Consider the following 57,671-nt stretch of genomic DNA (forward strand, 5'->3'; position numbering starts at 1 on the left):
ATGGTTCGCTCGAAGGCAACGCGTTCCGTCGAATAACGCACGGACAACTCCAGCATCGCCTCCAGCGCCCCACTGATCTGTTGGCTGCGCACGGCGCTGCCCATCAAGAAAAGGGAGGTCGGATCGAACCCGCTTGGCGCAGTCGCAATAGCGACCGGCTGCACGCCAGCAACAGAAACAGTATCCGCCGCGTCGCCTGCAAGGTTCTCGAAGCGATCAATGCGGCACAGCGAGGCATCCACCAAAGCGATCCTGACTCCTGCAGCGCTCTCGGCGAGAACGGCAAAATGAGCGGCATCGCGCGCGAACGGGATGCGCCTCGCCTGTCCGGTCAATCGTCCCTCGGCGTCCAGTCCGATCAGTTCACGCGGGCGGCAGGGCAACACCGTCATCATTCCCTCCGACGCGACGATTCCGCCCTGCGACAACAGCCACCCCGCAAGCATGGTCTCCGCCAGCGGCACCGCAAGAGCTGACCTTCCGGCTGCGCGCAGCACGGCAAAGCCGTCGATCAGGCTCGCGCCTGAACCGCCGTGCTGTTCTAATACCCACGCCAACGGCAGACCGGCCTCGGCAAGTGCGCGCCACAACGGCGCCTTCCACGCATCGCCCTGAGCGTGCGCAACTTCTTGCAGATCCGCCAGGTCGGCGAAGATCCGTTCGGCGGTGGAAACGACGATATTGTCTTCATCTGACATGGAGGCTCCTGACTTGGACGGAACGTAACTCGAGCGGGACAACGGCCTATTCGGCTTGGGCATTCCGATCGTCCGCTCGATTCTAGGCTTGCGATCTCCTCTGGCGACAGCTTGAGCATGCCGGCAAGATCGATCGAGAAATCCACCGAAAGCAGAATGGCGAATACTTTTGCACATCTGCGAAAATCGCCGAGTGCGACACAATCAATCGCTCAAGTGAAACTTGATCGCATCGCGCATCACGGCCGCAAATGCCTTCTCTTGTGAGACAAGCGCGTCGGTCAGGCCAGCAACGCAGATGGCGAGAGGCTCGCTGGACTCAGCTACTCGCGGGAGAGCCATGGCCACCACGCCGGCGCCTGGCGTCACCAGACTAAGCGACAATGCATAGCCCTGCTTTCGCACCTTGCCGAGCTCGACCAGCAACGCCTTGATATCGACCTGATTCTTGGGATGCATTTCATAGGAGTTGAGCAGCTTGACCAGACGGCGGACCTCCTTGTTGGAATACCTAGACAGCAGCGCATAGCCCAATCCGGACTTTGCCAGCGGGCGAAGGGTTCCGGAGCGCACATGCAAGCGCATGGGTACTTTGGATTGGATGACGTGGATGTATTGCGCGGCCAGACCGTTGCGCAGGCCGACCATGACGGTCTCCCCGGTCTTTGCCGACAAATCCTCCATCAGGTTGATCAAGCGCCCACGGCGGAACAGAACCGGGCTGAGCCAGTGGCCCAGCATCGAGATCCGCGCCGTCGGGATATAGGTTCGGCGGCTGGCGTCATAATGCAGATAGCCCAGCGCGGTCATCGTCCGCATCAGAGCGGACGTGCTCGACTGCGGAAAATGCAACGCGGCAGCTACGTCAATAACCGATGCGGCGGACTGATGCTCCTCGAAAAACTCAAGGACCTCGAACACGCGCTTCGCTGACTTGACCGTGCTGTCGATCTTCTGATCTGGCGGCACCAGACTCTGCGTAACCTTGGGAAGGTCGCGACGCAATTCAGGTGTCAAACCACGCGCGGGCGCCGGTGTGACAGGCTCATTCCTTTTCACGATCGCCATCTCCGTTGCTCGCCCTGCTGTCAAATCCGACTCTTGAGCCACCAGCTACCATGCTCGTCGGGCCGGCCGGCCCACTCGGGATCGCAACCCAGTTGAAAGCGCCGCCCGCGTCGGCCAGCCACAGCAATTTTCGGCCAAGCGCAATCATCGCCTTTTCGTCTCGCAGTGTGCTTCGGCGTATTCGGGTTCACGAACGAGGCATACGGCAATCGATGAACTTTCCTCCTCGCGCAGGATGCGTTCGGCGCTGGCCACCTTGAAGCCCGACGCTCGCCAGACCATAGAGCGGCCCTGCAGCAGCTTCATGTCGCCGGACGAGCAATCGATCCTATCGATGCCGATTTTCTCAAGCTCGATTGCGAATGTTAAGGAGTCCTGGATCCGCCAGCCAATATCGACAGACGATATCCGCACCGGCGCTGGGAGATGATACGGCCAAGACATTTCACACGATACCCTTTCGCAAATCAGGGCGTCAAATTAGAAAAGTGTTCTCAAGAAACTCATATGCAGTTTGAGGCGACATTTTGGGTGAATACCCATTGACGCCGTCAGAAATTCGCAGCATCGGTGCGTTCGCTGACGTGAGACGCTGAGCGTTAGCGGTGGTTATTCAAAGCAAACGGAGAGAGCCAGATGAACGACGAGACGTTGGCGGCCGGGCTCGAGAATCGATACGCCAAGTACGCGCGGCTTCAGTTCGACTGGCCGCAGCCGCGCGTCCTACGGGTTACCATGTCGAACGGCAAGATGAACTCCGCCGATGAGAAAATGCACGGCGAGCTCGGCATGGTCTGGCGGGATATCGACAGCGATCCCGGCGTCTCGGCCGTTATCCTGACCGGTGCGGGCAAAGCCTTCTCAGCGGGCGGCGATTTCGCGATGATGGAGCGTATCATCGACGATCATGACACGCGGATCCGTAACTGGAAGGAAGCCCGAGACATCGTCTACAATGTCATCAACTGCTCCAAGCCCATCGTGAGTGCAATCAGGGGGCCGGCGGTCGGTGCCGGCCTCGCTTGCGGGTTGCTGGCAGACGTCTCCATCGCCACCAAGACGGCGCGCATCATTGACGGGCACACGAAGCTAGGCTTGGCAGCGGGTGATCATGCGGCGATGGTGTGGCCGCTGTTGTGCGGAATGGCGAAGGCAAAATACTATCTGTTGCTGTGCGATGAGCTTTTGGGCGAAGAGGCGGAGCGGATCGGTGTCGTATCTATGTGCTGCGAGGACGACGAACTAGACGCAAAAGCGATCGAAGTCGCCGGCCGTCTTGCTGCAGGACCGCCGAGCGCCATTCGCTGGACGAAATACGCGCTCAACAATTGGCTCCGGCAGGCCGGGCCGACATTCGATGCTTCGTTGGCGCTTGAATTCATGGGATTTACAGGACCGGAAGTGAAGGAAGGCCTTGCGGCTCTCGTGGAAAAGAGACCGCCGGCATTTCAACTGGACTGTCCGCTCTAAGAAGACAAGGACTATCGCATTCTGTCGCTCCCCCTGGGCCGCTCGGCATGGACTCGAGTCCCATATCGAGAAGGCCGACTTCATGGAGAACCCGCCGAAGAAGTTCTTCCGGCCTTGTCCAGCCAACGAAGTGCGGCTGCGCCATGCCCATTTCATCAAATGCACCGGCGTCATCAAGAACGACGTCGGCGAGGCGGTCGAGCTGCGCTGTACCTACGATCCCGCGACCCGCGGCAGCAACGCGCCGGACGGATGCAAGGCCACCATGCATTGGCTGCCGGCGGCCCAGTCGCGCCTAGCCGAAATCCGCGTTTACAATTAGCTATTCGCTAAGCCGAGCCCCGACGCCGGCAATTTTGCCGCCGACAACAATCCGCCGTCGCTTGAAGTGCTGTCCTACGCGCGGATCGAGGCCAGCAACCGTACCGTCGGCCTATGGGACACCTTTGCCAAGGAAGACGCCAAGGGCTGAAGCCCGTTCACAACGATTGGATATTTCGATGCCACATGCTGCCGACGACATCGCAACCGACATCATCGCGAAATGGGCCGCGGCGTTCAGCAGACTGGACGCCGACGCGCTTTCCTCGCTTTATTCGAAGCACGCGCTGTTCTTCGGCTCGAACCCGAAACTGTATCGCGGGAGAGACGGTGTTGCGGCCTACTTCAAGGAATTGCCGCGGTGGCGGACATCTGCCGTTCAGTTCAGCGACGTCGTCTTCGAACAGGTCGGCCCTGATCTGGTCAATGTCGCCGGCGCCGCGTCGTTTGACGTTGATCAAGGTGCGATAAAACTGTCGCTCAAGATTACCTGGGTGATCGCCCGCGAGGACGGCGACTGGAAAATCGTCAGCCATCACGTCTCGTCGAAGGCGCCGTTGATTTAACAAGTGCAAGGCGATCATGGAGGGAGCGCTTAACAGAAATGCTGCGCTCGCACGCGAACTGATCGCGCGACATCCCAGTTGCCCTTGCGCCCGTGAAAGAAAGTGGACTGGAGGTTCTGCTTCAGGCTTTCGAGGCCGACGTGGTGGCGATTATCATTGACATCCGGCCCGGCTTGGGCCGAAGCGGGATATCGCCTTCGATCCGTCGCAGCAGGAAACCGTCTCCACAGGCGGAATCGACTCCGTGCTGAATCTGACGGACGCGCACTGGAGTTCGCAATAGTCCGGCGACGACTGCCCATTGATCCTGACTTTTCCGAACGGCGTGTCGCGGGACTGGTTTAAAGCATCTAAGGCGAAAGCGATCTCCCCGAATGCTGGATGAGCATCACTCCGGCTTCGGTGGGCGAAACGCTGCGCGTCGTTCGTTGAGTAGCCTGATGCTGCTCCTCGCCTCGAGATTGCTCACAGTCGCCTCCCAACTGTCCCGACGTATGTTCACCGCGTTCACGCTCTAGTCGCCGTGCGGCGGTGACCTCGACGTCGTGGTCGAGCACAACTGCCTGATCCGCTTCCAATCAGCTTGCCAGGTAGCTCGACATCGACGCTGCAAGCGAGATGGCCCGGACGAGAGGCGGAGGCGTGCGGCAAGGCAGCTAAGAAACATCGCAGCCTGTCCGGCAGGGTCGCCGCCACCGATGTCGATGGCCGTCGTGTCCCGGCAGAAGCTGGCTGGGTGCTCGATCACGGCATAGTAAATGTCGTTGCCCTCAATGGACGGCTGAATCCGGATTTGCGTGGCATCGGCAGATGCCAGTTGATCTCGGCCGAGATGCCACGCAGCCTGCTGAGTTCGGCAGGGGTCAATTGTCCCCGTAGTAGCTCCCGAAGTATTTAACGGGTGACCAATTCGGAAGAATCGCAGGGAGTTTTGGCGATAGAGCGCTATAGTCCTGTGCACCAAACACAACCTTGCCGTCCATGATAGTCAGAACAGAAGAGACGGATTTGATCTGATCCTCCGGTACGGAAAAGTAATCCCTGTCGAGAATAACGAAATCCGCGAGATTGCCCGGGGCGATTAAGCCCATTTCGGATTCTGTATTCATGAACCACGTTGGGCCACTGGTAAACAGTTTCAGCGCTTCAGCGCGGGAGAGACGGTTGTCCTTGGCAAGAACTTCGGATCCGGACACGGACTTTCCAGATACCATCCAGCTTATACCGACCCATGGGTTGAACGTGGCAGCTCGAAAGGCGTCGGTAGTCATGGCCAGTGGGACGCCGCTATCAACGAGCATGCGCAAACGCGGGGTCCTCAAAGCCTCCTCGCGACTATGGGTCTTTATGAAACCATCAGCGTGCAGCGCCATTTTGTGGTCCAGGGCGATGCCGCCACCCAGCTTTTTCACCCGATCGATGTTCTCCGGACTAATGGTCTCAGCGTGTTCGAGACTCCATCGCAAACCATCAAGCGGGATTGTTTCGTTCACCTTCTCCAGAGCGTCGAGAAAGGGGGAAATGTTCTCGTTGTAGGTGGTGTGCATGCGGAACGGGATGCGCCGCTCTACCAGCTTTCTTACGTCCTGCTCGACGAAGCGCCGCATCTTCTCCGGCTCGATGATGACCGCCGGACGATCGAAGTTCTCATGATCGTGCACTTCCCCGTTCAGAACCTCCCCGGCCCCTCGATACTCATGGCCATGTTCCAGTGTGGGATGCAAGTTTTGTCCTGGGCTTATCGGTGCTGTTTTCGTGATCGCCTCGAGTTCCAGATCCACCATGTTTACCGGCCCGCCGTCGCCGAGTTGCAAATCCACAAAGGGCATTCGCACATTGAGACGGTTCTCTCGTGCAAGCAGGGCTACCCTCGCTTGAGCTTTGGGGTATGGCCACCTGCCGCCGTTATCGATGATCGAGGTCACGCCGAACCGGTTCAGACCGCGGATGCTGTAGACCATCGAACTCACTTGCTCGTCGAACGTGGGCTGCGGCACCATGCTTTCCAAGGCGAGAAACAACCAAGTGTAGCCATGGACCACACCGGTGGGGTTGCCGCGGCTGTCCTTTTCGATTTCGATATCCGGCAACTTTGGGAATCGATCGGTGCCCACACCAAGCACCTCCATCGCCCGCTTGTTCAAATAGGCGCGGTTGTAGGCATATTGCACGATCAGAGGACGATCAGGCACGGCCTTTTGCAATTCGTCCATCGTGGGAAAGCGGTTCTCCTCGAATTGGAAGGGGGACCAGCCTCCAATCACTTTAACCCATTGGCCCTCCGGCGTGCGTTCGGCCTGCTCGCTCAGCATCGTCAACGCCCCACGCAGCGTCGGCACGCCATCCCATCGTACATTGTAGTTATAGGCCAAGTCGTTGAGCACGTGGATATGGGCATCTATGATGCCCGGGATGAGTCTTCTGCTGCGCGCATCGATTACCTTGGTCTCGGAATTCTTCAGGCCGAGAATATCTCCGTCGGACCCAACGGAATAGATGCGGCCTTTCTTGACGGCCAAAGCCGAAGCTTCGGGCTGCCCACGGTTGCCGGTGAAGATCTTCGCGTTAAAAACGATCAGGTCAGCGCCAGGATCATCTTGCGTCGATTGTGCCTGAACCGCGGATAACGGAAAAATCGTCACCAACGCGATTAATATTCTTCTGATCATTTTATCCCCATTCGGCTGTTTTTAAGGTCGATCGGCCTCGCTGGACGGTAGCCGTCATTGCAAGTTCCTCATCGCAGGAGGCAGGATGGCGAGCATCGACATCTACCGTTTGCCGACTCTCAAGTCACCGCGATCAGCCAACTCGTCTACGTGCTCGGTGCGCGCTCAGTCCCGCTTCCATGCGCTGAAAAGCGCCGTCCAAGTCCTCGCATGCCGTTGTCAAAAGTTGGCTTGTTGGAAGACACACGCCCTTATGACGATGCCTAAATCGCCAGTACCATTGCCGTTCATTCGACGGTAGGTAGTCGCAGCGATACACTGTGTCGCGGAATCGGGAACAAACCGGTGACTTGCACTGGACGATAGCACATAGTCAGATACGCCGACCGAGCGCCGGCTTCTGGAACGTCAGGCGATCGTGTGACAGCAAAATTGTGGGGTGGTCAGCAGCCCAAACCGAGCGCCACTTTTTGATCGTCGGCCTGCGGCCCCTCAGATGCGATCCCGACAAGAGATTCCAGCCAGCCCGGTCCATCGACCGTCTTGGTTCATCGTTCGTCGGTCTCTATGTGCCGCATGAGGAAATCTAGCAGTATTCCGGCGCAGGCGTTTCACTTTCTCCGAAACATTCGATCAGCAGATCAGTAAGCACGCGGACCTTGCGCGTCGGCTGCTGCCCCGGCGGGCGGACGACATATAGGCCTGCCGGCGGCAGTGGATAACGCGTCATGATCGAAACGAGGGCGCCGGAGGCCACGTGCTGATCCGTGAGACCATCAGGAAGCCAGGCGATGCCGACTCCGGCCAATGCCGCCGCTATAAGCGCGATGCCGTTGTCTGCCTTGAAGCGCCCCTGAGGACGGACCGAGACTATCTTTCCGCCGTCCAAGAACTGCCAAGCTTCCGTCCCTTGCATGAGAGCTTCATGGCCTGCGAGGTCTTCTGGTTTCTCGGGTAAACCATGCCTCTCGATGTAGTCCGGGCTTGCCACCAGCTTTCCATGAATGGGCCCGACGTTGCGCGCGACCAGGCTTGAATTCTGAAGGTAGCCTAATCGAACGGCGCAGTCGAACCCCTCCGCCACGAGATCGACGAAGCGATCACTATAGGAAGCGTGAATGTGGAGCTGCGGGTGCCGCCGCGTCATATCAGCAAGTGCCGGGGCCAGATGAGTTGGGCCGAAACTAAGCGGCATCGCCACTCTTAGGCGGCCGCGCAACTCGCCATCGTTCAGGATCAAGTCGCGTGCGGCGTCGATCTCGGCGCAGGCTTTTTCCGCGTGATCTCTAAATGTGATCCCGGCCTCCGTCAAAGCTGCTCCGCGCGTGCTTCGCGCGAGGAGTTGGACGCCGAGGTCCGCCTCGAGCCTATCGACTGACGGCGGACCTCGAGATTCCGAGGCGGCGCGCGGCGGGCGAAACGCCGCCGGCGTCAGCGATCTGCACGAAAATGCGTAACTCTTCGATTTCCATTTCGGTGTCTCAGTATTGGCGACGCAGCGTCTCAGATCGGTGGCCTACCGCAACGCAGTTGAGGATGACAAGGTTTGCCGTGCCGGTGCCAGCGCATTCAACCACCAACGATCGGCAGCAGAGGACGAATTCATGAAGTTTCGTAACGGCCTAGACTCGCTTCTTCGTCCAGAAGCTCGGAGCTCGTCCTAATCGATCACCAGCCCCGTCAGCTGACGAACGTAAACAGCCGCGATCCGCATGCCGTCGTCAATGCCACGACGGCTCTGGCTAGGACCGCAAGGCCTTCAACGTTCCGACCATTCTGACGAGCGAGCTCGCGGCGCGTGGTGGTGTCATCTTTCCGCAAGTCACCGACGTGTTTCCCGGCCAGGAAGTGATCGACCGTACCTTCATCAACACTTGGGAAGATGGAAGGTAAGGCGTCCTTCTCGCGGTCTCGCCTTTCGCCCTAGCGGGAGGGTAGCGGCCCGAACTAAGCGGCGACGTTTCGAACGTCGTCGCTCCGCTGCCGGAAACGAGAGCAGACCTATCTTACCTACGGACCGCCATCGCCGATGAAATGCATAATGGTCAATCTTTGCCTCGCTTGTGCGACGGCGATCGTTGCTACGACCTCTCTCGCGCAGGCGCAGGTCAGGAATGACGTCGAGCGGGCGCCCACGCTGACGAACGAACGGTACTCGGAAGATTGGTCCTATCTCGCCGATCCATCCAAGCGTACCGGCTATTGGACGGAGCCGTTCAAATATATTCGATTGGACGAGAATGGAGCGGCCTATCTCTCGACAGGCATGGAAGTGCGGTCACGCTACGAGGGGTATACCAACGTCGGTTGGGGATCGGCGCCGAACGACGGCTATGTCTGGAATAGGTTTATGCCTTATGCCGATCTCCATGCGGGACAAATGAGGTTCTTCGCGCAACCGATCGTCTCCGGAATCACCGGGACCGATCGCGCCCTGACGCCCCCAGACACTACGGGCGCCGACATGCTGCAGGCATTCGGCGAGATCGAGATGAAGCTCGGGGACGGCACCACGCTGAGTACCTCCGCAGGTCGCAAAATGATTTCGCTCGGGGCGGGCCGTTTCATAGACACGCGCTACGGTCCCAACATCCCGCGGGCCTTCGACGGTGTCGACGCGATCGTGACGGCGCCGGATCGGCAGGTCACCCTGATATATGCTCGCCCCGTCGATAATTATCCCGGAGATTTCGATGATCGTACGTCGAGCCAGAAGGCGTTCTGGGGTGCGTATGCCACGCAGTGGCTGAAGGAGAACAGGTCGATCGGCTTCGACATCTACTATCTCGGTTTGTTGGAACGCGAAGCTGTCTTCGACCAGGGCCGCGGCAGAGAACTGGTGCATACTTTCGGCACGCGGGTGTTCGGAGACACCGGCGCCTGGTTCTGGAATTTCGAAGGCGCCGTGCAGGGAGGAACTTTCGGAAATGGTCGCGTGGCGGCATGGGGAGTTGGCGGTGAATTCGGTTACCGTTTCCTTGAGACGCCCCTTCAACCCGAAGTCCGGCTCACGACCGACGTCATCTCGGGAGACAAAAACCCGGACGACCACGAACTCGGGACGTTCAACCCGCTTTTTCCGCGAGGAAAATACTTCGGCGCGCTTTCTCCAATCGGGCCGCGCAACCTCATCCAAATACGACCAACGATTACGGTCTATCCGAAAAAGGAGATCGCAGTCTCGCTTACCGGCGGAGCCTATTGGCGGCAAAGCACGGCCGACGGGATCTACGGGATTGCGGGAAACCTCGTGCGAAGCGGCAAAGGCAGCGACGCGCGCTTCATCGGAAATCTCCTAGAATTCTCGGTTGGTTGGCAAGCTACGGCTGAACTCAACCTGTCGGCATCGTTGAGTGCCTTTGAGCCTGGACGCTTCATAGCCGACACCGGGCCTGCGCGCACCATAACCATGGTGGCTGTCATGTCGAACTTCCGGTTCTAGCGAAGATCTCAAACCGTTCTGCTCGGCGCTCGCCGACCGGTGCGATCCACCAATCGACGGGGAGCATTTATGGAAATCGGTATCGATAGTTTTGTTGCCATTCTCCCCGATCCGGCAATCGGCAAGCCGCCCTCGGCAACGGATCGGATGGCCGATCTCCTCGATGAGGTCGAGGTCGCTGACCGGGCCGGGCTTGATGTCTTCGGAATTGGTGAGCACCACCGCGCGGAATTCTTGGATTCCGCACCGGCTATCATCCTGGCGGCGGCGGCTGCCCGCACCAGCCGGATCCGGTTGAGGAGCGCGGTAACCGTACTGAGCGCCGCCGACCCGGTTCGGCTCTTCCAGGAATTTGCGACGCTCGACCTGATCTCCAAAGGGCCGCGCCGAACTCGTCGTGGGCTGCGGTTCCTTCGGCGAGGCCTATCCACTGTTCGGTCTCGATACGCGGGACTACGACGAACTCTTCGCGGAGAAGCTCGATCTGTTTCTGAAGCTTGGAGACAGGACTCATCTCGTTTGGAAGGGTCGCTTTCGTACTGCGTTGGAGGGCCAAGGCGTCTATCCGCGCCCGCATCAGTCTCGACTTCCCCTTTGGATCGGCGTCGGCGGCACGCCGGATTCCTTCGCTCGCGCCGGCACGCTCGGCCTACCTCTGATGGTCGCGATCATCGGCGGAACCTTTGAGCGCTTTCGGCCGCTCGTCGATCTCTACCGCGAGACCGGTTTGCGCGCCGGACACGGACCCGACACACTTAAGGTCGGTGTTCATGCGATGGGATTCATAGGCGAGACCGATGCGGCAGCGAAGGACGCCTTCTTCCCCGGTTGGGCGCATCTGATGTCCAGAATCGGCCGCGAACGCGGCTTTTCGCCGCCGACGCGTCATCAGTTCGAAGTCATGGCCAGCCCGGAAGGGGCATTCCTTGTCGGCGATCCCGCGACGATCGCTGCTAAGATGCGGCGCGCCAGCGATGCCCTTGGCGGACTCTCGAGGATCACATTCCAAATGAGTACGGCCTCGCTCGAAACGGCTGCAATGAAGCGCTCGATCGAACTTCTCGGCACCGCCGTCGCGCCGATAGTTCGATCGCACCGCGCAAATCCGTGAAACATGTGCCGGCTGAAGGAAATCGCTGATGCCGCCTCGCGGTCCGGCCTGGTGGCGTTCCGCTTCTTGCGACACAGCGTGGCACGCCGAGGGACTACCGCATCGATAACGGGGCTGACAGTGTCAGTCGAAGCGATACAGCGGTCGATTCTTTCCTCAGCAAACTTTTCGCTCGGACTGTTCCGTCACGCCGGATGAATGGCTTGAGAGGCCTACCGGTTCGGACGATCATTATTCAACAGCGAAAGGATCGCGCTGAACATGGCGACGCTGAAGACTCGATGCGTCGGCCCGCAAGGCCATCGATCTGGTGTCGAACGGCACGCTGAAGACAAATCGGACTTGTCCCAACATCGGCCTGTCTACGGTGACCTATCTGTTCACTGGCGAAATTGTGCACCGCGACAGCCTCGGGTACGAGCAGGCGATTCGACCTCAGGAGGTTAATTGGATGGTCGCGGCGCGAGGCATCACGCACAGTGAGCGGATGGAGCGCGCGCGTGAGCAGGGCGACCGTTTGCACGGCATACAAGCCTGGGTCGCGCTGCCGAAGGAGCAGGAGGAAGTGGCTCCGTCGTTCCACCATTATTCCGGAGGGCAGTTGCCAAAATGGAGCGAGGCAGGGGTTGTCGGTCAATTGATCGTCGGCAACGCCGTTGCGTTTGGTCGATTTCGGTTCGGCCTTGATCTGCGACGGTAACGTGATGGGACTTTGATGGTTGCGGCTTAATCCATGACGCACTGACGAACCGCCAGCATCACAACGATATGGGGGAACGGAATCGATGACGCACCGACGGCAGTCGGCTCGCTACAACACGGCAGCGCGGATCATGATCTTCGCCATCGCGCTTGGTGGCTGCGCGCGCCGGCCAGGGCCGTCGGTGCTCGAGCCGGTTCCGAGCGTTGGCGCTGCGAAAGTTGTGAATGTCTACGTCGCGAGCACGCGTGCTGCGCAACCTGGAGCGCCGGTACCTCTCGCCGAAGGTGGCGCGGCAGCGCCGGCATACTTCCGCTATCTGATCTCCATCCCGCCCATTCACAGGCTTACCGAGATCGAATGGCCGATTGACGCTCCTGACCCAGCCAGGCATTTCTCAGTCGTTTCGGCCGAGCGTCTCGATGAAGAGAGGTTCCTAGCCGAAATCGGGGAGGCTGCTGCACGCGGCGATTCACTTGGCCGAGACGTCGGTATCTTCGTTCACGGCTACAACAACAGTTTCCAAGAATCGTTGTTCCGGACAGCTCAGCTCGTTGCCGACGCCGATTCCGGTCGCTCGGCCGTTCTATTCTCCTGGCCGTCGAAGGCAGAACTCACCGGCTACATCGCCGACAAGGATGCGGTGACCCTCTCGCGTGACGCGCTCGCCCACCTTGTCACGCGGGTCGCGGCCGACCGTAGAGTGAGGGGTGTCAAGCTCGTCGCGCATAGCATGGGGTCTTGGCTGACGATGGAAGTCGTTCGACAAATTCGCATCGCGTCGGACGGTCGAACTCTCGAAAAGCTCAACGATGTAACGCTCGCGGCGCCTGACATTGACACCGCGGTGTTCCTTCAGCAACTGCGCATCATTGGTCGCCTGCGCTCGCCCATCACCGTGCTTGTTTCCAAAGAAGACCAAGCTCTGTCGTTTTCCAGGTTTCTCGCGGGAGGCCAACTCCGCGCTGGGGCGGCGGACATTGACGATCCCCGCGTCATCTCTGGGGCCAGAACCGCGAATGTCCGTGTTGTCGACATATCCGGCCTCGCCACGTCGGCGGGATCCGGCCATGACGGCTTCACGGCGTACTCGGCGATCTACGGCCGGCTCCAAACAAGCCGTGACGGGCTAATCGCCTCGGAGGTAGGTGCAGGGGTGTACGCTCTCGATGTGGCCGACAGGCTAAGGCCTTTGGACGCCCGCCTCGAACAAAGAGCTGCGGTCCCGTAGCGCCTCGAGCATGCACAGTTGTCAGTGTGTGTCAGCGAAGCAGAAGCAGCGGTCGCGGATTTGCATAGTCTTCTGACGTCGTCCCACAGCTTATCAACACACCCCGTGTCGGTCCTGGTTTGATCTTCGGGCAGATTTCACGGACCGAATATAAGGGAGATTTCCATGCGTGCGGTCGCGGTGAGCGATGTTCTCGGGAAAAAGACGTTTAACGATTGAGACGTTCGAGGCTCCCAAGCCGGAGAAGCATGAAGTGACCGTGGGGGTGAGGGCCATCGACGCGCGATCCTGAAGTACGGAAGGCGGTTCGCAATACGACGCTCAGCGCGATCATCGGCACCGCCGTCGAATGGTACGACCACTATCTGTATGCCACGGCGGCCGGCATCATTTTCAACAAGCTCTTCTTTCCGTCCTTCGACAGCCTGACGGGAACACTGCTCGCGTACACGACATTCGCGATCGGCTTTTTCGTGCGTCCGTTGGGCAGCGTCATTTTTGGCCTCCTCGGCGACCGGCTCGGCCGCAAGGCCGTGCTGATCACGACCCTGTTGCTAATGGGCTGCTCGACGACGGCCATGGGGCTTCTGCCTACCTATGCCAGCATCGGTGTGCTCGCTCCGATCCTGCTCTGTGTTCTGCGCGCCCTGCAAGGCCTTGGCTCCGGCGCCGAATACGCGGGCTCGGTTCTGATGGTCATCGAGTACGCACCAGCGAACCGGCGTGGCCTCTATGGCGCGGCCCCCTACATGGGCGTTGCGCTTGGCCTGCTTCTGTCGTTGGCGACGTTCCACTATTCCTCGGATTTGACGAAGGAGCAGTTCGAGGAGTGGGGCTGGCGCATCCCGTTCCTGCTCAGCGCCGTGGTGGTGATGGTCGGCCTGATCTTCCGCGCAACGCTGAAAGAGACGCCGGTCTTCGAGGAGTTGAAAGAGAAGAACGCACGCTCCAAAGCGCCGATCAAAGAGGTGTTTCGCACGTCGCTGTGGCCGCTGCTGTGCGCCCGGGGGACCCGCATGGGCGACAACTCGCTCGCCTATGTCTACGAATCGTTCGTCATCGTCTACGTCACCCAGCAGTTGAAACTGCCGCGCGACATGATCGTGACGGCGCTGATGTTCTCGACCGCGGCGCAGTTCGTGACCGTTCCGGGCTTCGGCTGGCTGACGGACAAGATCGGTCGCAAGCCGGTCTACATTGCCGGCGCGGTGCTCTCGGGCCTGTCCGCGTTCCCGTTCTTCTGGCTTCTGCAGACCAAGAACACCATCATGATCTACGCTGGTCTGTTCTTTGTCTCGTCGATCGCCAAGACGATGATGACGTCGGCACAGAGCCCGTGGTTCGCCGAGATGTTCCCGGCACATGTGCGCTACACGGGGTTTGCGCTTGCCCGCGAGGTGACCGCGCCGATCGCCGGCGGGCCTGCGCCCATCATCGCCGTGGCCCTGCTTTCGGCGGGCGTCGGCTCGACGCATCTCGTGGGCTGGTACGTCGTCGGGCTCGCCCTCATCACCGCCGTCGCTGTCTTGCTTGGACCTGAGACGCGCGGCGTATCGATGGGTGGCGAGAGCCGGGAGCCTTCACGTCCCGCAGAACCATTGACTGAGCCGCGCCAGCACGCAGTGGCGAGATACGGAATCGAGGAGAGTAGAGATGAGAATCACCAAGGTTGAACCACTTCACGTCGGCCAGTTCATGTTCGCGCGTGTCGAAACGGATGAGGGCATTGTCGGCTTCGGCGAGGGTGGCGCGTGGGGCCAGCTCGAGGCCACATTTGCCGGCGTCAAGCGCTTTGCAGACGACCTCGAAGGCAAGGATCCGTTCGCGATCGAGCACCACTGGAACGTGATGCACCGCTTCGGCTACTTCCAGGGCATCGCGCTCAATTCCGCGATCTCCGCCATCGACATCGCGCTCTGGGACATCAAGGGCAAGGCGCTCAATGTGCCGATCTACGAGCTGCTCGGCGGCGCTGCACGCAGGAAGGCGCGCATCTACGGCCACATCTACGAGAAAACGATCGAGAAGATGGTCGACGAGTGCCATCGTAAAATGGAGGCGGGCTTCACCGCATTCGGCCATCTCAATCCATTCCTCGATGAGGGCAATGACCAAGTCTACTTCAAGACGCACATCAGGAAGATGCGCGATGCCATCGACAATACCCGCCGGATGCGCGAGGCGGTCGGCGATCGCGTCGACCTGCTGATCGAGATCCATCGCCGCCTGACTCCGGCCGAGGCGATCGTGTTCGGCCGCGGCATCGAAGAGTATCATCTGATGTTCATTGAGGACCCGATCCGCCCGGAGAGCCCCGACGCCATGGCGCGCGTCGCCGACAAGATCGGCATTCCGATTGCGACAGGTGAGCGCTTCACCACAATCTACGAATTTCAGGCGATCCTGTCGCGCAACAGCGCTGAATACGCTCGGGTCGACCCGTGCGTATGCGGTGGTATCACAGGCGCGCGCAAGGTAGCGGCGATGGCCGAGGCCCACAACGTGCAGGTGGTCCCGCATAACCCGCTATCGCCGATCGGGCTCGCGGCCTGCCTGCAGCTCGATGCCGCAATCCCGAATTTCGCGATCCAGGAATATGCGACGGGGTTCGAGGCCGGGACCTTTGAATCTCTGCCGATCCATCTCGGAAGCAACATCGTCGACAAGGTGCCGCTGCCGAAGGACGGCTTCGTCGATATTCCGGACGGCCCCGGCCTCGGCATGAATCTCCTTCCGGACGCGCAGAAGATCCGGCCGCCGCTGTCGAAGCCGATTTCGATGCGCCCGCACTTCGACGGCTTCGTCGTCGATCAATGACGCTGCAAAGCCGCGAGGCGTCCGCGGGGCAACCCACGCGACGCCCTCGCGGGCGGTGCTTTGGGTTGGTCCAATCCTGCAAGCGTGGTGAGGCAAGGCGGAGACTAGACTAACCTGCGGGAAGGTTCGCGAAGTCTGCGGGGCGAAAGGCGAAAGCATGCGTCGGCAGAATAAAACGCCCGCGAAGCTCGGCGTTCGCTGCCATCGAGGGACGATATCGTAGGTCGGCGTACGAAATCGTACGATGGTAGCGGGGGGGGGGGGGGCGAATCGACCCCCCGGCCTGATTCTGCAGTAAGCGCTCCCTGCGGCGACCGGCAGAACAGATTGTCCGTTTTGCTCGCCCTAATATCCTATTCTACGACGAGCACGTAATCGACCTGTACCATCGGATATGCGCGCTGTATCGAATGGGGTGAAGATACAGAAATAAAGGAAAAGCCGCACAGCAATCCGGCCATGCGACTTCCGACCGCAAAAAGCGTCGCACGAGACCCATTTTGTTCTCGACCGACATCTGCCGAAGCTATTGGAAACCAAAGACTTTCTTTGGTGGGCGCACCAGGGCTCGAACCTGGGACCCGCTGATTAAGAGTTCAAGATCACCCGTTCGCTACAGTTTCTAAACGCTCGCCGCGCTACGAGGAGTCTTCGAGACCCCTTTTTTTGCAGGCGTTTGTCGCTTAATTTCGCGCTCCGTCGAACTCAAACCTTCCAACTGCTCAATCCGCCAACACCGTTTGAAAACCGTTTTGACGGCCGTGGACTCTCGTCATGACCGATATTCGAATTTCTCTCACCGACAAGACAATCGCTCAATTGCCCGCTCCGAAGGAAGGCTGGTACCTAGCGCGTGATACAGAATTGAAAGGCTTCTTTGTAGTCATTGGAAAACGAAGGAGGACCTTCACCGTCCAAGGTGACCTCAGGCGAGCCGGCAAGCGGGCTGCATCCATCAGGGTTTCCATCGGCGACGCTAGTGAGATGTCGGCCCGAGCTGCGCGCGCCACTGCCAAGGGATACTTGGCCCAGATTAGCCGGGGACAGCATCCCAAGGACAAGAAACAAGCCGAACGGATCACTCCCGCTCCGCCTACGGAAAGTGGCGGGACGGTCGCAAGCATTACACTTAGGCAGGCTTGGGAGCGGTACCTCGAGGCACATCTGGTCCGGAAGAACCGCAGCGAAAAGACCATCGAGGGCTATCGCGATCACGTCGAACGGATTTTTGCGGAATCGCTCGATGCCCCCCTCCATGAGCTCGCAACCGATCCCGCTCGGGTGGCCAAGAAGCACGATAAAGCTACAAAAGAGAATGGGCCGTACATGGCCAATGGTAGCATGCGCACCCTGCGGGCCATCTACAATCATGCTCGGAAGACGAACAGGTCATTGCCGTCAGATAATCCAGCCAATGCTGTCGACTGGAATGTGGAGGAGCGCCGCAGCACCGGAATGGGATCGACCGACCTGAAGGGCTGGTTTGCGGAGCTCGCCGCCCTCGACAACCTCGTACGCAGAGAGTTCCACCTGTTCACCCTCCTTTGCGGTTCTCGGCCTACCGCTCTCCAGGAAGCCAAGCCGGAACACATCGATCTTCGGCGCCGCACACTGCACATCCCCAAACCGAAGGGCGGCAAGAAGAAAGCCTTCGATATTCCGTTGTCGCGTCAGATGATCCTTTGCCTTGTCCGCGCAATCCGCTTCGGCAGACAGATGTATCCTCTGCAGGCAAAAGAGTGGGTATTTCCGGCCGATAGCGCGTCGGGGCATTTGGCGGAGACAAAGGAGGACCGGGAAATTCTATCGAAGTGGGGCAACGACCTGCGTCAGACCTTCCGCACGATTGCAACGGCAGCCGGCGTCTCGGACATCGACGCCAAGCTCCTGATGAACCATGCCATTCCCGGAGTAAACGCAGGCTACATTACGCGGCACAAGCTTCTCGAAGATCATCTGCGTAGCCAGCAGGCGATCAGCAGCGCCGTATTTGATGCGTTGGGCGCGCCGATAAGCCAAGAGGGTGCGCTGCAGGATTGGCTTGGAAGAGGTGGTATCCGACGAGCAAGCCAACGCGCCGCCTCCGATAGGAAACAAAGCGTAGTCCGCCCGGTTGCTCAAATTGGACAAGGATCATTCTGGAACTCGACGGGATGAACGTTTGGCGCTTCTATCTATGGCGTCGAGGATGCAAAAGCAGTCCCGCAGTCCGCCGGGCGAGGCAGGCCGAGCGAGTCACGCAAGGTTGAGCCGTCGTACTCGGTCCGGAACAGGCCGCGACGTTGCAGCTCTGGGACGAGGCCGTGGACCAGATCCTCCAAGCCGCCTGGAAGATAAGGAACCTGCAACATGAACCCGTCGCAGGCGCCAGCCTCGAACCACTCCTGCATGCGATCGGCCACCGTGCCAGGCGTGCCGGCGAAGCCGCTGGTGGTTCGCCCCGCGCCATAGCGCTGGCCCAGCTCGGCAAGACTCAAGCCCGAGCGCCGCGTCAGCTCGGAGACCTCGCGGTAGTGCCCCTCGACACCTGGAACGTCGAGATTTTCGGGCAGCACCTGATCCTGCGGGAAGCGCGAAAGGTCGACGCCAAGATGATAGGACAGTGTCGAGAGACCGGACTCCGGATGCGACAATTCATGGAGCTGGTCATGTAGCGCCTTCGCCTGCTTCTCCGTATCGCCGATGACAGGGACGATGCCGGGCAGCACTTTGATTGTATCTGGATCGCGGCCGAACCGCACGGCGCGGGCACGCAGGTCATTACGGAACTCAACCGCGACGTCGATCAGGCCTGGCGTCACGAAAATGATCTCGGCCCATCGCGCAGCGAAATCGCGGCCACGGTCCGAAGCGCCGGCTTGAATGAAGACCGGACGCCCTTGCGGTGGCCGGCTGACATTGAGCGGGCCGCGCACGTTGAACCACTTACCGGAATGGTCGATCCGGTGCACGCGCGCGGGGTCAGCGAATAGCGGCGTCTGGCGATCCCGGACGAGTGCGCCATCCTCCCACGAATCCCACAGCTTGGTGACGACCTCGAGAAATTCGTCGGCGCGCTCGTAGCGCTCTTCGCGCGAGAGCTGCTCGATCAACCCGAAATTGCGCGCCTCCGCCTCCTGGAACGAGGTGACGATGTTCCAGGCTGCGCGGCCACCGCTGAGATGATCGAGTGTGGCGAGCGCCCGCGCCAGCACGTAGGGTTGGGCATAGGTCGTCGAAATGGTCGCGCCAAGACCGAGACGTTTGGTCGCTCCCGCGATGATCGAGAGCACCACCAGGGGGTCGAGCCGCAGCGCGCCCAGCGCGCCGTAGCGAAGCTGGCTGTCGAGGCTGCCGCCCAGCGTGTCCGGGATCGCGAGAATGTCTGCAATGAACAGAAGATCGAAACGTCCCTCGTCCAGCAACCGCCCGATATTCTGGTAGTAGGCGGCGGACAGCAGGTCGCCATCTGCTTCGGGATGCCGCCATCCGGCATGGCTGCCTGAGACGGGACCTGCGGAGACGAAGGCGGCAAGGTGCAGTTTCTTGTCGGGCATGGATCAGCTCACAGTCCAGGAGATCTCGACGGGACCGCCACGCTTCAGCGTGTTGTAGATCGGGCAATTGGCGGTGAAGCCAGCGACCAGCGTTTCAGCCTCGCTGGGGGTCACGCCGGGCAGGCGCACCGCGATACGGATCCATTCGTACTGCGTCGGATCGGTCGCATGACGCCGGAACGAGACTTCGGTTCCGGCCTCGCGCAGCACGATCCCCTGCTCTTTCGCCGTCTTTTGAATGAGCCCGAGCGAGCAGCTACCGAGCGACGACAGCAGCAATTCGCCGGCGTTGATCGCCTCGCCAGGACCACCGACGGCAACACGCTGGTCCGACACGAAGTGGTTCTTACCTGCGCTGAGCAAATAGCGCCCGAATTGGCCGATGGTGGCAGAGGTGATCGACACCGTCTCGCCGTTTTGAGCGTTCATGATGCTTCTCTCTGTTTTTGGCGTGGCCGCTCAGGCGCCAAGTTCCAGCGCGACGGCCTTCTTCGCGGCGTCGAACTGCGCACCAAGCAGGAACGATCGGACGTCGACCTTGTTCGGGAGCACGCCGAGCGCATGGAAATTGTCGGCGAGATCCTGCGTCGATGCAGCGGCGGCCTCATCGATCGGCTTCAGCGCAACCGCCGTTGATTCGGACAGCCTGGCATCGCGGACAAGCTTCTCGTAGACGGCCTGCTCGGTACCGTTCGGCGGAAAGCCGCCTTGCGAGGCCCACAGCGCAACAGACTCGGCCGGATGCGCGAAGATGTAGGCCTGGGTCTCCCGGATGATCTTCACGAACTTGGCGAAGAGCTGCGGATATTTCACCGCGACGTCACTGCGCGCGACGTAGAAGGCGTAGTCGTAGGTCTTCACGTCAGGCAGCAGGCGAGCCTTGCCGCCGAGCTTTGTCAGCGCCAGCGCCGTCGCCGGCTGCCAGTGAATCCAGCCGTCGATGCTTCCTTGCGCGAAGGCCGTGAACGCATCCGCCCCGCTCAGGCTGACGGCCTGAACATCGGACAATCTGAGGCCTGCGGTCTCCAGATATTTGATCAGGCTGTAGGTGCCGGTCGTGCCGTTCTGGTGGGCGATCTTCTTGCCTTTCAGATCGGCTGCCGTCTTGATCGACGAGTTGGCCTGCACCAGGAAATCGACCTCATCGACCGGCAACGGATAGGCCGCAAGCGGCACGATCGGAACGCGCGCCGGAACAGCGTTCACGACCGCAGTCGCAGTCGCAAACGTGAAGTCGACCGAACCTGCCTTGATCGCCTCCATTACCGGCAGCGACGCCGTGAAGCCGGGTTGCCAGACGATCTTGGTGCCGAGCTCGTGCTCGAGATTGCGGCCACCCACACTCGCCCGTAGCGATGCCCAGACGCCGGTACGACCGTCTCCGATCACCGCGACGCTGAGTTGCGGCGGCACGGCATCGGCAGCATTCGCGCGCGAAGCCCGGCCTGCCCCGGTCGCCGCCGCCGCAAATCCCGCGCCGATCGACAGTACCGAGCGCCGCCAAATGCCTGCGCCAGCGCGCGTCGAAACACCAAAATTCATAGCCTCATCCTTTCGTCTGTTATGCAACAGCAGCCAAGTCGCGCTCGGCCGTCAGCAGACCATCGAGCAGCTCTTCTTTCAGAGCCGACAGCACCGGGTCCCCGCGGTGCCGCGGACGCGGCTGCTCGAAGATCAGATCGCGCGCGATGCCGCCGTCCTTGACGAGGAGCACTCGATCAGACAGCAGCAACGCCTCTTCGACGTCGTGCGTCACCAGCACGACGGTGCGGGGCCGCGCCTGGAGCAACTGCCCCAGCAGCAACTGCATCGCAGCCCGGGTGATGGCGTCGAGCGCCCCGAACGGCTCGTCGAGCAGCAACAGATCCGGCTCGTGAATCAGCGCCCTCGCCAGCGCCACGCGCTGGCGTTGGCCGCCCGACAGCCCGACCGGAAATTCACTTTCACGCCCCTGCAACCCGACGGCCTCGAGGATGCGCCCGGCGTCATCCTTCCTGCCCTTGATGCCCAGCAGCACGTTACTGAGGACGGTTCGCCACGGCAAAAGGCGATCCTCCTGAAACATCAGGCGCACGTCCGCCTTGTGGCGCGTCGTCCGTAGCTCGATGCGGCCACGCGAGGGCGCGTCCAGCCCCGCCACAAGGCGCAGGAGCGTGGACTTACCGGCGCCGCTCGGCCCGATGATCGAGACGAACTGGCCGGCCGCGATATCGAGATCAACGTGATCAAGGACCGCGCGGCCGGCGAATGATTTGCTGACCGAACGCAGGCTGACGCTGGCTCCGCTCATGCCTTCACCCTGTCAGCATAGTTTGGATGCCAGCGCAGCAGCCGCCTTTCGATCAGCCGAGTGACGAAATCCGACAGCCAGCCTGCGATGGCGTAAAGAATGATGGCCAGTACGATGATGTCGATGCGCAGGAGCTCACGCGCATTCTGCACGAGGTAGCCGACACCGTCCCGCGACGCGATCGTTTCGCCGACAACCAGCGTAAGCCAGGCCACGCCAAGTGCGTAGCGCATGCCGACCAGGATCGGCTGAAGCGCGGCCGGCAGAATGATGGACCAGACCAGCTCGGGGCGCCCAAGGCCGTAGGATTTGCCAAGCTCGATCAGCTTGGGATCAACATTGCGGATGCCGCCGACCGTATTGATGTAGACCGGGAAGAGCGACCCCATCGCGACGAGAATGAGCCGCGGCTCCTCTCCAATGCCGAACCAGAGGATCATCAGCGGCACCAGCGCCAGGTGCGGAATGGTCCGGATCATCTGCAGCGACCGATCGAAGAGATCGTGCACCGGCTCGAACAGCCCCACGGCCAGCCCGAGCAAAAGCCCGACGGAGGCCCCGACGCTGAAGCCGATCGCAACCCGGCGAAGGCTAACAAGGATGTCGTACTGCAATTCGCCGCGCTCCGCGAGCTGTCGTGCGGCCTCCCAGATGTCGGATGGGGCCGGAACGATCGCCGTGGATACGCTTCCCGTTGCCGACAGGAATTGCCAGACGAGCAGCAGGCCGATCGGGAGCAGCCAGGGTAAAGCGACCGAGCGCCAGATCGGGCCGCGCGCGCGCAATCTCGACGGCTGCGACGGACGCGCAACATCGGCGACTACCGTTACGACAGATTCGCCGGCGCGGTGGAAAGGCTCCGTGCGACCAGGCGCAGGCACCGCAGTCGCATCGGCAGGCCTCGAAAGTAGCGACGCATCCGTCATGAAATCGAACTTGCTCCGTCTCAGTTGAGACGGCGTCACCTTCGCAAACTCCGGCGTGCAATTCGATGGTCGTAAAATTCATATTTCAGGCGTCGGCATCAATGGCGTTCTACCTTGCTCGGGATTTTGCAGAATGTCCTTTCAATGTCGTGATGCTCCACGCGATTGACGAGCTTGAACGTATCGTCTCCAAGCAAACGCAAATCACGCGCGCTTGCGCCTGACGACAAAATAACTGTCTCGCCAATTGCCGCAGTGCCGAGGCATTTGTTGCTCGCCTCCAGCGAAATTTGGAATGGCCAGGTCTGTTCGTTTCGCTTCTTTTAGTGGGAACGCTGATCGCACGAAGCTTAGCCGCCGAACCCGCGACGCAATCGACGACACCAATCATCAGGGGCCATCCATGACCGCTCGCTTCTTTCCGCTCTCGCTTCCGCGACGTCGCCTGCTCGTCGTCACCTCGATAGTGGCAGCCGCGGCATTGACAGCCATGGCGGGGCTTTCGCCGGCTCAGAGCGCCGACGCGCGACAGAATGGCGGCAACATCACCTTCCTGATCGACTCGCTTGGCAGCACCTGGATCCCGAACAACAGCTCAATCTCCAGCTTCCAGGGCCACATCTGGGGTCACGTCACCGACAAGCTCGTCTACGTCGATGCTGACGGCAAGGTCAGTCCGTGGATTGCCGAGCGCTGGGAGCAGAACGACGATGCGACGCAGTTCACCCTCCATCTCAAGAAGGGCGTGACTTTTTCCGACGGCAGCCCGCTCGACGCTGCGGCCGTCGTCGCCAATCTCGACATCTGGTATGCCGGCCGCAAGGGCGACGGCATCAACCCGGTCGGCCTGTTTCCGAAGACCTACGACCACGCCGTGGCAATCGATCCGGCCACGGTGAAGGTGGTGTTCAAGGCACCGACGCTCGGCTTCATTCCGACGCTGGGCTACCACGGCTCGATCCTCATCTCGCCGAAGACCATCGCGCAACCCGCGGCGCAGCAGGCCGATCTCAGCAGGACATCTGGCAGCGGACCCTTCGTGGTCGAGTCCTGGAAGGAGGGAGACTTCGTCAAGCTGGTGAAGCGCAAGGACTACAATTGGGGCCCCGCGGCGGTCGGCCATACGGGCCCGGCATTCCTCGACTCCATCACCTACAAGCTCGAGACCGAACCGTCGCTGCGGGTCGCGGCTGTCCAGTCCGGACAGGCCGATGTTGCCTACAGCCCCTCGCCGCAGGAACTGAAGTCTCTCAAGGAAGCTGGCTTCATCACCGCGACGCCGCGCTATCTCGGCTTCGTCAACGGCCTCGCGATCAACACCAAGCTGGAGCCCTACAACGACGTGAAAGTGCGCCAGGCGCTCCAGGCCGCCATCAATCGGAAGGAGATCATCGATACCGTCTACACGCCCGACTGGAAACTCGCGACGTCATTCATCCAGAGCAATGTGCCCGGCGCGACTGACCACAGCGATCTCCTGGCCTACAATCCCGGCAAGGCCGAAAAGCTTCTGGACGAAGCCGGCTGGACCAAGGACCCCAAGGGAATCCGCACCAAGGATGGCAAGCAGCTCTCGCTGACGCTCTACTCCAACCCTTACCTCGCGACCGCGAAGGCGATCGACGAGTTGATTGCCCAACAGCTCGGCAAGATCGGCTGGAAAGTGTTTATCCGGGCGTATGACGTTGTCACGTTCGGCGAGAAGGTCAGGTTCGGCGGTCCGGCCGTGCCGGCCTATGAGGTGACGCGCAGCTTCATCGACGCCGGCACGGTCGCCAGCATCCTCACTGACGCGAACAACGGCGAGAACTGGTTCAATCTCGGTGACAGCGACAAGAAGATCAACGATCTCCGCGACAAGATCGCCAGCGCCGGGTCGAGAGAGATCCGCGATCCGCTGCTCGACCAGCTGCAGGCCTATGTTCTCGAGCAAGGCTATTTCATCCCGCACACGCAGATCGTCCAGCGCATCTACGTTCAGTCGCCGAAGCTGAAGGGCGAGGTCTACAACGGCGTCGCCTACGCCAGCTATTACACGGCGACGATCAGTGAGTAAGGCGCCGTGCGACCGGGTGATGTGAGGAGGTGGCTGGCATGAGTAATCCTTATCTGCGCTATGCCGCAAAGCGCCTCGTCCAGGCCCTTGTCGTCATCCTGCTCGCCTATGTCTTCACGTTCGTCGTCGTCAGCATCCTGCCGGGCGACCCCATCACCAACGTCCTGCGCGATCCCCAGAACGGCTTCACCGAGGACGAGATCAGACAGATCATCGCAGCCCAGGGGCTGGACCAGCCGATTCCGGTCCAGCTCTGGACGTCGCTCTCCCATTTCCTGACCGGCGATCTCGGTCTGTCGATGCGGTCCAGCCGGCCGGTGACAACTCTGATCGCCGAGGTTCTCCCTTCCACGCTAGTGCTGGCGTCATCAGCCTTTGCCGTCGCGTTGCTGCTGGCGGCGACGATCGCCTACGGCACGCAGTTCCTTCCCAAGCGCTTCGGGCAAGGACTGCTGCGCGGCTTGCCATCGCTGTTCCTGTCGGTCCCTAATTTCGTGATCGGTCTGGTACTGATCCACGTCTTCGGCTTCCAGCTCGGCCTCTTCCGCGTGATTGCGCCCAACAGCTTCTGGGCGACCTTTTTCGCCGCGATCGCCCTCGGCATCCCGATCTCCGCACAGATCGCCGAGGTGCTGATCGCGAACCTCGACCACGAATCCGGACAGGACTACGCCGCCGTCGCGCGCGGCCGTGGCCTCGGACAGTTTCGACTGTTCGCGAGGCACCTGCTCAAGCCGTCGTCGCTCCCGGTCGTCACCATCATCGCGCTCACCATCGGGGAGCTGCTCGGCGGCTCGCTGATCACCGAGACCGTGTTCGGACGCACCGGCATCGGCAGCCTGGTGCAGCGTTCGGTGAGCACACAGGATCTCCCCGTCCTGCAGGCCGTGGTCTCGCTGGCAGCAGTCGTGTTCGTGCTCGTCAATTTTATCGCCGACCTTGTCTATCCCCTGCTCGACCCGCGCGTGAAACTCGTCGGCGGTCCCAAATATCGCCCAACGACAGCCGATGACAGCTCGGCCGGTACGCCACAGGCGGTGACACCATGAGCCTCGTCTCCGACGCGCACCTTACGGCCAGCCGCCGGCTGACATCCTTCCGGGTTCCGCCGACCGTCGCTCTGTCATTCGCGATCATCGCGCTGGTGATCGCCTGGTCGCTCGCACCTGGCCTGTTCACGAGCCAGAGCCCCGTCAATGGCATTCCCGCTGACAAGCTGCTCGCTCCTGGCACAGCGCACTGGTTCGGCACCGACCATCTCGGCCGCGATCTCTACACCCGCGTGGTCTATGGCACCGCCTCATCGGTGACGAGCGCGCTCATCGCCGTCGTCATCGCCGCCGTCACCGGCGGCCTGATCGGGCTGCTGTCGGGCTTCTTCGGCGGCTGGGTGGATATCGTGTTCGCCCGCCTCGTCGACGTGCTGCTGGCGATCCCGAACTTCCTACTGGCCGTCATCGTCGTCACTGCGATCGGCTTCGACACCACGAACGCCGCGATAGCGACCGGCGTCTCGGCGGTCGCCGTGTTCGCGCGGGTGATGCGTTCGGAGGTCATCAAGATCAGGCAGGCGACGTTCGTCGAGTCCTCGTTCCTACTCGGCGGCTCGCGCTGGCACATCCTGCTGCGGCATGTGCTGCCGAACGCGTCGCGCTCGCTGTTGCCGCTCGCGGTGCTGCAATTCGGCCTGTCGATCCTGGTGATCGCGAGCCTTGCCTTCCTCGGTTACGGCGATCCACCGCCCGCTTCCGACTGGGGCCTGCTGATCTCGATCGGCAAGGACTACCTCAAATGGCCGTGGCTGGTCTACGCGCCGGCTTTCGTCACGATCGCGACCGTCCTCTCCGTGAACAGGATCAGCCGATGGCTCCGCAAAACGGACTGACCGCCACTCTCATCCGCACCGAGCTCGTCGCGCCGAGGCCGCTGCGCTCGATTCCCCTTCTCAAAGTCGACGACCTGTCGGTCGCCTACGGACCGCATCAGGTTGTGATCAACGTGGGATTCGAACTGGGCCGCGGTGAGAGCCTCGCCCTCATCGGGGAATCCGGCTCCGGCAAGTCGACGATCGCCCGCGCCGTGCTGCGGCTGCTTCCCAGCGGCGGTCACGCCACCGGTCGCGTTGCGTTCGATGGCCAGGAGATCCTGAGGATACCCGAACGCGGCTTCCGGCCGTTGCGCGGACGGGCCATCGGGTTCGTGCCGCAAGATCCCGGCAACTCGCTCAATCCGGTGCGAACGATCGGCGCCCAGGCGAACGAGGCGGCCGCGCTGCTCGACGAGCCCGACAGGGCGGTGCGCAAGCAGCTAATCTTGGACACATTTGCGCAGGTCGGGCTCGACAACCCCCAGCGGGTCTACGACTCCTACCCGCACCAGCTCTCCGGCGGCATGCTCCAGCGCGTGCTCATCGGCCTTGCGATCCTGCCCCGGCCGTCGCTGCTGGTCGCGGACGAGCCGACCTCCGCGCTCGACGTCACGATCCAGAAGCGAATCCTCGATCTGCTCTCGCGTCTCCAGGACGATCTGAACATCAGCCTGCTGCTCATCACGCACGATCTCGCGATCGCCGCAGAACAGGCTGACACGCTGGTAGTGCTCAAGGACGGTATCGTCCAGGAAACGGGCAAGACCGCTGCTGTCTTCGCCTCGCCGGCATCGGCCTATGCCAGGAAGCTGCACGCCGACGTCCCCGCCCTCAACCCCGACCGCTACGCCGACCTGCGCGACCGAGGCTTACGTCGCGTCAGGACCGAGCCAGCGAAGATCGAGGTCAGCGCCGTCACCAAGACCTTCACCGTCGACGGCAAGCCGCTGACGGCGGTCGATGACGTGTCGTTCAGTGTCCCTGCCGGCACGACGCACGCGCTGGTCGGCGAGTCCGGCTCGGGCAAGACCACGACGATCCGGCTGCTGCTTGGGCTCGAGCAGCCCGATGCCGGAACCATCGCCGTCGCCGGCCAGCAGCTCAACGGCCGCTCGCCGGACGAGCTGCGCGCGGTGTGGCGTCACCTTCAGCTCATCTATCAAAACCCCTTCACCTCGCTTGACCCGACCTGGAAGGTCGAGCAGCTGATCCGCGAGCCGCTCGACCGGTTCAGGATCGGCACCAGCAAGGAGCGCGCCGAGGGCGTGCGCCAGGCGCTGGCCGATGTCGGCCTCGGCGAGCACCTGCTCTCCCGCAAACCACAAGCCTTGTCGGGCGGCCAGCGCCAGCGCGTGGCCATCGCCCGCGCGCTGGTGCTCAAGCCTGATGTGATCGTGCTGGACGAGCCCACCTCCGCGCTCGACGTCAGCGTCCAGGCCGATATCGTCGAGGTGCTGCTGTCGCTGCAGGCCGACCTCGGCCTGACCTATGTGTTCGTCTCCCATGACCTTGCCCTGGTGCGTCAGCTCGCCCACACCGTCTCAGTGATGCATCGCGGACGCATCGTCGAACATGGGACTGTCGCCGACATCTTCGACGATCCCCGGCAGCCTTATACGCGCTCGCTGCTGGCCTCGATCCCGTCAGGTGTCACTGACGTCGCACATGCGCCGCGGCGTCAGCTGATCGTTGCTGCCGAATAATTGGAGAGCACCGCTCATTCTGCCTCATCGAGGGCGAGAACGGCGAAGCTGGCGAGCCAGTGCTCTCCCATGTAGTGCGTGGCGAGATGGGGAAGGCCCGCGGCGAGATGCTCTTGCGCCACCTCGTGGGCAATGGCACGCCGCTCGTCATTTTCCGGCAACGCGCCGCCGAGCGCGCGCCAGCACCAGGCCCGGCTCAGATTCAGGCCATCGAGATGAGCGATCTTGCCATCGGTGCGATCGCTGACCGAGGCGGGCCGGCATAGCGTTGCCGGCTGCCTCTCGGACAATCGCGGCAGGAACCGGTCGAACCAGGGCAGGAACGCCTCGGACGGCAACAGGCGCCGCATGCACTCGGCTTCGATCAGTGCCGAGGACTGGAAATCGTCACCGCTCGGCTCGCCCCAGGCCGGGCAGTCGCGGTCTTCGCCATACCAGCGCAGGCCGGTCTCGCGCAGCAGTTTTGCCAGCCCCTCGTCCTTGCTAGTCTCGGCGTAGTCGGCGGCCATGCGCAGGCCGAACGCCGTGTTGAAATGCGTGCCGACGCGCACCGGATAGGTCGCGGGCGGCAGGAAGTCGCGGAAGCGTTGCGCGATGACGTCGGCCAGCGGCGCGAGATTGCGCCCCCAACGGTCATCAGATTGCAGTGCGAGCTCGGTCGCCAGCTTCAACAGCCAGGCCCAGCCATAAGGCCGCTTGAAGCCGCGCGCGGTCGGGCGGCCAAAATAGGCGCATTCGGCGGCGACCTTGTCGGGAACGAACTGCGCGTCGAACAGCGCGTGGATCTCGGATGCCGCCGCAAGATCCGGAAAGCGACGCAGCAGCCGTGCCAGCATCCAATAGCTATGGACGCAGGAGTGCCAATCGTAGCTTCCGTAGAAGATCGGATGCAGCTGGCTCGGCGTGCGGGCGTCCGCCGGCTCGGCAAGTGCGTGGTCCACATTGTTTGGATATTCGCGCCTGACATGGCCGAGCGCGATGCCGCTAAAATTCGCGGCGTGCTCGCGGGTGAGACGGGACGTGGTCATGCGCTGGCCTTTCGTTTGTTGCGGCTGATCAAAACTTCGAGCAGGCGCGGCAGGATGTAGATCGGGAATTGCGTTGCGGCGAAGTATAAAGCCATACGCGGCGAGGCGGTCACGCCGAGCGCCGACCAGACCAGCCCGACATTGCGATTACCGAGAATGAGCCCGACCGTCAGTCGCTGCGGCAGAGTTCCGGGCAGCAGCATGGCGCCTGCGGCCTGAAGAGTGACATTGCAGCCGAAGGCGAGCGCGAGGCAGAACGTTGCGGACGCCACGTCCGCCGCGATCTGCGCACGGATGCCGGCCATGGTCGCCACCGCGAAGAGGACAAGCGCCGTGACGATGATCCCATCGACGACGACGCCACGTGCTGCCAGAACCGGCGCGGCATGCCGGCGCAGCAGGAAGGCAACGCCCTCGGCGCTGCCGATCAAGAGCGCCAGTCGCATCGCGAGTTCCAGGGCGCTGATCTCGAGCCCACCGAACCAGCCTGCAAGCAGAGGGACCGTGACCGGAGCAAGCACCATGGACAACACCGTCACGACGAGCGGCACCGCACCGTCGAGCCCGAGCATGCGAGCGACCGCGGCGGTGCCGCTCGACGGTGGCGCCGAGACGGCGAGCACGATCGCAAGCGCGAACTCCGGAGGAAGACCGAGGGTATGACCGACAACGCCGATCGCCAGCGGACAGGCGACCATGACGACGGCCGGCAAAAGCACGGACAGCGACGGCTGCCGCAGGGTCGCGACGACGGCCTCACCATCGACGCGCAACAGCGTTCCGAGCACGATCACGAAGATCGTGATCGGCATTAGCGGACGGACGAGGTCTGCCAGGGCCGGGCACACAAGCCCGAGCAGGACGCCGAGCGCCAGCAATGTCGGTCCGCGCGGGATGAGGCGCAGGAGAGAGGATCGCATACGCCTCGTCCAATCCGGTCCTCCATCTCGTAGAGCAGATTTCGCGACATTGTTGAAATCGATTATTGATATAACTATCATTGCTCAAATGAATTTAGCTTCCATCGACCTCAACCTCCTCGTCGCCTTCGAGGCGCTGATGGAGGAGCGCAATGTGACCCGCGCCGGCGAACGCGTCGGCCTCGCGCAGCCGTCCATGAGCAGCGTCTTGACCCGCCTTCGGGCGCTGTTCGGCGATGATCTGTTCGTGAGATCGGCGTCTGGAATGCAACCGACTGCCAAGGCTCTATCGCTGGCTCGGCCGATCAGCGACGCACTCGGACAGATCAGGGGAGTGCTGGCACCCGGATCGGATTTCGATCCCGCTACGGCTCAGCGTCGTCTCTCCATTGCGGTGACCGATTACGGCGACCTCATCGTCGTGCCACCGCTGGTCGCCGCGCTTCGCCGCGAGGCGCCCGGTATCGATCTCGTGGTGCGGCCAATCATCGACGCCGCGACAAGCGTTACGAGCCTCGAACACGGCGACATCGACGCGTTGATCGGCGGCCATCTGCCCGCCTCCACGCGCATCACGCGATGCATGCTGTTCGAGGAGAATTTCGTCTGCATCCGCGACTCCGCGCGCGCCAGGCGGAAAGCCAAGCTGAGCAGGGACGACTTCACGCGCCTTCCGCATGCGCTGTTCTCATCGGCGGGAGGCGACGGGCACCCCGGCGCGATCGATACGATGCTCGCCCGGCACGGGCACAAGCGCCGGACCGCCATCACGCTCGCGCATGCCGTCGCAGTGCCGTTTGCGATCGCCGGCACCGATCTTGTGGCGACGATGTCCGAACGCATCGCACGCCGGTTCGCCGCAAGCGCCGGCGTGTCCATCGCTCCGGTTCCCTATGATGTGGAGGCCTTCACCATTGACCTGCTCCACACACGTCGCGCCGCGGCCAACCCGGCGCTGCGCTGGTTCATCGCGCTGATCAATCGCGTCTGCAAGGAGCTCTGACCGACCGCAACAGTCTGCGCCGATACAATCATTCCACAAACGCCCATTGCGGCAGACGAAACATTACTTCTCCTCCGCCGCGACAACGATCACGGGAGCTGTCCGACTATCACCGTAATCGGGCCGTAGAACCAATCGCGGTCCTGCGACGTTGACCGACCGATCAAACGGGGGCGGCACGATGGGTCCGGAGGGGCGGCACGCGATTGTCATCGGCGGGGGCGCGAGCGGCGCCCTGATGGCGTTTCAACTCCTGCAGAGCTCTCCGCCGGATCTTCGTGTCACGCTGATCGAGAAGCGGTCCGAGATCGGCCGTGGCCTTGCCTACCATGCAGGCAATCCAGAGCATCTCCTCAACGTGCGCGTATCGAACATGAGCGCGCTGCCTGATGATCCCGGGCATTTCTGGAACTGGCTGTGCACACGGCCCGATGGGCCGATGTGTTCTGATCCATACTGCTTCGTTCCGCGCCAGACCTACGGGGCCTATCTCGCCGACCTGATCGCGCCACTGACCTCCCGCGACGGAACGCGGGGCCTCACGATCTTGCAGAACGAGTGCATCGCAATTCGCGAAACACCCTCCGATATCGCCGTATTGCTCGCTGACGGAACACGGCTGACGGGCACCATGGCCGTTCTGGCGACCGGGCACGACGCCGCGGCGTCGCACCTGCCCGGCCATGTCGACCCATGGATCGCTCCCACTGCTGCCGGCATCGACAGCAACGCAACCATGCTGATCCTCGGCACGGGTCTGTCGATGGTCGATTACGTGCTGTCCCTGCTCCGCCATGGACACCGGGGGCAGATCGTCGCCCTGTCGCGGCGCGGACTGCTGCCGAGAGCCCATCGCCGCGTCGATCCGATGCGTCTCGCCGAGAACGAAATTCCGTTCGGCGCCCGGATCGGCGCCCTGCTGCACTGGTTTCGCCGCCGTATCGAAGCGCATGTCGCCGAGGGTGGCGACTGGCGCAGCGCGATCGACGCCATCCGGCCCCACACCCAGCGGCTCTGGCAGGAGTTGCCGCTGGAATCACGGCGCAGATTTTTGGAACACGCGCGCGCCTGGTGGGACGTCCATCGCCATCGCACAGCGCCCGAGGTCGAGACCCGCATTACGGAGGCGCTTGCGGCCGGACGCTTGACCGTTATCTCCGGCAAGCTCGCCACCGTCACACCGAACCAGAGCGGCGCACGCGTCAGCTATCGCAGGCGCGGCCAGAGGGAGCCGTCCGAGCTTCAGGTCGGCGCAATCGTGGACTGCACGGGCATCGTCAAGGACCCGGGCGCCAGCAACAATCCCGCTATATGCAGTCTGTTCAACAACGGCCTTGCGCGGATCGATCCGCTCAGGATCGGCATCGAGGTCACGCCTGAATGCGCCATCGTCGACCAGCATGGATCTCCGTCGCGGCGTCTCTACGCCATCGGCCCGCTCACGCGGGCCGCGTTCTGGGAGATCATCGCCGTGCCCGATATCCGGCAGCAATGCGCGGAGCTGGCGGCCCGGCTCGCGCGGTACTTCTAGTTGAACAGATCCGGCTCCGCTTCGGTGATCCAGTCCCAAAGCGGCTGGAAGCTAAAATAGCCGCCCTTGTGCGTGCCGACCTGACCCGCGGTCAGGCTGGCGACCTCATGCGGGATCGGCTTCGGCGTGCCGGCGGCCTCCGCGAGCAGCTGGGCGCGCGCGGCATTGTCCATCGCGATGTACCACCAGGCCGCAGCTTCGATGGTCGGTCCCACCGTCAGCAGGCCGTGATTTTGCAGGATCGCGGCTTTCTTCGATCCCAGCGCCTGTGCGATCTTGCGGCCCTCTTCCGCCTCCAGCACGACGCCGGAGAACGGATCGAACAGCACGTGATCTTCATAGAAGGCGCAGGAATCCTGCGTCAGCGGATCGAGCAGGCGGCCAAGCGCCGACCAGGCCTTGCCGTAGGTCGAGTGGGTATGCGCGGCCGCGATCACCTCGGGGTGCGCCGCATGAATCGCGGAGTGGATCACGAAGCCGGCCTGGTTGATCGGCTTGTCGCCGATCAGGATATTGCCGTCGTGGTCGACGAGCTGAAGGTCGGACACCTTGATCTGGCTGAAATGCTTCGACAGCGGATTGATCCAGAACCGCTCGGGAAATTCCGGATCGCGAACGGTGACATGGCCCGCGAGGCCCTGATCGAAGCCATAGCGAGAAAACAGCCGGAACGTCGCGGCGAGACGCTGCTTGCGGTGCAACCTCTCCTCCTCGAACGTCGCCGCCGGCGTCCGCTCGACCAGCGAATATTTCTTTGGCTTCTCGACGACCTTGTTCATTGTTGCGCTTCCTTTTCTAGTATTCGAGAGTCTTGTCGAAGATGTCGGCCAGCGCCACGCCATGCGCATAGGCGTCGAGATTGACCAGCGTCTTGTCGGCCAGCCGCTTGACGTCCTCGCCACCCGTCCATGAGACGTGCGGGGTCAGCACGACCTTTGGATGGTTATAAATGGGATCGCCATCGAGCGGCGGCTCCGGATCCGTGACATCGAGCGTGGCGCCGGCGATCCGTCCGTGATCGAGCGCTTGCAGAAGAGCCTGCTGATCGATGATCTTGCCGCGCGCGACGTTGATCAGATGCAGCGATGTCTTGGCCCGTGCCAGCACGTCGGCATTGATCAGACGCGCGGTCTTCGTCGTCGCCGGCAGTGCCAGGACGAGATGGTCTGAAGCCTCGGCGAGTTGCTCGATGCTGTCCACGGGCTGGATACCCGGAAGCACGAACGGCCAGGCTGAGCGCCGCAAAACGCTGATGTTGACGCCGAACGGCTTGACCCGCTCGGCGACGGCACGTCCGATCGCACCGAAACCCGCGATACCGATCGTCTTGCCGCTGAGCGATCCCAACGGAGCGATCTTCCATTCCGCGCGGTTGCGCGGGCGGATGGCGTGAATACGCTTTTCGAAACCGAGAATTGCCGCAAGAACATATTCTGCAATCGGATCGGCCGAGATGCCGCGGCCAACCGTCACCACGGGGCCGTCAAGCAGCCACGCCGGAAAGAAGTCGATGCCCGTGGATGCGGTCTGGATCCAGCGCAGGCCAAACGGCCAGCCGGCGGGCTTTTCGCCAGGCGCCTTGTTCCAGCCCGCCAGCGGCCGCGTCAGCAGCACGTCAGCTTCGGGCGCGACCTCCCACGCAGCGCGATCGGCAGGATGGTCAATGATCAGCGGACGCGACCAGTGATCGACGAGCGCCGCGCGAACTTCTGCGCCAAGCTGATTGACGATGATCGGCGACCGCACGCTGGTGGAAGCGCGCTTGTTTTCAATGCGGGGAGTGTTCATGTCTCGCGTTCATGACGGCCTTGATGCGGACATGCTAGGGGCATGACGCAAGATAGTCTTTTCAAAGATCATCGGCATCGGGCAACAACAGGACGACGCGCTTGGGCGAGGCGCATGAATTCGTCTCCGCACGCGAGCCGGCTATTCCTTCGTGGCGCTTTTGCCTTCGCCGCCGCCTCGCCGGCGCGGCGAAATACGGCCTCCATCAGCCATTGCTCGTTGGGAAACTGCTCCGCCCATTCATCCCAGCCGGAGTGCTTGCGGTATTGGCCGAGACGGCCGGACGCCAGATTTTCCATCGCGCGCTGGGAGTTGAGCGCGTGCCCGAAGCCCATCGCGGCGGCGCCTTCATCCTGCCCTTCGGCGGCGACCCGATTGATCACGCGGCCGACATCGGCGGCGCTGTCCGGCTCCCGCCATCGCTTGCAGACCGTTTGACCGAGGCTTGCGAGCATTCGAGCTTCGGTCCGGTCGAGCTTGCAACCTGAAGCGTTATCGCGCTTCGCAGGACAGTACCGCGCTCCGGCCCCTCGAATTGGCAAGCCTTGCTCCAGTCGCGCCACCAGGCAATGGTGCGCTCGCAACGGGTGTCAGCTGCTGAACCCAGCGGCGCAATCGTACCGATGTCGCCTTCGGTGTAAGAAAGACTCAGGTATTCGCGTTTGCCGCGGGCCGTACTGACCACTCCATGCAACGCTTCTCCATCCTGGATGAAGCCGAGACTGCCATTGAGAAGAAGCAACTGGTTCGACCAGCCGCATGTCCAGACGCCATCGGCAATCCGACCAACCGCAGGTTTCGTGCGGCTGTAATCCGGGCGCGGCGCAAATTCGATCCCCAGATCCACGCGGCCATCGATGCCTTCGATCACGCGCAGGATTTCCCGCATAGGCTCAAGCGCACTCAGGCTGTCGACAATGGGGCAGAGATCGGTGAGCCGCGCCGCGCCACTATCCGTCTCAAAGGTTGTTTCCAGGACTGCGGTGGTGGGAAGATAGCGGCGCCTAGTCGTGAACCTTGAGCGCGGCTTGATCGAGAAATGTCCCCCGCGTTGATCGAGCAGACGAGCAAACACACTGGCGCTAGAAAAATCAGGGAGACATAGCCAATCGAGCGATCCCTCGCGCGAAATCAAAGCCGCCGTCCGGCAATCTCCAATAATTGCGTAGTCCTCGATTGCCGGCTGTTGAAATCCGCCAGCCTTTAGCATTTGCCGCTTCGATGCCCGTTCCGTAGGCGCAAAGCCAAACAGGGAAGTTGCGTCTTGTCGCGGTCCAGGACCACCCGATCCGTTCTTAGCTCTTGCCAGGCGAGCGGCGCACGAACTTGTGGAACCGGCTCGGCCTACCCTCCCTGGTCACATCCTGGTAGAGGAACGCCAGTTCAGAGGCGTCGAACTTGCGGAAGAACTCGTCCCAATCAATCTCGTCGAGTGCCTCGTCCTTCGGCGCGAAATCGATGCGCAGGATTCCGGCAGCGCCGTGCTCCTCGGTGGCCTTGACCGTTGCCGGATGGCCGCCACGTTCTTCCACCCAGTCGCGGATCAGCTCGTGATCGGTGGTGGTGTGCGCTTCGCTTTCCTTGGTCCTGGTATGGCTTGCAATCATTGGTGCCTCCTTTCCTCCTTCGACCTGACCGTTCGACCGGACAACGCAGCGTGCGACGCGAAGTTCTTATGGCTCGCGCAGGTCGATCCGCGCTGATGCGGTCGGACCCGCCTAACCTAGGTTATGGCCGCGCCGACCTCGCAAACATTTTTTCCGTCGAGAATCCACAAGCTCAGCACCGCCCACATGGCCAATGCAAGTGTCCAGCGGCGCCCCGGCGGCGAAATACATCAGCTTGCGGAACGCGATGTGCCGATGCTCACGACGCAGCAGGCGTGCCTGTCGCCGACGATCAAAACAGCCTGAAAATCGGAGCCCGCTGCTCGACATTGATGGATGGTTTTCACTTCCGCGAGAGGCCAACACCCCGCAAACCTCCGGGCAAAGGCCACGCAGACGACAATTAGCCCGGTCACCAATCATCGTCCATGCCACAGGCTCGCCCAACAGCAGGCCGGCAAGGGCAAGGCCGACGAACGGCTGAAGCAACTGCAACAGGCCGAAGTTCATTAACGCTCGAGGTGACTTGCGGCTTCAAGCGTAGGCGCGGCCGTCAGTCTATGGCGACTCCGGCGCTCAGCGCCGGCGGACGCCGGCATCTGAGGAGACCGTGAAACAGCGACCAAAAAAGGCCGAGGTCTAGAGAGAGCCTGACTGAGCTGCCAATGCATTCAGTCGATCCCGCTCCTCCTCGGTTAACCTCCTCTTCTGCTCCTCACTCAACCTGCCGTTGCCGAGCATATGGACCGCACTGTTGGGATCGTAGCTATCCAAGCTGCTACGGCGCGCCCGTTTATCGCCTGATGGTCCGCTCTCTGTCTCACCATCACCTCCACCGAAGCCGAGGAATTCGACGATGATGATCGAGGGCCGCTCACCAGACTCCGTCCGGGTCGGTTTCGCCACCTGCTGACCAGCCCCGGCGGTGTTGGACGCCTCAGTCAAGCCGCCGATGTTCGGCGCCTGGATCGTCGGCACGCCGGTGACGTTGCCCCGCGCAGAGATGTTCGCAGCGTTGATGATCTGCAGCGCCGAGACGTTGATGTTCCGACCGGCGATGCCCGCCTCGCCGACATCGATCGTGCCGAGCGGGGCATGCAGATCAATATCGCCATCATCGACCCCGGGGATGGCGCTGCGCGCCGAAATGCCCGCACCGGATTTAGGCACACTCGGCGACAGCGAGATGTGACCGTAGTCGTCATAGACGCGTCTGGGCGGCGTGTAGCCGATCGTGGTCTTGGATCCGCGGCCGGCATTGATGTCGCCCTCCGCCGACCAGGCGAAGATATCATCGCCGAAATTGGTCATGATGCGCGACAGGCCGAGCAGGATCGAATCTCGCGAATACATCTGGATGTCGCCGCCGAACTGCGTCATCACACCGGCATCGGCCCCGGGACCACACCCTCGACGCCGACCACGATCTGTCCGCCCGGCACCAGGAACTGGATGTCGCCGCCATGCCGCGTGCGCAGCGAGCCGTCGCTGGTCGTGGTGCCGGTGCGCGTCGAGAACATGGTGACGTCACCGGCATATGAGATCGGGTTGCCGATCGCTTCCACATCCGGGAACAGCGCCGCGATCGCCTGCCGGCCGCGGATGTAGGAGCCGAGACGGGTGCTCTCGATCTTGCCAGTATATTCACGGCCGCTCTCACGCAGCTCGTTGAAATAGATCGTGCGCAGGAAGATCGCGCGCTGCTCCGATGCAAGACCCGCGAAGTAGGCGCGCGCGTCCTCGTCGCTCGCCGCCGCAAAGCCGTACCGCTGTTGCAGCCAAGCGGCCAATTCCTTCTCATAGGTCTTGGCGACCTTGCCGGGCTGGTCGACCAGCGGCGTGCCATAAACCGCGAGATTCGCCGGGTCGAGATAGGGCAACAGACCCTCATAGTTCGGACCGTCCTGGCCTGCACCCGCGGTGATGGCAATCGAGGCCCCCGGCCGCGTATCGCCGGTAGCGATCGGGCCGATGGAGACGATGGAGCCCTTGTCGCCCTGATACACGTTGCCACCCGCCGTCACTTCGAGCGAGCCGGGGCCGGCGACGTTGACGTTGAGATAGTAGATGTTGCCGCCCGCCTTGATCACCGACACGTCATTGTCGTTGGTGTTCAAAATCACACTGGGGAACTGCCCCGCGGTACCCGACAAGTACCTGTCGGTGACGGCGCCGGCGCGGCCGAAATTCACGATGTCGCCGCCGGCGATGACGCGCGCGGCCTTGGCGGCGTTGTAAGTGGTCGCGGTCACGCCGCTATCGACGGTGGAGTAGGACGAGCCAAGCACGATGTTGACGAGATCGCCGTTCACGGCATAGACGCGGATCGGATCGGTATCGCCGTCATGCAGGGTCAGGCTGGTGTTCGACTGCATCTCCCAGCGCGCCGGCGGCAGTCCTGACCTCCCCGAGGTGCTGGCACCGTAGATCGAATCCATGGCCAGGAGTTCGAGCGCGCCGTAGGGCGAGGACTCGAGGCGGAAAGCGACCGGCAGTTCCCGTGCCGCGCTGTTGGAAAAGATGCCGCCATAATAGATGCTGCCGCTCGCGGCCACCGCTTTGAAGATCGGCGGCAATTGCAGGTTATATGTCTCGGCGCCGGCTTGCATTGCCCGATAGCTGTTCGCCGAGACGGAGATGAGGCTGGTGGCGGTGATCGGCGTGAGATTGCCGCCAGCGGAGAACAGCGAGACCGAAGTGGTGTCCGTCCAATAGGCGGCGGTCAGGCTGGCGCCGATGGTCCCCAGCGTCAGATCGCCCCGTGCCTGAAGCGACGTGGCGCCATCGCCGGCCACCACGGTGATCGCACCTTTCGGGATCGCCAAGGCGGCCGACGCGTAATTGACCCCGCGCGGATCGTTGATCTCGTTGAGGCCGTAAACCAGGGGCAACACGCCGATGGCGCCGGCCTTGATGCTCAGGTCGCCGCGCAAGGCGGTGAAGACGCCATTGAGATCGGGATTGATGTCAGGGGGGGCGAGAACGAGAGACGAACCCAGCACCGCGTTGCCCTTGGGATTGAGGCGACCGCCGATGTTCACCGTGACGTCGCCGCTGGTGGCCGCGACAGCCAGCCCCGTGCTGTAATACGTGGAACTGTCGCTCGTCATCACAGTGACCTGCCCGGCATCGCCGCCGACGTCGATGGCGACCCGGCCACCGCCGAGCGCGCCGAAGCCGGTGAAGCCGTCGTAATAGGCGGTAGTCCCCTGGTTTCCGTTCAGCCAGTTGGTGATGAAGGAGCTGGTTCGCTGGGTCGCGGTGACATTTTTGGGGGACAGGATTTGTCCGGACAGGTCGCCCTGCGCCTTGATGGTCAGATCGGCGGAATCATTGTCGCTCTCGCCGTTGGTGGAGACATTGTAGATCGAGCTCGCATCGAAGTTTCCACCGGCCAGAAGATCGAGGTCGCCGGAGCCGGTGCGCAGCACGCTGGCGGCGACGACCGGGGCCCCGTTCACGGTCCCGGTGTGTTGGTCGCTGAGTGTCAGGTTACCCTTTCCGGCGAGTACGCTTTGCGCCGTCAGCGTGCGAGTCGAGGCCGCGGCGAGATCAGCGCCGGAGACGAGGCGGATCGAGGCCGATTGCGTTCCCGGCGCCTGCCTGGGCGCAAGGGCGGAGGTTGCGGGACTGTTCGGAGTGCCTTGCACGAAACTCGTTGCCAGCAGCGGCAACGCGACGGAGCTCTCAAATACCACGTAGTCCGGCGTGAAGGCGGTCCCTGCAGGGATTGTTTGACCCGGTGCATAGTTTCCCAAGTGGGTATCGAAGCCGCCCGCCACTATATAGAGAAGATCGTCCGGGACGGTCCATTCTTCCGCGAAGTAGAGAGTCGTCGACGAACCAACCCAAGCATAATAGTCAATTCCGACGCCGAGGCCGAAAAGGTCGCCGTCCACATAGTTTGAATTCGACGCAATGTTGAAAGTGCCCCCGATCACCGATGGCGTTCCGGGTATGCTCTTGAACCCATCCGCAATGCTGCCGTTGACCTTGAGATCGCCGCCGGCGCGGATGGTCAGCGCCATCGGCTCGCCCGTACCGTCGCCCATCGCATTCGGCCCGTAGCGATAACCGCCGAGATCGATGCCACCCGAGCCGTCGGCGGCCGTGGGCATCGAGACATTCAGGTCGCCGGTGGAGGTGATCTCCACGCCGGGCCGCAGATGGAAGGCCGAGGCGTAGTCGGTCAGGAGCCCCGCGAGCTTCGCCTGCAAGGTGCCGTTGAGCGCATTGCCGCTATAGGCGTTCCCCATGAACGCCTTGCTTACGACGTCGTAGGCATCGAGCGTCGCCTGCGTGACGGTGCTGCCGGCGGGCAGGTCGTAGGTCCAGAAGGCGTTCAGATAGATGCTTTTCGCGCCACGGATGGCAAGCGGTCCTGCGGCGCTGACCTTGACATCGCCCGAGGTCTCACCGGAGCGTGACGCGTTGAGCGTCAGTTCGCCATAGGCCGTGCCACCGGGCGTGGAGAGATCGAGCACGGCGCCCGAGCCCAGCACCAGCGTGCCGCTTTTCGTGGTGAGGTCGATGGTGGCGCTGTTGTTGGCGGCGATGGCCACGCCCTTGCTGTCCGTGTCCAGCGTTGTGCCGCGGGCGTCGAGCACGCCATTGATGGTGAGGTCGTCGCGCGAAGCGAGGATGATGCTGCCGACGCGCGTGCCGCTCGCATCTACGGTGCCGTTCACGGTGAGCGAACCGCCGTCGATGGAGATCGTGACATGATGCGCCTTCACCGTCTGGCCCGAGCCGATGACGAGGCTGCCCTGCTTGAAGTCGAAGCTGCGTGCTTGCGTGAAGCCGCTTGCATCAAGCACGGCGTTCAGCGTTGCGAAATCGACGGAGAGATTGGTCGGATCGCCGCCGATCTTTTGTGCGCGGATGTCGAACGAGCCGCCATTGAAGCCGCCGCCGCTGCTCGCCTTGAGCGCGCCTGCCAGCGTCACCTGCCCGTTCGAGGTCCCGGTCGCGGTCAGCGTCAGCATCCCGGCATCGTTGTTGATCGCCGAAAGATCGATGATCGAGCCGGCGGCTTGCACGATATTGCCGTAGGTGCTTTCCAGCAGCACGTCACCGCCCCAGCTGTATTTGGTCACGTCGAACATGGGCATCGCCTGTCCCGACAGGTCGATGCGGCTCGCTGCGCCCAGCGTGATGTCGCCCGATGCAGTGACACTGAACCGGCCGCTGGGAAGATAAATGGCGGTATCGATATTGACCGCGCCGCGCGAGACGATGCCGATCTCCGCGCCGAGCGCCGAGGGCTTCGCCGAGGACGGCGTGCCGGTGACGGAGACATTGCCGCCCGCATAGATCTTGAGGATGGAGCCGGCCTCGCCGGTGAGCAGCGGTGTGTTGAGGTTCAAGGCGCCGCCGCTGCCCGAATAGCTCGCTGCCTTGTAGCCGCCGGAAATCGTCGCCGGATCGGCCCCGCTCTGATAGACCGACAGCGTACCCTTGTTGTTGACGCTGATGCTGTTGCTCGCATTGAAGGCGACCGAGGAGAAGCCGAGCATCAGCCGGTCGAGCGAGAGCGAGGCGTCGGGCAGGCTGCCCTTGGCATAGCCGAATACGATGTCCGTGGCGTTGACGGTGAACGTGCCAGAGCCGGAGCCGTGTCTGCCGGACGAACTCGCAATCGCCCCGGGCGTGGCGCTGGCCGACCCGTTCGCCGCACCATTCCAAACCAGTGTGCCGACCTTGAGGATGGCGTCGCCGCTGCCCGCGCCGTAGATCGCCGGGGTCGTCAGAGCCAGGGTGCGCTCGGCGCCGAAATCGAGATCGATCGCACCATAAAAATTGACCGAGTTGCTGGCCGACAAATTGAGATTAGCGACATTGGTCAAAAGGTCGCTGAGCCAACCGGGATTGAGGTTGAGCCCGGCAGGCAACGGGGCCGCTGCCATGGAAGCGTCGGTGCCGATATTGATCGAGGACGCCGCCAGCGCCAGAGTCTTGGCGGCGAGATTCGGTGTGCCGGCAAAGGTCGGGTTGGTTTGGGCGATGAAGCCGATGGTGCCGTCGGACAGCAGCGATACGCCATTGCCGATGCTGATGTTGCCGGCGTACTCGCTTTTGCTGCCGTCCAGCACGAGGTCGCCGTTGGAGACGACGAGCAGGGAGGTCTTCCACTCGGAGGAGGAGGCGGCGATTACGTTCTGAAAGCCGAAGCCGCTGGAGGAATCCGGAGCCTGGACGCCGTATCCGCGCGTATCGATGACGGCGCCATCCTCGAGCGTGACGGTGTTGCCGGCGAGGAACACCCGCGCGCCGCGCAGCGTCACGCTGCTCTCGACGGTGAGGGGATTGGCGATCCGCACGGACCCGGAAGCATATCCGCCGCCTCTGAAACCGATGGCCGGCTCTGTATTGTTCACCGCAAAATACGTCGGGGCGCCGCCGAGATACAGATTGGGTGCGGCGATGGCCTCGATCGACGACGCGGACACTGTCGTCACGGTGGTGGAGCGCAGGGTCGTGCTGCCGTCGGCGACGATCTCCAGCATGTTCGGCGTGCTGGGATCCGTGACGGTAGCCAGCTTCCGGTTCGAGGCCGTGAACAGGATCAGGCTGCCGCCGTAGCCGCCGGCAGCGGGCGTGAAATCGGCGTCGCCGTCGAAAACCAGCGCCCGATCGCTGCTGCTGCCGGACAACAGCGCGCCGAGCTGGATGGTGAGGAACTTGCCGTCGGCCGGCAGGAGCGGGCGCAGCGTGCCGAAAGTCGCCGCCTGCGCGAGCTGGAAGCCGGCATAGCCTGTCTCGTTGTATTGCGAATAGCTGCGCGCGGTTGCGCCTGGCGTGACGATCACCTGCGTCGCCAGCGAGTCCCGGATCATGGTGTTGGCGACGCCCTCATAGCCCGCTACGAGATACGAGCCGTTGCCAAGGCCAGTCGCGCCGGAAGGCAGATTGATGCCGGAGCCCTTGCTGCCAAGCTCGACGCGGAAGGCGCCGGGCAGCAACGCGTAGTTGGCTGGCAGCAGCGTATAGGTGCCCGCCGGCAGGCCCGGCACGCCCTCGGGGATGGCGATCTGCTGGCCGATGCCTGGAACGCTGCCGGTCCATTTGCTGGCGTAGCCGCCCGCCACGGGCGCGGTGACGATGCCCGGCACGATGGCGTACACCTTGTCGCTCGCCTTGCTGTAGGTGTTGGCCGGATTGGCGGTGACAAGCGCCGTGGTCAGCACGTCCACCGAGCCGCCGCGGCCAGAGATGAAGCCAGCTCCCGTCAGCGTGCCACCACCGGAGAGGTCGAGGCTCGCGCCGGCATCGCCCACCACCCGGGTGCCGTTCAGGGTGACGCCCTGTGTGTAGAAAGCCCCGCCAATTCTCAATTGCCCGGTCAGCAGATTGGCCGTGATCGGCGCAGATCCGTTCACCTTCCAGTCGACGCCATCAACGGTGCCGCCATAGGGCACGACGAGACCCGCGGCCGAGACCGAGGTGATGGAGCCGGGAAGAAGCTCAGTATAGGTATCGGGATCGGTGGGCAGCATCGGCGTGATGCCGATGGTGATGGAGCCCAGCGGCGCACGCACCACGCCGCCCTGGTAGACGTTCGATGCCAGCAGCGAGATCGCGCCGAACACAGAGTATGGCAGATCCGGGACGACGCCATCGGCCGAGGAGATCGTCAGCGTGGCGCCGGGACGATAGGTGTAGTTGATGCCGTCGGTCGTGACGCCCCCGGCGCGGACGAAGGTGTTGGCGCCGGACACGGGATAGATCTGCGCGGCGGTCAGCGTAAGATTGCCGTCGGCGGCGTTGAAGCTGGTGAGCGCGTTCGTCGCGATGCTCGTCAAAGTGCCGGCCAGCAGGCGCAGGTCGCCGGCGCTGCTCAGGCGGGTGTCGGCGAAATGGGTCGCCATCGCGTTGCGCACATCGATCAGATCGGCCGCGACGGCGAAGCCGGCGCCGGTCGTGCCGGTGATGGAGGCCGGCAGCTTCGACGGCATCGCCGTGTTGCCTGACAGGGTCGGTGCGGTCAGGCCGTCGAGCAGGACATAGGGCGCGTTGAGGGTGACTGCGCCGTTGGCGGCAGTGTCATAGAGTGCACCGCCCGCAAGCGTGATCGCTCGCCCGGCGCTGAGATTCACATCGCCGTCGAAGATGACGCCGGCGCGCGCGCCAAGGCTGATGCTGTCGAACCCGCCGGCCATGATGGCATCGGCGCTGACGCCGCCCTGCCCCACGGTCAGCTTGACGGTGCGCGGATCGGCCCCCGCCGGCATGGCGCCGGGCACGCTGGACTGGCCGATGGTCAGAGTCCTGCCGACCTGCACGCTCGGGGCAACCGTGGCGCCGAAACTGCCGCCGCCATAGCCATAGAAGGGCGTCTCCATCATCAGCGACAGCGAGCCGCCGGCGGCGCCGGTCCCGCCGGAGAAGGCCCGCAAAGTGCCCTCTGCCAGGATGCCGTCATAGGACGAGAGCGAGATCGCGCCGCCGTTGCTGGCGACGAAGGCCGGGCTATGAGCCGTGCCAGTCAACAGATCGAGCGTGGCGCTGGCGCCCGAGGCGTCAAGCAGCGCGCCCCGCTGGATAATGATGAACGCATCCGCCGCCGCGGCGATTCCCGCATCGTCTGTTGCGCTCGATGCCAGCCGGCCGAAGGTGATGGTTCCGCCGTCGGGCACCACGCCGTAGCGGCGGCCACGCGAATCGACGGCGGTATAGGCCCGCGCCGACACGTCGAGCACCGCGCCATCGCCGATCAGGAACGATGTGTAGACAGGGCCGCTGTTGCGGACCAGGCCAGTTCCCAGATAGGTCTCGATGAGGGAAATGGCGCCGCCGGGGGCGACGATGCTGCCCTCGACCGTGATCTGCCCGCCGCTCGACAGCGTGACGCTGTGGCCCGGATCGACTTCGATCGACGCCCCCTTGCCGACATACATCCAGCCGGCGCTCGTGACGATGTCGGTGTAGGCCGACGCCAGCGTGAGATCGACGCCGCTGCGCTGAGTGAGCGTCGCCGTGGCGGGGTTTTCGATGAAGAGCGGCGGCGTCCACAATTCCAGCGCGGACGCCGGATCGGCGCCGGTCGGCGTGCTGTAGGCCGCCGCGCCGAACCGATAGACCGGCATCGCCGGACGCAGCGCCGTGTTATCGGCGACGACGAGGCCGGCGCCGCCCTGAACGTTGTAGCCGGAGAAGCCGCTGCTGAAAAGATCGGGCGCGAGATGCAGATACTTGAACGGCTGGAAGGAGATCGCCACCGGCAGCACGCTGTTCTGCGCCAGCCGGGTGCCGGCGAGGAAGGTGACGTCCGAGGGCGCGACATCGCCCGCGTTGAAGACGGTGGGCCCGGTGATGCTCAGCCCTGCCGCGCCCACTGTGACCAGGCCGGCCTTGAAGGTGACCGCGACCCGGAGCTTGCTTCCGGCCGGAATGGTTCCACCCAGGCCGTTTAGGATAGTGGCAGAGCCTCCACTGGAGGTCTGGTAGCTCATGCTGGACAAGGAACCCAACCCGCCCGGCGCCACGACCAGATCGGCGGTCACCAGCAAAGTATTGGTGGTCGTGGCCGTAAGCGACAGGTCGTCGGTCAGGACTCCCGCCGGAACCGTCTTCGTCACGGTCAGGGTCGCGGGAGCCGGCAGCGGCGCGCCTGCCGGCCAGACGACGTCCTTGGTCAGGATCACATCGACCGGCAGAACTTCGCCGGCCACCATCGACGTGCCGAGATCGTAGCTCTGATCGCCGATGACGATGACGGTGCCGCTGTCCAGCGTCAGCGTCCCGCCTTTGGTGACGCCGGTGGAGCGCACCGTGCCGTCGAGGACCAGGCCGCCCCCGGTGATGCCTTTGTTGGAGACGCCAGGGGCAGCCGTATTGGCGATCAAGGTGACGTCGCCGCCGGCGCCGCCTTTGGTCTTGCCGTTGGCGAGGATGCCGCCGCCGGACGACGCATCGATGCGCGATCCGGGTTCGAGCGTCACGTTGCCGGCCTTCAGCGTGACGTTGCCGCCGTCGATATAGGCGAGGCCGGACAGCTTGCCGGGATCGAGCAGCGCGTTGGTCCACAGGCCGCGCGTGTCGATCGAGGAGCCCGACCCCAGCGTGATGGATGCCAGGCCGCTCGCCGGCAGCAGCGGCAGGATGGACGTGTCGCCCGTTGTTGCGACCACCATGTTCAGCGCGTTGGTCAGCGTCACGCTGCCGCTGCGCGCGGTGATGGTGGCGCGGATGTCGATTGTGGGGGCTGTGAGGTCCAGGGAGCCGCCATCGGCGAGCGTGAGGTCGCTCTCTACAGCGATGGTGCCAGCCGTAGCCAGATCGAGCCTGCCGAGGGATTGTTCCTTAAGTCTCTCAGCATCCAGATAAAGCGTTCGTTTGCGGTCAGCCGGAAGCATGGAGGTGACTTCGAGATTTCCCGTGCTGTCCGCCACGTCCCCGATCACGATCTGCGTGTCATGTACGCCGCTGCGGCCGAGCGAACCATAGGTGCCGACAAGAAGCTGCCCGGCCTGGGCCACGACGTTCTGTGCAGCCTTATAACCGTCGGCAATACCGTCTGGCCGCGCGGTGAACTGCCGCTCGCCTTGGACGACATCGGCAAGAATATCGCCTTCGAAGATCGCGGTCGGTGTCGACAGGATCAATCGGCCCGCATCGCGGCCGACCGTGTAGCCGTCCTCCCAGCGCACGCTCTCTCGACCACGGCCGAGGGGGCTGGTCCAGACCTCGGTGACGTTCCAGCGTTTGCTCTCGCGAATGAAGCCCTGGCCGAGCCCATAGAACGTCATGTCGGCGCGAGCATCGTTGATGTTGTAGAGCCGTCCGTCAGATCCGAGGAAGTTTGTGGTGCGGATATAGCCGCCCTCGTAACGCACCGAGCCACCCGAAATGTCGAAGACGGAACCGGCTTGCGCAATCACCTCGTTTGCCGAAAGCGTGATGGTGCCGCCGAGCGCAGACCATTCGCCGATTCCGTGCCTGGCATTGGCGAGATAGCCGCCGACCTCGAGCAGACCGCCCGGCGTGTAGTAGCGGTCGCTGTCATAGCCGCCGGTGCCGGCCGGCACGTAGACCAGGTCGCGGATGTCGACCCAGACATTCGCGTTCTTGAGATAATTGTTGTCGCGATTCTGCGGCGAGTCGCGCAGCTCATAGCCCTGGATATTGACCAGGATGTTGTTGGCGGACATCGCCAGCGGCACGTCGCGCACACCCGACACGTCGATGATCGATCCGCTCTCGTTGAAGATGCGGCCCCCCGCCGACACGGCGACCTGACCGCCCTGAGCAACCGTCAGCGAGCCCGCCTCTGACGTCGCGCCGCCCTTGAAGACGACATTGCCGCCGGTGACGATCTCGATCCGCGACTGGTCGAGCCGGTCGGCGAGTTTCGATAGATTGTTGAAGACGCCGAAGTCGGCTTGCGCGCGCAGACGATTTGCCTCGTCGGAAGCAGCGATCAAGCCGTCGCGCTGCGAGTTCAGCGCCGTCTCCCGGCTCTCGAGCTCCGGAATGATCGTGGTGATGCTGCCGACGCCGAGCGTGATGCTGCCGAGCGTGTCGGTCGCAGAGTTGAGCAGATGAATGGTGCCGCGCGTATTGACCGACGTCGACGCAACCAGGATGCCATTTTGCTCGATGGTCCGGCCAACCAGCGTGATGTCGCCCTGCGGACTGAAGATCATCCCCGTGTTGGTCACCCGTCCCGGCGCATTGCCGATCACCGGCGCAATCTCGTTGCCGCGCGTGGTCGAGAACTGATTCTCCTCCGTGCTGTAGCCGCGCCGCAACACGAAGGCGTCGCCGGCTGCGAGCTGGGTCTGGCCGAGCGGCGTCGTGATCGCGCCGGCATTGACGACTTCGCCGCCCATCAGCAGCACGTAGCCGCCGCCCTGCGTCACTTCCGCCGGAGCGTGCGTCGTGATCTGCGCGCCGGCTTTCACCTCGACCTTGCCAGCGCCCTCGCGCCGGCCCAGAAACTCCGCCGCATCGGTGAAGCTCGGCGTCCAGGTCGAGCCGCTTTGCGCTGAGTAGATGCCGTTATCAAGGAATTTCTGTGGATCGATCTTCGCTGTCGACGCGATCAGCGCGCCGACATTGATCTGGCTTCCGCCACCGAAGATGATGCCGTTCTGGTTAATCACATAGACCGAGCCATCGGCCTTGATGCTGCCGAGGATCTGGCTCGGCCTGCCGTCTGGGCCGAGCACGCGGTTGAGCGCCACCCAGTCGCGGTTGCCCCGCTGGTCAAAGGTGAGATCGGTCCGGGCGCCGACATTGAAGGTGTCCCAAGTCAGAATGGCCTTCTGCTGGGTCTGCCCGATATTGACCTTGACGCGATCGCCGTCCGTGAACTGCGTCGGCAGGTTGGCTCCCTGCCACAGGTCGGTCCCCGGAACAGCACCGGCCGCCCGCTGCAGTCCATCCACGCCCAAGCCGTTGGGGACCGAAGACGCATTCGCTGCGGCGCGCGCAGCATCACGCGCCGCTTGCTGACTGGCCTGCTGGGCCTGGATCGCGAGCGTGGCCCGCTTGAGCGCATCGGAGGACTGACTCGCAGCGCGCGCGGCTTCCTGTTGCGTCGATTGCGCGGCCGCGATGGCTGCCGCCGACGGCGTCGGCGTCGCGCCACCCAATGGCCTTGCGGACGCCCCTGAGGGCGCGAAGGTCAGCGCAATGACGCTCGCCCCCGCCAGCAATGCGACGCGACGGCTCTTGCGACGGGACTGGGGGGCGCGAAAGTCTGAGCCGTAGTTCAGCATCGGGTTCTCTCTCAGCAGGAGGACACATCAGGTGACACCCGCTCCGCCCGCCAGAAGAGCAAAAACAGATGCCTCGCTGGTCTGACACCGGCCGAGGATCGAATCTGAACTAAAAAGTTGATGACAGTTTTGTATCAACGCGGACCGGGTCGGCGGCGTCAGCTCAAGAGGATTATCCCACCGGGAAGCACGCGAGAGGTCGCCCCGGTCGCCCGCTCGATCCAGCCGAGAATCTCGTTTGTGCGCTCGATGCGGAACCGGCCGCTGACGGTTTTCTGGCCGAGCGTCGTGTTGAGCACCATCACCCGGCCAGGCCGGTAACGATTGATCTCGGCCACGGCGTCGGCAAGCGGCGTCGCCCGGAAGACGATGAAGCCGTCGTGCCAGGAGGTTGCCTCGTGACGGTCGACGGCGGCGACCGGCCGAAGGCCGGTATTATCATAGAGAACCCGTTGCCCAGCCTGGACCGGCTCCGACCGACCGCCCGCAGTGACTTCCACAGCCCCCTCAATGCACGTCACACACGTGACCGCCGCGATGCTGCGGACGTCAAAACGGGCCTGTCTCGCAACCGTCTGCCCATTTCCGGCGAGCACGATCAGCGCCCGCGAGGACTGAGCCGGCATCGCGAATGACGCCTCCCCGGAAATCAACCGAACACCGCGGCCATCGTCGGCATCTGCCGTGATCGCGATACTGGTTTGAGTATTGAGCTGTACGTCAACGTCCGCCACCGTCACGCGCAGTTGCTCGCCGGTCGCCGTGCGATAATCAGCCCGCAACTCGTCCAGGGACGGCCACAGATTCAACGGCGGCTTCATCACCGCGTATGCCGCGACAGACGCAGCAAGCGCGCTGCCGCCCGCGAACAGCGCGCGCCGGCTCATGGAAGCCCGGTGCTCCGGCCACACTGGCCTGCCATGCGCTTCGATAAAGACGCGACCACCCTCACCCAAGCTTCGCCATACGCGGAGAGCTTCGGTAAAGGCTGAATCATGCGCCGGGCTTTGTTGCCGCCAGCGCTTCAACGCTTCCGCATCCGCTGTTGTCGCCTCGCCCGAGACCAGCTGCCTGACCCAGCGGCGTGCATCGCGCTTCAGCACGTCGGCCTGACCGTTCGGATCGTCACTCATTGATCGTCTGTTCCTGACCGCGTCGGCATCTTGCCGTCCAGCCCGAAAGCCTTCTGAACAGAAGACACTGCTCGCGGCACCGATCTGAACCGTTCAGACATCATTTCTTCAAGACGCGTGGCACAATAATCATGAGCCGCCTGTAGCTCTCGCTGGACAAAGCGCTCCGAAACCCCGAACCGCGTGGCAATCTCGCGCCGAGGGACGCCTTCAAGCCGTGCGGCCAGCAGGACAGCCTGTTGACGTACCGGCAATTCCCCAATGATATGCACCAGGGCCTCAAGCTCCGTGCGCGCCACCAGCACACGTGCGGCATCCGGCGCATCGTCGCCGATCTCAAGCAAGGCTTCGACTTCGAAGGCGGTCAAGCGGCGATTTTCCGCACGCCGGAGGTTGGAGGCGATGTTGATCGCCATACTGTAAAGATAGGTGTCGGGGTTACGCACCGTGGTCAGCTCGCCGCCGCGCTCCAACCGCAACCAGGTGTCGTGCAAAGCCTCGTTGGCAAGGTCGGCCGACCCGAGATACCGCGTCAGCCGCTTCTTGAGATCGCCATAGCGCGTCAGCAGGCGGCGCTGCAGCGCGGCCCAACCCGCTTCCGTCATTGCGCGACCCTCGCCGGCTGTACGCTCGTGGCGTTGCATTGTGCAAGCAGATCGGGCGTGACGAGGATGACGACAGGCTGCTCGAAACCGGCCGGCGGCGATTGGCCGATGGAGAGCCGCCGTACGGCACGATCAAAGGCCGCATCCGCACCATCATGTCCGGTCGAGCCGAGCGACGCCACGCGCGTCACCGCTCCTTGCGAGCCGATCCAGAACCCGATCGCAATCCGATAGCCGCCCGCCCGAATCCGCGCATCCGCACAGAACGCGCGCTTGAGGCTTGCCTGGATACGCCCGTAATAATCCCGGATATGAGGAGCTGGCGCCAGTGGCGCCGGTGGCGTCGCCGCGGGATCCGGGACCAGCATGGCGCCGTCAGCGGCCAGAAAATCGGCCACAAGCCCCGTCCCGGCAAGCAACATGCGTAATGCGGCAGCGGGCGCGTATCGACCGTTGACTGAAGCGGACCGACGGCCCGCAGCCAGGCTCGCATCGTAGATCACCTGCCATCCCGAGACGACACTATAAGCCTCGATGGCCGAGGCCAAAGCTTGCGCGGGAAGGTCGAAGGCAACGGGCTCGTTCGGCGCCGCCTGAGACTTTGCACTCCCGGTGCCGGACATGAATCCAGCACCGGCAGCCAGAATCCAGAAGATGCAGCAACTCCGTTTGATGTTCGAGCTCCAGAACCGGGACAAGCCATCATTGCAACTGGAACCCGTCAACAACATCTGCTCCGGAGGATTGCCTCCACTCGGGAAAATTTTACGCTACGGCGTCTTTCTTACAGTCTTGTGTCACTGACAAGGTCTCGCCGGCACAGGCGGCCGTCAGCATGCGACAAAAGGGGAGCTTACGCCGTCGCGGCGAAATGAGACGAAGGCCGGGATCGCATCAACGGTCCCGGTCCCCCTCCGTCACCGGGCGGTCAAGTTTTCGGCCGCGCCTCCCGGCGCGCGCCGAACGTCGATTGCGATGCGTCGGTACGCATCGTCTCACTGTGCCAGCCGTCAAGCCGCATCCAAGACGCGCAGCTCAACATGCATACCGGCAGCCCCGACCATATTGATCAAAGTATCGAGACCGAAAAGATCGATCTTGCCACGCAACAGATCGGAGACACGCGGCTGCGTGACGCCCAGCGCTTTCGCGGCCTCCGCCTGCCTGAGCCCTTCCTTGGCGATATGATCTTTGAGCGCCATCATCAGTGCCGCACGGAGCTTCATATTTTCAGCCCGGGCGGGCGTCTCTTCGATCGCGTCCCATACGCTGGCAAAACGCTGCTTCTTCATCGACCAAGCCCCTTCACCAAATCCCGGTACCGTTTCTCCGCCAACTCCAGATCAGCCTTGCTCGTCTTTTGGGTCTTCTTTGGCTTTGTCATGCCGACCCCAAGGATTCCCGTGACGGCTTGTGTTGCATCCGCAAGCGGCGGGGAGGGCGCCGAAATGCATTGGCATGATCAGGCTTCCGCGGTCCGCCTCGCGTGCGAGCAGCGCAGCTCGGGTCCGACGGGCAACGTCCGTTTGCGCGCGGTCGGTCGCTGTTTAAGATATCGCCATGTTATGATGCAACTTGTGCGACCAATCATGGCCGGGTCAATTTCTGCCTTTCTTCCGCCGTGAGAAGCTGGGCTTCGGCCTCGCTCAGCGCGCCATAGCCCGCGATCTGGACCGCACTCCTGTCGTTGTAGTCCGGCTCGTGGCGGTCATTGAAGCCCTGTTGACCTTCATTCGGGCGCCGCTTGCCATTATCCGAGCCCGGTTCGGAATCGCCACCACCAAAGCCCACGAATTCCACGATGATGATCGAGGGCTGTTCATTGCCGCTCTGCTTCGGCGCAACTGTCTGCTGCGACGCTCCCGCAGTATTGTTGGCCGACGTCAGCGCGCCGATATTTGGCGTGCTCGTGGGTATGCCGAGCGACGTACCGCTGACCTGAATATTGTCGGCGTTGCGGACGGATTGTGCCGCGATGACGATGTCGCCGGAGACGCGGATGCCGGCATCACCTGCGTCCACGGTGCCATGCGGCGCCATCAGGATGACGTCACCGTCCGGCACGCCCGGCAGACCGATCAGCGTGCCAATGCCGCTGCCGGTCGCCACGCCCGACAGCTCCGTGGTGAAGCTGCCGGTGGCAGAGTTGTAGACGATCTGCGGTGGCGGGGCGCTGAGCGCTGTCTTTGCACCTTTGCCAGCATCAATGTCACCGTTCGACGACCACATGACAATGTCGCCGCCGCCGAGGGTGAACACGCGGCTCTGGTTCACCAGCACAGAGCCCGAACTGAACGTGTTGATGGTGCCGCCCCTCAGCGTCAGCAGGCCAAGGTCACCGGGCTTTTTCGCCTTGTTCGGCTGGTCGGGCGTGCCGGCCATATCGGCCGTGACGAATGTCGGCCCGACCTTGATGTCGCCACCGGGGACCAGCAGGTTGATGCCGCCGCCGTCGATCGTCTTGATCTGGCTGTACAGCATGTTGAGGTTGCCGGAATAAGCCTTGCCGGGAAACAGGGTGGCGATCGCATCGTAGCCGGCATTGTAGTTGTCGCGGGTCGGGCTTCCGTCCGTCTTCGCCGCTATGCCGGTGGTCTTGAGCTCCTTGAAGAAGATGTCCCTGACGAGCTTCTCGCGTTGACGGGCGGGCAGCGCCTGGAACAGCGCCCAAGCGTCATCGACCGTGAGATTGCCCTTGCCGGTGAATCCGCCGACGAAGGCCACGAGGTCGGCACTGTAGTTGTTCGGAATGCTGCCAGCATTGGCCGGGTTCAGATACTTGTTCGCGAAGGCGTCGTAGTCGACACCGCCGGCGAGCCCGGTCATGACTGTGATCGTGGCGCCCTGGCCGTCCGGCAGATAGACGTTCTTCTGGTTGCCGATGGAGTAGATGCCGTCGCTGATGGAAAGGTCGATGCTGTTGCCGGCCAGCACGACCAGTTCACCCGGCCCGGCGATCTGGATCGAGTTGCCCATGTTGCCGTTGTACTTGTAGCTGCCGAACACGATGTTGTGGCCGGCCTCGACGATCGTCACGTCATCGGGTTTGAGGTTCTGTCCAAGAAACAGGACGTTCTTGATGTCGTGGCCAGCCCTGATGATGGTTGGCTTCGGCGTCACGATCTGGACGCTGCCGTTGTCGTCCTTCTTGATCGGGTCGCCGCCGAGAATGTTGCCCTCCAGCGCATAGATGCGCACCGGCTCGGCGTCGTGCTTGTGATAGAGTGAGGCGGCGTGGATCTTGGCCGGGTCCTTGGCCGGCTCGTCCCTCAGGCTGTTGTCGGGAACAGAGAAGACACCGTCCCCTAAATAGTCGAGGACGTCATCGAAAAGCTTGTTGCCCGGATTGAAGACCCCGGGCAAGAGGGTCGGATCGGCATCGGACACGACAATATGGTTGCCGGCCGCAGCGAAGTCGGAGCCCGACGTGTTGGCGCTGAGGTCGATTGAATGACCGGCCAGCAGCGTCAGGTTGCCGTTGGCGGCGGGATAGAGGATCAGCCGGCCGGTTTCTGCTTTCTTGGGCACGCCGACGGTGATGTCGGACTGCAGGGACGTGGCCTTCACCTGCGGCGGATAGTAAGTCGGCAGCAACTGCAAATATGTGCTTGTGCCTTGGCCTTGCGCATTGAGCTCAGGCATCACCGCCGCAATATCTCCCGACACCATCGACGACAACACCACCTTGCCGCCGGTCGAGAGCACGTCAAGGAAACTATCCGCAGCATAGGTCGAGAAGAAGACGCCATTGACCGTGCCGGGACTGACGAAGCCGTCGGCCCTGCCAAGCGACGTACCGCCCTGCACGCCGACCATCGTCGGGTTGTACATGGCGCCGATGTCGATATCGCCCGCTGCGGTGACGGTGAAGCCGCCAGCCCCCAATGCCAGGATGGTGGAGAGATTGAACGACTTCGTGATGGTGCCCCCAGAGGTAGGCACCTGCACTGACACCGGGATACTGCCTAGCGAGCCACCGGCGTCGACCGTGCCCCGGCCATCAGCGACGTAGAAGAAGTTGCCATTGGCGTCGCCACTGGCATGCACCGCGAGGTCGCCGCCGCCATAGGTCAAGAGCGTGGTGCCGTTCACCACCTTGCCGCTGTTGGCGACGACAACACTGAGCTGGCTGATGTTTCCGGCGGCGTCGATCGCGACGTTGCCGCCGCCGATCGTGCCGATGCCCCAGGCGAACTTGTTGACGTCCGGTCCCCACGCTGTCAGGGGCCTGCCGTTCGCATCATAGCCGCCCTGGCGCAGGAGCCAGTCGTAGAGCGAACGCGGACCAACCGGCGCTCCGATGATATCGCCGCCAACGGCGATGGTGAGATCGCCGCCGTTCTGTGCGAAGTTGATTGTGCCCGTGCCAGCCACGGCAGACGCGACAGCAGGCGTCACCTTCAGCATATCGGTTGGCGAGGCGAGCTGACCGGCCGTGTAGATCTGCCCCTCGAACGTTGATTGGAAAGAGCCACCGCTATAGGCGAGCGTCGCCTTGGCGCCGGCGTAGGTCCAATAGGCGAAAAGGTTACTCCCTGTGTTTGATTTCCATTTGCCGGTCGTTTGATCGACGAGCGTATAGATGTTCACGGGGCTGCCGAAAGTTGGCTGCGCGACAGGCTTCAGCACCTGGTAAATCAGGTCGGTCGTTCCAGGGGCGACGGCAAAGCCGAGCACCTTCAGATCGAGCATGCCGCTGGGCAAAAAGGCATCCATCAGGTCGGCATAGGCTGGCATCGCAATCGATTTCACGACCTGATTGCCGGTAGCTGGAATATTGGCGAATGATCCGACCTTAAAGGTCTGGGAGAACGTGCCGCCGTCAGCGAACTTCCAGCCGGCATAAAGCGGATTGAGCGTGCCGTCTGCATTGAACGCTTTGAGGAAATTGGTCGTCTCTGACGGATTATTTGGATTGTATATGATGTCCATGCCGGTGGCGCTGATCCAGCCGGCGTAGGTCGTATCCAGCTTGCCATCGAGGCGGAACACACCGGCACCATTGACGGTCGACGCGGCGTAGATATTGGAGGTCCTGCGCGAAGGATCGTTCGGGTTGTAAAGCAGCGCCGCGGCGGCCGAAGTGAGCTGCGTCCATCCAGCCGGGATCGACCCGTCCGGGTTCGCGATCTCGAAGGAGTACTTCATCAGCGTCGGATTGGCGTTGTTGTAGTAGATTGCGCCGGATTTCTTGCCGAAGCTCAGGTCGCCACCGACGCCGAGATTGATGTCGCCGGTCCCGGTACGCACCAACGCGGCACCGTCGACCGTGAGATTGCCTTTGCCCACAGGTTTCAGCGCCGACGCCGGCTGCACCGCCATCACGTCGGCCGCGGCGAGGTCAGCGCCAGCGACAAGATTATAGGACCACGACCGGCCCGTAAGCAGGCTGGCGCCAAGGCCGGCACCGCTGAAGCCGTCGCTCAGCGTCTCCTTGAGCGTGAGATTGCCGGCCGCACGCAGCGTCAGGTAACCGGAGTTGCCGCCCGGGCGCAGCATGTGCAGATCCCAATCCGTGACCAGCGTCATGTCGCCGGTCGAGGTCAGCTCGATGCCGGCTGCGAGGTTAAAATTGCCAACCTTTAACGGCGCTTGCGCCATGAAGCCGCTCGCCGCGTTCGAAACCTGCGTGATGATGCTCTGGTCGATGGTCGAGATGCCGTTATAAGCCCAGAAGGCTTCGGCATCGGCAATCTGGGCCCCGATGATCGTGCTGTTCAGTTGGACGGCTTTGATGGTGCCCGTGGTCTCACCAGTCCGGCCGGCGCACACATGCACCTTGCCGCCATAGGTCGCGCCGGTGACATTCATGATCGATCCCGCGGCGAGGTCGAGATAGCCGGCCGAGGTCTCAAGATCGATATGGCCACCCTTTCCATTACTGCCCTGGGCGGAGAGCGTCGCGCCCGCCTCGACGACGAGGTCGCCATACGACACAAGCCGGATGTTGCCGCCCTTTTCGCCATCGGCATTCAATACCGTACCCGATCCGACGATGATCTTGCCGGCATCGGCAACGACCTCGAGATCATCGACCTGGGTCATGCCGGCAAGCACAACATCGCCGCGGCCGAGATGAAAATGGCGCTTGGTGAAGAAGCTGCCGGCGTTGAGCTTCGCCGACAGCGCGGCGAAATCGGCAATGCTTCCGGCATCGAGATCGAACGAGCCCTGCACGGCACGTGCCGTCGCGGCGGCGTAGACCTGCCCATCAAGCGTGAACGCGCCATGCGGCACTTGAACCGACAGCGTTCCGGCGTTGCCGCCCAGCGGCGCCGAGAGATCGACCACGGCGCCCTGCGCGATGGCCGCGCCGCCGGCGGCCGCGACGATCTCGACCGTTCCGGCGTTCGCATATTCGGCAATGTCGAAGAATTGTTTCTTCTGCGCCGTGACGTCGATCAGCGAACCGCCGGCCAGCACGACGCCGTCGGACGCCGACGGTCCGGTGGCTTGGAGCCGCACGGTGCCAGCCGGCATGACGATAACGCCGCCATGGACAACCTGCGTGCCTGTCAGCACGAGCTTGCCGCCGAACGCGGTGACAGGAGCGAGATCCGCCGGCGCATCGACGTACATGGTCGTCAGCTTGCCGGTCGCAGTCGCGGCCTGCTGAGCGCCACCGGTCGCGGTGATGCGCGGCGCCGAGAGCGTGAGGTTGGCGACGTTCGCCGCGGTACCGACGGTGAAGCCGCCCGTCCCGGTGAACACGATGTCGTGGCTGGCCGCGACGTTCACCTGGCCAAAGCCCCGGCTTGCGCTCTGTCCCGCTCCGACCGTCAGCGTACTGGCCGCGAGCGTCAGCGTCCCGGCATTGGCGACATCGTCGCCCGGCGCGAGAACGCCGCTCGTGTTGCTCAGGC

The 57,671-nt window shown here is 62.8% G+C and carries 36 protein-coding genes and 7 pseudogenes (1 of these 43 running past the window's edge); 17 read left to right on the forward strand and 26 right to left on the reverse strand.

Annotated elements, in window-relative coordinates; all coding sequences use genetic code 11:
* From OZ411_RS28095 to OZ411_RS28105, 3 genes are all read right to left on the reverse strand, one after another.
* Positions 1-698: acyl-CoA dehydrogenase family protein (locus tag OZ411_RS28095; protein ID WP_282530561.1), on the reverse strand; the 698-nt coding region annotated here is incomplete at its 3' end.
* 204 nt (positions 699-902) lie between these two features.
* Positions 903-1,766: a helix-turn-helix domain-containing protein gene (locus tag OZ411_RS28100; RefSeq protein ID WP_282530562.1), complete on the reverse strand. Its 864-nt coding sequence runs from the start codon at positions 1,764-1,766 to the stop codon at positions 903-905.
* A gap of 144 nt (positions 1,767-1,910) precedes the next feature.
* Positions 1,911-2,072, reverse strand: coding sequence for a hypothetical protein (locus OZ411_RS28105; protein ID WP_282530563.1), 162 nt, complete (start codon positions 2,070-2,072; stop codon positions 1,911-1,913).
* Between the two features lie 330 nt (positions 2,073-2,402).
* On the opposite strand from OZ411_RS28105, the gene OZ411_RS28110 reads away from it, so the two are divergent.
* The 3 genes and pseudogenes from OZ411_RS28110 (at position 2,403) to OZ411_RS28120 (ending at position 4,123) form a co-directional block, all read left to right on the forward strand.
* Positions 2,403-3,236, forward strand: coding sequence for an enoyl-CoA hydratase/isomerase family protein (locus OZ411_RS28110; RefSeq protein ID WP_282530564.1), 834 nt, complete (start codon positions 2,403-2,405; stop codon positions 3,234-3,236).
* A 49-nt stretch (positions 3,237-3,285) separates the two neighbouring features.
* Positions 3,286-3,708, forward strand: a pseudogene (locus OZ411_RS28115) (glutamine--tRNA ligase); the annotation flags it as partial.
* Positions 3,709-3,736: 28 nt separating this feature from the next.
* A complete protein-coding gene (locus OZ411_RS28120; protein ID WP_282530565.1) occupies positions 3,737-4,123 on the forward strand; it encodes a nuclear transport factor 2 family protein in 387 nt (128 codons plus the stop codon).
* Between the two features lie 288 nt (positions 4,124-4,411).
* On the opposite strand, the pseudogene OZ411_RS43400 reads toward OZ411_RS28120, so the two are convergent.
* From OZ411_RS43400 to OZ411_RS28130, 3 genes and pseudogenes are all read right to left on the reverse strand, one after another.
* A pseudogene (locus OZ411_RS43400) lies at positions 4,412-4,592 on the reverse strand (LysR family transcriptional regulator); the annotation flags it as partial.
* Between the two features lie 394 nt (positions 4,593-4,986).
* Positions 4,987-6,792: an amidohydrolase gene (locus tag OZ411_RS28125; protein ID WP_282530566.1), complete on the reverse strand. Its 1,806-nt coding sequence runs from the start codon at positions 6,790-6,792 to the stop codon at positions 4,987-4,989.
* A 586-nt stretch (positions 6,793-7,378) separates the two neighbouring features.
* Positions 7,379-8,264, reverse strand: a pseudogene (locus tag OZ411_RS28130) (LysR family transcriptional regulator).
* A 132-nt stretch (positions 8,265-8,396) separates the two neighbouring features.
* On the opposite strand from OZ411_RS28130, the pseudogene OZ411_RS28135 reads away from it, so the two are divergent.
* The 8 genes and pseudogenes from OZ411_RS28135 to OZ411_RS28170 form a co-directional block, all read left to right on the forward strand.
* Positions 8,397-8,676 (forward strand): annotated as a pseudogene (locus tag OZ411_RS28135) (hydrolase); the annotation flags it as partial.
* Positions 8,677-8,833: 157 nt separating this feature from the next.
* A complete protein-coding gene (locus OZ411_RS28140; protein ID WP_282530567.1) occupies positions 8,834-10,234 on the forward strand; it encodes an alginate export family protein in 1,401 nt (466 codons plus the stop codon).
* Between the two features lie 69 nt (positions 10,235-10,303).
* A pseudogene (locus tag OZ411_RS28145) lies at positions 10,304-11,345 on the forward strand (Atu2307/SP_0267 family LLM class monooxygenase).
* A gap of 346 nt (positions 11,346-11,691) precedes the next feature.
* Positions 11,692-11,934: pseudogene (locus OZ411_RS43405) on the forward strand (pirin family protein); the annotation flags it as partial.
* A 244-nt stretch (positions 11,935-12,178) separates the two neighbouring features.
* Positions 12,179-13,276 carry an alpha/beta hydrolase gene (locus OZ411_RS28155; RefSeq protein ID WP_282530569.1) on the forward strand — a complete coding sequence of 366 codons (1,098 nt, stop codon included), beginning with the start codon at positions 12,179-12,181 and terminating at the stop codon, positions 13,274-13,276.
* 365 nt (positions 13,277-13,641) lie between these two features.
* Positions 13,642-14,949 carry an MFS transporter gene (locus OZ411_RS28160; protein WP_282530597.1) on the forward strand — a complete coding sequence of 436 codons (1,308 nt, stop codon included), beginning with the start codon at positions 13,642-13,644 and terminating at the stop codon, positions 14,947-14,949.
* Positions 14,930-16,093: a mandelate racemase/muconate lactonizing enzyme family protein gene (locus OZ411_RS28165; protein ID WP_282530570.1), complete on the forward strand. Its 1,164-nt coding sequence runs from the start codon at positions 14,930-14,932 to the stop codon at positions 16,091-16,093. The genes OZ411_RS28160 and OZ411_RS28165 overlap by 20 nt, the downstream gene beginning before the upstream one ends.
* A 774-nt stretch (positions 16,094-16,867) precedes the next feature.
* Positions 16,868-18,250 carry an integrase arm-type DNA-binding domain-containing protein gene (locus OZ411_RS28170; RefSeq protein WP_282530571.1) on the forward strand — a complete coding sequence of 461 codons (1,383 nt, stop codon included), beginning with the start codon at positions 16,868-16,870 and terminating at the stop codon, positions 18,248-18,250.
* A gap of 17 nt (positions 18,251-18,267) precedes the next feature.
* Here the strand turns inward: OZ411_RS28170 and OZ411_RS28175 are convergent, their stop codons facing one another.
* Genes OZ411_RS28175 through OZ411_RS28195 form a run of 5 tightly spaced genes read right to left on the reverse strand, consistent with a single transcriptional unit; the run spans position 18,268 to position 22,800 of the window.
* Complete coding sequence (locus tag OZ411_RS28175) at positions 18,268-19,629, reverse strand: LLM class flavin-dependent oxidoreductase (RefSeq protein ID WP_282530572.1); 1,362 nt, start codon at positions 19,627-19,629, stop codon at positions 18,268-18,270.
* A 3-nt stretch (positions 19,630-19,632) separates the two neighbouring features.
* Complete coding sequence (locus tag OZ411_RS28180) at positions 19,633-20,058, reverse strand: OsmC family protein (RefSeq protein ID WP_282530573.1); 426 nt, start codon at positions 20,056-20,058, stop codon at positions 19,633-19,635.
* A 30-nt stretch (positions 20,059-20,088) separates the two neighbouring features.
* Positions 20,089-21,171, reverse strand: a complete 1,083-nt coding sequence (locus tag OZ411_RS28185; RefSeq protein WP_282530574.1) for an ABC transporter substrate-binding protein — start codon at positions 21,169-21,171, stop codon at positions 20,089-20,091.
* Between the two features lie 19 nt (positions 21,172-21,190).
* Entirely contained in the window at positions 21,191-21,919 is a 729-nt protein-coding gene (locus OZ411_RS28190; RefSeq protein ID WP_282530575.1) for an ABC transporter ATP-binding protein, read from the reverse strand.
* On the reverse strand, positions 21,916-22,800 hold the full coding sequence (locus tag OZ411_RS28195) for an ABC transporter permease subunit (protein WP_349017043.1): 885 nt from the start codon (positions 22,798-22,800) through the stop codon (positions 21,916-21,918). The genes OZ411_RS28190 and OZ411_RS28195 overlap by 4 nt, the downstream gene beginning before the upstream one ends.
* 448 nt (positions 22,801-23,248) lie before the next feature.
* Here OZ411_RS28195 and OZ411_RS28200 point away from each other — a divergent pair, with 448 nt between their 5' ends.
* Genes OZ411_RS28200 through OZ411_RS28215 form a run of 4 tightly spaced genes read left to right on the forward strand, consistent with a single transcriptional unit; the run spans position 23,249 to position 28,471 of the window.
* The gene (locus tag OZ411_RS28200) at positions 23,249-24,901 is read left to right on the forward strand and encodes an ABC transporter substrate-binding protein (protein WP_282530576.1); all 1,653 of its coding nucleotides are present in this window, start codon (positions 23,249-23,251) and stop codon (positions 24,899-24,901) included.
* A 38-nt stretch (positions 24,902-24,939) separates the two neighbouring features.
* Positions 24,940-25,950 carry an ABC transporter permease gene (locus OZ411_RS28205; RefSeq protein ID WP_282530577.1) on the forward strand — a complete coding sequence of 337 codons (1,011 nt, stop codon included), beginning with the start codon at positions 24,940-24,942 and terminating at the stop codon, positions 25,948-25,950.
* Positions 25,947-26,786, forward strand: a complete 840-nt coding sequence (locus tag OZ411_RS28210) for an ABC transporter permease (protein ID WP_282530578.1) — start codon at positions 25,947-25,949, stop codon at positions 26,784-26,786. Before OZ411_RS28205 ends, OZ411_RS28210 begins: the two co-directional genes overlap by 4 nt.
* Entirely contained in the window at positions 26,765-28,471 is a 1,707-nt protein-coding gene (locus OZ411_RS28215; RefSeq protein ID WP_282530579.1) for an ABC transporter ATP-binding protein, read from the forward strand. The genes OZ411_RS28210 and OZ411_RS28215 overlap by 22 nt, the downstream gene beginning before the upstream one ends.
* Positions 28,472-28,485: 14 nt before the next feature.
* Here OZ411_RS28215 and OZ411_RS28220 read toward each other — a convergent pair whose 3' ends face one another.
* Positions 28,486-29,499 (reverse strand): DUF2891 domain-containing protein, encoded by a 1,014-nt coding sequence (locus OZ411_RS28220; RefSeq protein WP_282530580.1) that lies wholly within the window; start codon positions 29,497-29,499, stop codon positions 28,486-28,488.
* Positions 29,496-30,419 carry a hypothetical protein gene (locus tag OZ411_RS28225; protein WP_282530581.1) on the reverse strand — a complete coding sequence of 308 codons (924 nt, stop codon included), beginning with the start codon at positions 30,417-30,419 and terminating at the stop codon, positions 29,496-29,498. Before OZ411_RS28225 ends, OZ411_RS28220 begins: the two co-directional genes overlap by 4 nt.
* 88 nt (positions 30,420-30,507) lie before the next feature.
* Between OZ411_RS28225 and OZ411_RS28230 the strand changes: the two genes are divergently transcribed.
* Positions 30,508-31,422, forward strand: a complete 915-nt coding sequence (locus OZ411_RS28230) for a LysR family transcriptional regulator (protein WP_282530582.1) — start codon at positions 30,508-30,510, stop codon at positions 31,420-31,422.
* A 181-nt stretch (positions 31,423-31,603) separates the two neighbouring features.
* A complete protein-coding gene (locus tag OZ411_RS28235; protein ID WP_282530599.1) occupies positions 31,604-32,953 on the forward strand; it encodes an FAD/NAD(P)-binding protein in 1,350 nt (449 codons plus the stop codon).
* Here OZ411_RS28235 and OZ411_RS28240 read toward each other — a convergent pair.
* The 13 genes and pseudogenes from OZ411_RS28240 to OZ411_RS28300 form a co-directional block, all read right to left on the reverse strand.
* Complete coding sequence (locus OZ411_RS28240) at positions 32,950-33,732, reverse strand: class II aldolase/adducin family protein (protein WP_282530583.1); 783 nt, start codon at positions 33,730-33,732, stop codon at positions 32,950-32,952. The two genes, OZ411_RS28235 and OZ411_RS28240, sit on opposite strands and share 4 nt — an antisense overlap.
* Before the next feature lie 16 nt (positions 33,733-33,748).
* Entirely contained in the window at positions 33,749-34,741 is a 993-nt protein-coding gene (locus tag OZ411_RS28245; RefSeq protein WP_282530584.1) for an NAD(P)-dependent oxidoreductase, read from the reverse strand.
* 68 nt (positions 34,742-34,809) lie between these two features.
* The gene (locus tag OZ411_RS28250; RefSeq protein ID WP_282530585.1) at positions 34,810-35,124 is read right to left on the reverse strand and encodes a hypothetical protein; all 315 of its coding nucleotides are present in this window, start codon (positions 35,122-35,124) and stop codon (positions 34,810-34,812) included.
* Positions 35,121-35,951, reverse strand: coding sequence for a trehalase-like domain-containing protein (locus OZ411_RS28255; protein WP_282530586.1), 831 nt, complete (start codon positions 35,949-35,951; stop codon positions 35,121-35,123). Before OZ411_RS28255 ends, OZ411_RS28250 begins: the two co-directional genes overlap by 4 nt.
* Positions 35,952-36,036: 85 nt before the next feature.
* Positions 36,037-36,348: a hypothetical protein gene (locus OZ411_RS28260; RefSeq protein WP_282530587.1), complete on the reverse strand. Its 312-nt coding sequence runs from the start codon at positions 36,346-36,348 to the stop codon at positions 36,037-36,039.
* A gap of 368 nt (positions 36,349-36,716) precedes the next feature.
* Positions 36,717-36,849: pseudogene (locus tag OZ411_RS28265) on the reverse strand (EamA/RhaT family transporter); the annotation flags it as partial.
* A gap of 138 nt (positions 36,850-36,987) precedes the next feature.
* Complete coding sequence (locus tag OZ411_RS28270; protein ID WP_282530588.1) at positions 36,988-37,728, reverse strand: filamentous haemagglutinin family protein; 741 nt, start codon at positions 37,726-37,728, stop codon at positions 36,988-36,990.
* Entirely contained in the window at positions 37,728-49,070 is an 11,343-nt protein-coding gene (locus OZ411_RS28275; RefSeq protein WP_282530589.1) for a filamentous hemagglutinin N-terminal domain-containing protein, read from the reverse strand. Before OZ411_RS28275 ends, OZ411_RS28270 begins: the two co-directional genes overlap by 1 nt.
* A 158-nt stretch (positions 49,071-49,228) precedes the next feature.
* Positions 49,229-50,203, reverse strand: a complete 975-nt coding sequence (locus OZ411_RS28280) for a FecR domain-containing protein (RefSeq protein WP_282530590.1) — start codon at positions 50,201-50,203, stop codon at positions 49,229-49,231.
* Positions 50,200-50,808, reverse strand: coding sequence for an RNA polymerase sigma factor (locus tag OZ411_RS28285; protein ID WP_282530591.1), 609 nt, complete (start codon positions 50,806-50,808; stop codon positions 50,200-50,202). Before OZ411_RS28285 ends, OZ411_RS28280 begins: the two co-directional genes overlap by 4 nt.
* On the reverse strand, positions 50,805-51,431 hold the full coding sequence (locus tag OZ411_RS28290) for a secretin and TonB N-terminal domain-containing protein (RefSeq protein WP_282530592.1): 627 nt from the start codon (positions 51,429-51,431) through the stop codon (positions 50,805-50,807). The genes OZ411_RS28285 and OZ411_RS28290 overlap by 4 nt, the downstream gene beginning before the upstream one ends.
* 387 nt (positions 51,432-51,818) lie before the next feature.
* Positions 51,819-52,100 carry an XRE family transcriptional regulator gene (locus OZ411_RS28295; RefSeq protein WP_282530593.1) on the reverse strand — a complete coding sequence of 94 codons (282 nt, stop codon included), beginning with the start codon at positions 52,098-52,100 and terminating at the stop codon, positions 51,819-51,821.
* 295 nt (positions 52,101-52,395) lie between these two features.
* Positions 52,396-57,671 carry the end of a filamentous haemagglutinin family protein gene (locus tag OZ411_RS28300; RefSeq protein WP_282530594.1) on the reverse strand. It continues 6,109 nt past the right edge of the window, so the window shows 5,276 of its 11,385 coding nt (coding positions 6,110-11,385); its start codon lies off the right edge, out of view; the stop codon is at positions 52,396-52,398.

The sequence above is a fragment of the Bradyrhizobium sp. Arg237L genome (assembly GCF_029990105.1).
Classification (GTDB): domain Bacteria; phylum Pseudomonadota; class Alphaproteobacteria; order Rhizobiales; family Xanthobacteraceae; genus Bradyrhizobium.

What these genes read in the sequence shown, in the direction of transcription:
- OZ411_RS28100 (WP_282530562.1), bottom strand. Translation starts at nt 1,766, where the DNA reads ATGGCGATCGTGAAAAGGAATGAGCCTGTCACACCGGCGCCCGCGCGT.
- OZ411_RS28105 (WP_282530563.1), bottom strand. Translation starts at nt 2,072, where the DNA reads ATGAAGCTGCTGCAGGGCCGCTCTATGGTCTGGCGAGCGTCGGGCTTC.
- OZ411_RS28110 (WP_282530564.1), top strand. Translation starts at nt 2,403, where the DNA reads ATGAACGACGAGACGTTGGCGGCCGGGCTCGAGAATCGATACGCCAAG.
- OZ411_RS28120 (WP_282530565.1), top strand. Translation starts at nt 3,737, where the DNA reads ATGCCACATGCTGCCGACGACATCGCAACCGACATCATCGCGAAATGG.
- OZ411_RS28125 (WP_282530566.1), bottom strand. Translation starts at nt 6,792, where the DNA reads ATGATCAGAAGAATATTAATCGCGTTGGTGACGATTTTTCCGTTATCC.
- OZ411_RS28140 (WP_282530567.1), top strand. Translation starts at nt 8,834, where the DNA reads ATGGTCAATCTTTGCCTCGCTTGTGCGACGGCGATCGTTGCTACGACC.
- OZ411_RS28155 (WP_282530569.1), top strand. Translation starts at nt 12,179, where the DNA reads ATGATCTTCGCCATCGCGCTTGGTGGCTGCGCGCGCCGGCCAGGGCCG.
- OZ411_RS28165 (WP_282530570.1), top strand. Translation starts at nt 14,930, where the DNA reads ATGAGAATCACCAAGGTTGAACCACTTCACGTCGGCCAGTTCATGTTC.
- OZ411_RS28170 (WP_282530571.1), top strand. Translation starts at nt 16,868, where the DNA reads ATGACCGATATTCGAATTTCTCTCACCGACAAGACAATCGCTCAATTG.
- OZ411_RS28175 (WP_282530572.1), bottom strand. Translation starts at nt 19,629, where the DNA reads ATGCCCGACAAGAAACTGCACCTTGCCGCCTTCGTCTCCGCAGGTCCC.
- OZ411_RS28180 (WP_282530573.1), bottom strand. Translation starts at nt 20,058, where the DNA reads ATGAACGCTCAAAACGGCGAGACGGTGTCGATCACCTCTGCCACCATC.
- OZ411_RS28185 (WP_282530574.1), bottom strand. Translation starts at nt 21,171, where the DNA reads ATGAATTTTGGTGTTTCGACGCGCGCTGGCGCAGGCATTTGGCGGCGC.
- OZ411_RS28190 (WP_282530575.1), bottom strand. Translation starts at nt 21,919, where the DNA reads ATGAGCGGAGCCAGCGTCAGCCTGCGTTCGGTCAGCAAATCATTCGCC.
- OZ411_RS28200 (WP_282530576.1), top strand. Translation starts at nt 23,249, where the DNA reads ATGACCGCTCGCTTCTTTCCGCTCTCGCTTCCGCGACGTCGCCTGCTC.
- OZ411_RS28205 (WP_282530577.1), top strand. Translation starts at nt 24,940, where the DNA reads ATGAGTAATCCTTATCTGCGCTATGCCGCAAAGCGCCTCGTCCAGGCC.
- OZ411_RS28210 (WP_282530578.1), top strand. Translation starts at nt 25,947, where the DNA reads ATGAGCCTCGTCTCCGACGCGCACCTTACGGCCAGCCGCCGGCTGACA.
- OZ411_RS28215 (WP_282530579.1), top strand. Translation starts at nt 26,765, where the DNA reads ATGGCTCCGCAAAACGGACTGACCGCCACTCTCATCCGCACCGAGCTC.
- OZ411_RS28220 (WP_282530580.1), bottom strand. Translation starts at nt 29,499, where the DNA reads ATGACCACGTCCCGTCTCACCCGCGAGCACGCCGCGAATTTTAGCGGC.
- OZ411_RS28225 (WP_282530581.1), bottom strand. Translation starts at nt 30,419, where the DNA reads ATGCGATCCTCTCTCCTGCGCCTCATCCCGCGCGGACCGACATTGCTG.
- OZ411_RS28230 (WP_282530582.1), top strand. Translation starts at nt 30,508, where the DNA reads ATGAATTTAGCTTCCATCGACCTCAACCTCCTCGTCGCCTTCGAGGCG.
- OZ411_RS28235 (WP_282530599.1), top strand. Translation starts at nt 31,604, where the DNA reads ATGGGTCCGGAGGGGCGGCACGCGATTGTCATCGGCGGGGGCGCGAGC.
- OZ411_RS28240 (WP_282530583.1), bottom strand. Translation starts at nt 33,732, where the DNA reads ATGAACAAGGTCGTCGAGAAGCCAAAGAAATATTCGCTGGTCGAGCGG.
- OZ411_RS28245 (WP_282530584.1), bottom strand. Translation starts at nt 34,741, where the DNA reads ATGAACACTCCCCGCATTGAAAACAAGCGCGCTTCCACCAGCGTGCGG.
- OZ411_RS28255 (WP_282530586.1), bottom strand. Translation starts at nt 35,951, where the DNA reads ATGCTAAAGGCTGGCGGATTTCAACAGCCGGCAATCGAGGACTACGCA.
- OZ411_RS28260 (WP_282530587.1), bottom strand. Translation starts at nt 36,348, where the DNA reads ATGATTGCAAGCCATACCAGGACCAAGGAAAGCGAAGCGCACACCACC.
- OZ411_RS28270 (WP_282530588.1), bottom strand. Translation starts at nt 37,728, where the DNA reads ATGACGCAGTTCGGCGGCGACATCCAGATGTATTCGCGAGATTCGATC.
- OZ411_RS28275 (WP_282530589.1), bottom strand. Translation starts at nt 49,070, where the DNA reads ATGCTGAACTACGGCTCAGACTTTCGCGCCCCCCAGTCCCGTCGCAAG.
- OZ411_RS28280 (WP_282530590.1), bottom strand. Translation starts at nt 50,203, where the DNA reads ATGAGTGACGATCCGAACGGTCAGGCCGACGTGCTGAAGCGCGATGCA.
- OZ411_RS28285 (WP_282530591.1), bottom strand. Translation starts at nt 50,808, where the DNA reads ATGACGGAAGCGGGTTGGGCCGCGCTGCAGCGCCGCCTGCTGACGCGC.
- OZ411_RS28290 (WP_282530592.1), bottom strand. Translation starts at nt 51,431, where the DNA reads ATGTCCGGCACCGGGAGTGCAAAGTCTCAGGCGGCGCCGAACGAGCCC.
- OZ411_RS28295 (WP_282530593.1), bottom strand. Translation starts at nt 52,100, where the DNA reads ATGAAGAAGCAGCGTTTTGCCAGCGTATGGGACGCGATCGAAGAGACG.